The organism is Streptomyces sp. NPDC020489 (genome assembly GCF_044386545.1).
GTDB lineage: Bacteria > Actinomycetota > Actinomycetes > Streptomycetales > Streptomycetaceae > Streptomyces.
Map to the genome: position 1 here is coordinate 329,708 of NZ_JBIRUZ010000009.1, position 57,671 is coordinate 387,378.

General features: G+C 70.8%; 50 protein-coding genes and 2 tRNA genes (1 of these 52 cut by a window edge). 43 read left to right on the forward strand and 9 right to left on the reverse strand.

From position 1 onward, the window contains the following. Nucleotides 1-193: 193 nt before the first annotated feature. Nucleotides 194-607 carry an SsgA family sporulation/cell division regulator gene (locus ACH41F_RS25535; protein ID WP_004002642.1) on the reverse strand — a complete coding sequence of 138 codons (414 nt, stop codon included), beginning with the start codon at nt 605-607 and terminating at the stop codon, nt 194-196. Between the two features lie 191 nt (nt 608-798). Between ACH41F_RS25535 and ACH41F_RS25540 the strand changes: the two genes are divergently transcribed. From ACH41F_RS25540 to ACH41F_RS25570, 7 genes are all read left to right on the forward strand, one after another. Continuing rightward, nucleotides 799-1,251 (forward strand): TIGR02611 family protein, encoded by a 453-nt coding sequence (locus tag ACH41F_RS25540; RefSeq protein ID WP_391240716.1) that lies wholly within the window; start codon nt 799-801, stop codon nt 1,249-1,251. 60 nt (nt 1,252-1,311) lie between these two features. Further along, nucleotides 1,312-1,383 (forward strand) — tRNA-Val (locus ACH41F_RS25545). A gap of 408 nt (nt 1,384-1,791) precedes the next feature. Further along, nucleotides 1,792-3,078 carry an ABC transporter substrate-binding protein gene (locus tag ACH41F_RS25550; RefSeq protein WP_398837669.1) on the forward strand — a complete coding sequence of 429 codons (1,287 nt, stop codon included), beginning with the start codon at nt 1,792-1,794 and terminating at the stop codon, nt 3,076-3,078. A gap of 14 nt (nt 3,079-3,092) precedes the next feature. Beyond that, entirely contained in the window at nt 3,093-4,049 is a 957-nt protein-coding gene (locus ACH41F_RS25555) for a carbohydrate ABC transporter permease (protein ID WP_398837671.1), read from the forward strand. Then, nucleotides 4,046-4,921 (forward strand): ABC transporter permease subunit, encoded by an 876-nt coding sequence (locus ACH41F_RS25560; RefSeq protein ID WP_391240725.1) that lies wholly within the window; start codon nt 4,046-4,048, stop codon nt 4,919-4,921. Before ACH41F_RS25555 ends, ACH41F_RS25560 begins: the two co-directional genes overlap by 4 nt. 10 nt (nt 4,922-4,931) lie before the next feature. Then, nucleotides 4,932-5,525: a hypothetical protein gene (locus ACH41F_RS25565; protein WP_391240728.1), complete on the forward strand. Its 594-nt coding sequence runs from the start codon at nt 4,932-4,934 to the stop codon at nt 5,523-5,525. Between the two features lie 99 nt (nt 5,526-5,624). After that, complete coding sequence (locus ACH41F_RS25570) at nt 5,625-8,363, forward strand: Tat pathway signal sequence domain protein (RefSeq protein WP_398837673.1); 2,739 nt, start codon at nt 5,625-5,627, stop codon at nt 8,361-8,363. Nucleotides 8,364-8,429: 66 nt separating this feature from the next. Here the strand turns inward: ACH41F_RS25570 and ACH41F_RS25575 are convergent, their stop codons facing one another. Next, nucleotides 8,430-10,763, reverse strand: coding sequence for an SCO7613 C-terminal domain-containing membrane protein (locus ACH41F_RS25575; protein WP_398837674.1), 2,334 nt, complete (start codon nt 10,761-10,763; stop codon nt 8,430-8,432). A gap of 86 nt (nt 10,764-10,849) precedes the next feature. Here ACH41F_RS25575 and ACH41F_RS25580 point away from each other — a divergent pair, with 86 nt between their 5' ends. Both ACH41F_RS25580 and ACH41F_RS25585 read left to right on the forward strand, forming a co-directional pair. Next, nucleotides 10,850-11,296 (forward strand): SRPBCC family protein, encoded by a 447-nt coding sequence (locus ACH41F_RS25580; RefSeq protein ID WP_391240736.1) that lies wholly within the window; start codon nt 10,850-10,852, stop codon nt 11,294-11,296. Between the two features lie 39 nt (nt 11,297-11,335). Next, nucleotides 11,336-11,407 (forward strand) — tRNA-Val (locus ACH41F_RS25585). Nucleotides 11,408-11,497: 90 nt separating this feature from the next. Here ACH41F_RS25585 and ACH41F_RS25590 read toward each other — a convergent pair. Further along, nucleotides 11,498-12,226, reverse strand: coding sequence for an exonuclease domain-containing protein (locus ACH41F_RS25590; protein ID WP_391240739.1), 729 nt, complete (start codon nt 12,224-12,226; stop codon nt 11,498-11,500). A gap of 168 nt (nt 12,227-12,394) precedes the next feature. Here ACH41F_RS25590 and ACH41F_RS25595 point away from each other — a divergent pair, with 168 nt between their 5' ends. From ACH41F_RS25595 to thrS, 3 genes are all read left to right on the forward strand, one after another. Next, nucleotides 12,395-12,961, forward strand: a complete 567-nt coding sequence (locus tag ACH41F_RS25595) for a DUF4365 domain-containing protein (RefSeq protein WP_391240742.1) — start codon at nt 12,395-12,397, stop codon at nt 12,959-12,961. Further along, nucleotides 12,958-14,205: a hypothetical protein gene (locus ACH41F_RS25600; protein WP_398837677.1), complete on the forward strand. Its 1,248-nt coding sequence runs from the start codon at nt 12,958-12,960 to the stop codon at nt 14,203-14,205. Before ACH41F_RS25595 ends, ACH41F_RS25600 begins: the two co-directional genes overlap by 4 nt. Before the next feature lie 381 nt (nt 14,206-14,586). After that, nucleotides 14,587-16,563, forward strand: coding sequence for a threonine--tRNA ligase (thrS, locus tag ACH41F_RS25605; RefSeq protein WP_391240748.1), 1,977 nt, complete (start codon nt 14,587-14,589; stop codon nt 16,561-16,563). Between the two features lie 30 nt (nt 16,564-16,593). Here the strand turns inward: thrS and ACH41F_RS25610 are convergent, their stop codons facing one another. After that, nucleotides 16,594-17,250: a potassium channel family protein gene (locus ACH41F_RS25610; RefSeq protein WP_398837678.1), complete on the reverse strand. Its 657-nt coding sequence runs from the start codon at nt 17,248-17,250 to the stop codon at nt 16,594-16,596. A 67-nt stretch (nt 17,251-17,317) separates the two neighbouring features. On the opposite strand from ACH41F_RS25610, the gene ACH41F_RS25615 reads away from it, so the two are divergent. Continuing rightward, on the forward strand, nt 17,318-17,875 hold the full coding sequence (locus ACH41F_RS25615) for an HIT domain-containing protein (protein ID WP_391240753.1): 558 nt from the start codon (nt 17,318-17,320) through the stop codon (nt 17,873-17,875). A gap of 57 nt (nt 17,876-17,932) precedes the next feature. Here the strand turns inward: ACH41F_RS25615 and ACH41F_RS25620 are convergent, their stop codons facing one another. After that, complete coding sequence (locus ACH41F_RS25620; protein WP_391240755.1) at nt 17,933-19,588, reverse strand: hypothetical protein; 1,656 nt, start codon at nt 19,586-19,588, stop codon at nt 17,933-17,935. A gap of 344 nt (nt 19,589-19,932) precedes the next feature. Next, the gene (locus ACH41F_RS25625; protein ID WP_398837680.1) at nt 19,933-22,128 is read right to left on the reverse strand and encodes an elongation factor G-like protein EF-G2; all 2,196 of its coding nucleotides are present in this window, start codon (nt 22,126-22,128) and stop codon (nt 19,933-19,935) included. 216 nt (nt 22,129-22,344) lie between these two features. Between ACH41F_RS25625 and pgsA the strand changes: the two genes are divergently transcribed. The 15 genes from pgsA to ACH41F_RS25700 all read left to right on the forward strand — a co-directional run bounded on the left by pgsA (nt 22,345) and on the right by ACH41F_RS25700 (nt 37,819). After that, nucleotides 22,345-23,058: a phosphatidylinositol phosphate synthase gene (pgsA, locus tag ACH41F_RS25630; protein ID WP_391241098.1), complete on the forward strand. Its 714-nt coding sequence runs from the start codon at nt 22,345-22,347 to the stop codon at nt 23,056-23,058. Next, nucleotides 23,055-23,963 carry a phosphatidylinositol mannoside acyltransferase gene (locus ACH41F_RS25635; protein ID WP_398837681.1) on the forward strand — a complete coding sequence of 303 codons (909 nt, stop codon included), beginning with the start codon at nt 23,055-23,057 and terminating at the stop codon, nt 23,961-23,963. Before pgsA ends, ACH41F_RS25635 begins: the two co-directional genes overlap by 4 nt. After that, nucleotides 23,960-25,135, forward strand: a complete 1,176-nt coding sequence (locus ACH41F_RS25640) for a glycosyltransferase (protein WP_391240764.1) — start codon at nt 23,960-23,962, stop codon at nt 25,133-25,135. Before ACH41F_RS25635 ends, ACH41F_RS25640 begins: the two co-directional genes overlap by 4 nt. A gap of 305 nt (nt 25,136-25,440) precedes the next feature. After that, nucleotides 25,441-25,983, forward strand: coding sequence for a hypothetical protein (locus ACH41F_RS25645; RefSeq protein WP_391240767.1), 543 nt, complete (start codon nt 25,441-25,443; stop codon nt 25,981-25,983). A 115-nt stretch (nt 25,984-26,098) separates the two neighbouring features. Continuing rightward, the gene (gene pdxS, locus ACH41F_RS25650) at nt 26,099-27,004 is read left to right on the forward strand and encodes a pyridoxal 5'-phosphate synthase lyase subunit PdxS (RefSeq protein WP_391240770.1); all 906 of its coding nucleotides are present in this window, start codon (nt 26,099-26,101) and stop codon (nt 27,002-27,004) included. After that, nucleotides 27,004-27,609, forward strand: coding sequence for a pyridoxal 5'-phosphate synthase glutaminase subunit PdxT (pdxT, locus tag ACH41F_RS25655; RefSeq protein WP_391240773.1), 606 nt, complete (start codon nt 27,004-27,006; stop codon nt 27,607-27,609). Before pdxS ends, pdxT begins: the two co-directional genes overlap by 1 nt. Nucleotides 27,610-27,658: 49 nt before the next feature. Then, nucleotides 27,659-28,411: a YebC/PmpR family DNA-binding transcriptional regulator gene (locus tag ACH41F_RS25660; RefSeq protein ID WP_391240776.1), complete on the forward strand. Its 753-nt coding sequence runs from the start codon at nt 27,659-27,661 to the stop codon at nt 28,409-28,411. A gap of 109 nt (nt 28,412-28,520) precedes the next feature. Continuing rightward, nucleotides 28,521-29,060 carry a crossover junction endodeoxyribonuclease RuvC gene (gene ruvC / locus ACH41F_RS25665; RefSeq protein ID WP_391240779.1) on the forward strand — a complete coding sequence of 180 codons (540 nt, stop codon included), beginning with the start codon at nt 28,521-28,523 and terminating at the stop codon, nt 29,058-29,060. After that, complete coding sequence (gene ruvA / locus ACH41F_RS25670; RefSeq protein ID WP_391240782.1) at nt 29,057-29,662, forward strand: Holliday junction branch migration protein RuvA; 606 nt, start codon at nt 29,057-29,059, stop codon at nt 29,660-29,662. Before ruvC ends, ruvA begins: the two co-directional genes overlap by 4 nt. A gap of 12 nt (nt 29,663-29,674) precedes the next feature. After that, nucleotides 29,675-30,745 (forward strand): Holliday junction branch migration DNA helicase RuvB, encoded by a 1,071-nt coding sequence (gene ruvB / locus ACH41F_RS25675; RefSeq protein ID WP_398837683.1) that lies wholly within the window; start codon nt 29,675-29,677, stop codon nt 30,743-30,745. A gap of 174 nt (nt 30,746-30,919) precedes the next feature. Next, nucleotides 30,920-31,426 carry a preprotein translocase subunit YajC gene (yajC, locus tag ACH41F_RS25680; RefSeq protein ID WP_391240788.1) on the forward strand — a complete coding sequence of 169 codons (507 nt, stop codon included), beginning with the start codon at nt 30,920-30,922 and terminating at the stop codon, nt 31,424-31,426. Nucleotides 31,427-31,555: 129 nt separating this feature from the next. Continuing rightward, nucleotides 31,556-33,319, forward strand: coding sequence for a protein translocase subunit SecD (gene secD / locus ACH41F_RS25685; protein ID WP_391240790.1), 1,764 nt, complete (start codon nt 31,556-31,558; stop codon nt 33,317-33,319). Nucleotides 33,320-33,321: 2 nt separating this feature from the next. Further along, a complete protein-coding gene (secF, locus tag ACH41F_RS25690) occupies nt 33,322-34,431 on the forward strand; it encodes a protein translocase subunit SecF (protein ID WP_398837686.1) in 1,110 nt (369 codons plus the stop codon). Beyond that, nucleotides 34,428-34,967 (forward strand): adenine phosphoribosyltransferase, encoded by a 540-nt coding sequence (locus ACH41F_RS25695; protein WP_391240797.1) that lies wholly within the window; start codon nt 34,428-34,430, stop codon nt 34,965-34,967. The genes secF and ACH41F_RS25695 overlap by 4 nt, the downstream gene beginning before the upstream one ends. Before the next feature lie 275 nt (nt 34,968-35,242). Continuing rightward, nucleotides 35,243-37,819 (forward strand): RelA/SpoT family protein, encoded by a 2,577-nt coding sequence (locus ACH41F_RS25700; RefSeq protein ID WP_391240800.1) that lies wholly within the window; start codon nt 35,243-35,245, stop codon nt 37,817-37,819. Nucleotides 37,820-37,891: 72 nt separating this feature from the next. On the opposite strand, the gene ACH41F_RS25705 is transcribed toward ACH41F_RS25700, so the two are convergent. Together ACH41F_RS25705 and ACH41F_RS25710 are read right to left on the reverse strand one after the other, a co-directional pair. Continuing rightward, nucleotides 37,892-39,121: a DUF349 domain-containing protein gene (locus ACH41F_RS25705; protein ID WP_391240803.1), complete on the reverse strand. Its 1,230-nt coding sequence runs from the start codon at nt 39,119-39,121 to the stop codon at nt 37,892-37,894. 135 nt (nt 39,122-39,256) lie between these two features. After that, nucleotides 39,257-40,075: a peptidylprolyl isomerase gene (locus ACH41F_RS25710; protein ID WP_391240806.1), complete on the reverse strand. Its 819-nt coding sequence runs from the start codon at nt 40,073-40,075 to the stop codon at nt 39,257-39,259. A gap of 179 nt (nt 40,076-40,254) precedes the next feature. Between ACH41F_RS25710 and ACH41F_RS25715 the strand changes: the two genes are divergently transcribed. The 5 genes from ACH41F_RS25715 (at nt 40,255) to rpsD (ending at nt 45,670) form a co-directional block, all read left to right on the forward strand. Continuing rightward, complete coding sequence (locus ACH41F_RS25715; RefSeq protein ID WP_398837689.1) at nt 40,255-40,968, forward strand: MBL fold metallo-hydrolase; 714 nt, start codon at nt 40,255-40,257, stop codon at nt 40,966-40,968. Nucleotides 40,969-40,979: 11 nt separating this feature from the next. Continuing rightward, nucleotides 40,980-42,242: a histidine--tRNA ligase gene (hisS, locus tag ACH41F_RS25720; RefSeq protein ID WP_391240811.1), complete on the forward strand. Its 1,263-nt coding sequence runs from the start codon at nt 40,980-40,982 to the stop codon at nt 42,240-42,242. Between the two features lie 438 nt (nt 42,243-42,680). Further along, nucleotides 42,681-43,343, forward strand: coding sequence for a vitamin K epoxide reductase family protein (locus ACH41F_RS25725; RefSeq protein ID WP_391240814.1), 663 nt, complete (start codon nt 42,681-42,683; stop codon nt 43,341-43,343). A 56-nt stretch (nt 43,344-43,399) separates the two neighbouring features. After that, nucleotides 43,400-44,755: a replication-associated recombination protein A gene (locus ACH41F_RS25730; RefSeq protein ID WP_398837691.1), complete on the forward strand. Its 1,356-nt coding sequence runs from the start codon at nt 43,400-43,402 to the stop codon at nt 44,753-44,755. 300 nt (nt 44,756-45,055) lie between these two features. After that, complete coding sequence (rpsD, locus tag ACH41F_RS25735; protein ID WP_123987943.1) at nt 45,056-45,670, forward strand: 30S ribosomal protein S4; 615 nt, start codon at nt 45,056-45,058, stop codon at nt 45,668-45,670. A gap of 30 nt (nt 45,671-45,700) precedes the next feature. On the opposite strand, the gene ACH41F_RS25740 is transcribed toward rpsD, so the two are convergent. Beyond that, complete coding sequence (locus ACH41F_RS25740; RefSeq protein WP_398837693.1) at nt 45,701-47,902, reverse strand: ATP-binding protein; 2,202 nt, start codon at nt 47,900-47,902, stop codon at nt 45,701-45,703. 171 nt (nt 47,903-48,073) lie between these two features. Between ACH41F_RS25740 and ACH41F_RS25745 the strand changes: the two genes are divergently transcribed. The 10 genes from ACH41F_RS25745 to aroB form a co-directional block, all read left to right on the forward strand. After that, a complete protein-coding gene (locus ACH41F_RS25745) occupies nt 48,074-48,508 on the forward strand; it encodes a DUF948 domain-containing protein (protein WP_046260067.1) in 435 nt (144 codons plus the stop codon). Between the two features lie 9 nt (nt 48,509-48,517). Next, nucleotides 48,518-48,877 carry a hypothetical protein gene (locus ACH41F_RS25750; RefSeq protein ID WP_398837694.1) on the forward strand — a complete coding sequence of 120 codons (360 nt, stop codon included), beginning with the start codon at nt 48,518-48,520 and terminating at the stop codon, nt 48,875-48,877. Further along, nucleotides 48,877-51,549 (forward strand): alanine--tRNA ligase, encoded by a 2,673-nt coding sequence (gene alaS / locus ACH41F_RS25755; RefSeq protein ID WP_398837695.1) that lies wholly within the window; start codon nt 48,877-48,879, stop codon nt 51,547-51,549. Before ACH41F_RS25750 ends, alaS begins: the two co-directional genes overlap by 1 nt. Continuing rightward, a complete protein-coding gene (ruvX, locus tag ACH41F_RS25760) occupies nt 51,549-52,013 on the forward strand; it encodes a Holliday junction resolvase RuvX (protein WP_398837697.1) in 465 nt (154 codons plus the stop codon). Before alaS ends, ruvX begins: the two co-directional genes overlap by 1 nt. 122 nt (nt 52,014-52,135) lie before the next feature. Next, nucleotides 52,136-53,851, forward strand: a complete 1,716-nt coding sequence (mltG, locus tag ACH41F_RS25765) for an endolytic transglycosylase MltG (protein WP_391240833.1) — start codon at nt 52,136-52,138, stop codon at nt 53,849-53,851. Next, complete coding sequence (locus tag ACH41F_RS25770) at nt 53,832-54,671, forward strand: shikimate dehydrogenase (protein ID WP_391240836.1); 840 nt, start codon at nt 53,832-53,834, stop codon at nt 54,669-54,671. Before mltG ends, ACH41F_RS25770 begins: the two co-directional genes overlap by 20 nt. 45 nt (nt 54,672-54,716) lie before the next feature. After that, a complete protein-coding gene (locus ACH41F_RS25775) occupies nt 54,717-55,052 on the forward strand; it encodes a hypothetical protein (protein ID WP_398837699.1) in 336 nt (111 codons plus the stop codon). Nucleotides 55,053-55,223: 171 nt separating this feature from the next. Then, nucleotides 55,224-56,408 (forward strand): chorismate synthase, encoded by a 1,185-nt coding sequence (gene aroC / locus ACH41F_RS25780; protein WP_391240842.1) that lies wholly within the window; start codon nt 55,224-55,226, stop codon nt 56,406-56,408. Continuing rightward, nucleotides 56,405-56,917: a shikimate kinase gene (locus ACH41F_RS25785; protein WP_391240844.1), complete on the forward strand. Its 513-nt coding sequence runs from the start codon at nt 56,405-56,407 to the stop codon at nt 56,915-56,917. Before aroC ends, ACH41F_RS25785 begins: the two co-directional genes overlap by 4 nt. Further along, nucleotides 56,914-57,671, forward strand: the 5' portion of a protein-coding gene (aroB, locus tag ACH41F_RS25790) for a 3-dehydroquinate synthase (protein ID WP_398837701.1). The gene runs 334 nt beyond the window's last position; the window shows 758 of its 1,092 coding nt (coding positions 1-758); its start codon is at nt 56,914-56,916; its stop codon lies off the right edge, out of view. Before ACH41F_RS25785 ends, aroB begins: the two co-directional genes overlap by 4 nt.

Below are 57,671 nucleotides of genomic sequence, written 5' to 3' on the forward strand. Positions count from 1 at the left end.
GTGTGGCCGGCCCCGGGGGGGCCCCGCGCGGCCGGGGCCCCGGGGCGGGGCGCGCCCCCGGGCCCCCCCCCCGGGCCCCCCCCCCGCCCCCCCCCGCGCCCCCACGCCGGTGGGCGTACCTGTATGCGGTTGTGTTGGCCCGAGCCGTCACCCCGAGTCGACGGCGCCGGGCGGCTTGGTGGGGCCTCGCGCCCTAGCTCTCCGCCAGGATGTGCGAGAGCTCCTGATCGAGGTCGAAGTGGCGGTGCTCCGTGCCGGGAGGCACGGCCGCGTCGGTTCGCTTCAGGAAGGACTCCAGGGCCCGGGCCGGGGCCTCGAGCAGTGCTTCGCCCTCCGGGGAGCTCAGGGCGATGCACACGACGCCCTGACCGTGGCTGCGCGACGGCCAGACTCGGACGTCGCCGGTGCCGGTGGGCCGATGGAGGCCCTCCGCGAGCAGGTCGCGGGCGAACACCCACTCGACGGTCTCCTCGGCTCCGGTGTGGAAGGTGGCGTGCACGGCGTAGGGGTCGGCCGTGTCGTACCGCAGGCCTGCGGGGACAGGCAGGGAGGACTCGCTCGACACAACGAGGCGCAGGTGCAGCTCGCAGCTGACCGTGGTGTTCATAAGCGCCAGGGCCTTTCGCTCAGTGTGCGCTCGGGGATTCGCACGTCGGCGAAATCGACATGCCACCTACGGTGCCGTTGTAAACCCCTCTGAGTGTTTTGCGTGCCTTTACGTAACTCTTCCGGCCGAGACCCCGTTCGAGAGGTACGACCATTCCGGTGACTGGTTTCCCTCGGGTAAAGTTGGGCCGTATGAATACGGGGAGTGACGAGCGGGCCGAGGTGGCCGTGGCATCGAACGAGACGGGGACCGACGGGGCCGGGAGCGAGCAGGGGCTCGGCTCGAAGGCGCCGGAGTTCATCAAGGCGCGCCGGGTGCTGCACCTGAGCTGGCAGGTCGGCATCTTCGTCATCGGGCTCGCGGTGGTGGTCCTGGGCATCATCATGCTTCCGCTGCCGGGACCCGGCTGGGTCGTGATCTTCGGCGGCATGGCGATCTGGGCGACCGAGTTCGTCTGGGCCCAGCTGGTGCTGCGCTGGACCAAGCGCAAGGTGACCGAGGCGGCCCAGCGGGCGCTGGATCCGAAGGTGCGCCGGCGCAACATCATCCTGACCTCGCTGGGTCTGGTGATCGTGGCCGCGCTCGTCGCGGTGTACGTGTACAAGTTCGGCTTCGAGATGCCGTGGCGCGTCAAGGACCAGTGACGTGCCGTTGCGGGGGTGCTCAGGCACCCCCTGACATGGGGTAATGTTCTTCCTGCGTCCGGGCGATTAGCTCAGTGGGAGAGCGCTTCGTTCACACCGAAGAGGTCACTGGTTCGAACCCAGTATCGCCCACCCGGAACGTCGGCCCGTCTGCGAGAGCGCAGACGGGCCGACGTCGTTCCCGGCCCTCGCGTCCGCCGGCGTCCCGGTCTCGTACCTCCGGCGTTCCCGGCGTTCCCGGCCCTCGCGTCCGCCGGTGTTCCCGGCCTCGCACCTCCGGCGAGTTTCGGCCGGACAACATCCGAGCCGGACTGGCCGGTTCGCGTTCGGCCCGCCGAATCACCGCTTCTCACCTGCGACTTCACCCGGTCGCCGCGACCTCTCGTCGTCGACGCGCCGTCAACTCGCCCGGCGGTGCCGCAAGAAAATCCTGTCCGAATCATTGACGCACCCCGAGGCCCCTCGTAGCTTGTGCCAGCAAGCGCTTACTTGAAACGATTCATGCAGGCGGCAAGGACGCTGCGGGGAGGCGGCCCAGACATGGGAACCAGCAGGAATGTTGAGAGGCGAACGATCCTGAAGGTGGCCGGGGCCTCGGCCGCCACGCTCGGGCTGGGTGCGACCACCGCGTGCGGCGGCGACAGCGGTTCCGGGGACGGGACGGTGACACTCCGTTACGCGTGGTGGGGTGGAGAGCCGCGCACCATCGCGATGAAGAAGGCGATCGCGGTCTTCGAGAAGAAGCACCCGAAGATCAAGATAAAGCCCGAATTCACCGATTACGCCGCGTTCTGGGAGAAGTTCCAGACCCAGGCCTCGGGCGGAAATCCGCCGGACGTTTTCCAGAATGCGGTCGGGTTCCTGCGCAAGTACGACAAGCGCGGAGTTCTGCTGGACCTCAAGGCGCAGGCGGACTCCGGGAATCTGAGCCTGGAGAACTTCCGCAACGGCGTTCTGGCGAACGGTCAGGTCGACGGCAAGCAGCTCGGCATCCCGGTCGGCGCCAACACCATGGCGCTCGTCATCGACGTGAAGGCCTTCAAGAAGGCGGGCGTCGAGGCGAAGATGGGCTGGACCTGGGACGAGTACTTCGACGCGCTCCAGACGATCCAGGACAAGCTGAAGATCGCCGGTGACACCGGCTATCACACCATCATGTACCTGTACGACCTGTACCTCCGTCAGAACGGCAAGGCGTTCTTCACCGACTCCGATCTCGGTTTCACCGAGGACGATCTGACGCAGTGGTGGACGGACGGGTACAAGCGCGTGAAGTCCGGGCTGGTCGCCGACCCGAAGAAGATCGAGCAGGTCCAGCCCAAGTCGGGTCTGTCGGCCGGGCTCGCCGCGTCCGAGTTCACCTGGGACAACTTCTCCATCCGCTACGAGGGCGAGGGCGAGTCGGACTACGGGCTCGCGCCGATCCCCACCACCGACGGCAAGCAGACCGGCCAGTACCTCGGTTCGCTGATGCTCAGCGCCTTCTCCGGCACCAAGCACCCCAAGGAGGTCGCCCAGTTCATCAGCTTCATGGTCCACGACCCCGAGGTCGGCAAGATCATGGGCTATGACCGCGGCATCCTCGCCACCACCGAGCAGTACGACGCCTTCGTGCCCACCGACGCCAACAACAAGGGCGTCAAGGCGTACGAGGAGGAGGTCGCCAAGGCCGGCGTGCTCGGGAAGATCACCCCGCACCCGTCGGGCGCCGACGTCATCGAGGCGGCGTTCCTGCGGATCGGGGGCGAGGTCTCCCAGGGCAAGACCAAGCCGGCCGACGCCGCCAAGGCGCTGTTCAGCGAGGCCAAGGCCGCGTTCGCGGGCTGAGGGGACGTACCACCATGACGCTCGTCAAGGAAGCGCCCGCGCGCCCGGTGAAGAAGCGGTCCGCCGCTCCTGCCGCCGGGCGGCACGGACGGCGCCGCGAGAACATCGCCGGCTATCTCTTCATGTCGCCGTGGATCGCCGGGTTCCTGGTGCTCACGGCGGGGCCGATGATCGCGTCGCTGTACTACGCGTTCACCCGGTACAACCTGTTCACGCCGCCCGAGTGGGTGGGGCTGGACAACTTCACGACGATGTTCCAGGACCCGCGCTGGCAGAAGTCGGTGGAGGTCACGCTCAAGTACGTCGTCGTGGCCACCCCGCTGAAGCTGCTGCTCGCGCTCGGTGTCGCGCTGTTGCTCGCGCAGAAGCGGAGCGGGGAGGGGCTGTACCGGGCCGCGTTCTACATGCCCTCGCTCATCGGTGCCAGCGTCTCCGTCGGCTTCGTGTGGCGGGCGCTGTTCTCGGACGACGCGATCGTGGACCGTGGGCAGAAGCTCTTCGGTGCGGACGTGGGCGGCTGGATCGGCAACCCGGACTACGTCCTGTACTCCCTGGTGGCGCTGAGCATCTGGCAGTTCGGCGCGCCGATGGTCATCTTCCTGGCCGGCCTCAAGCAGGTCCCGCGGGAGCTGTACGAGGCCGCGGAGATGGACGGGGCGGGTCCCCTCAGGCGGTTCTGGAACATCACGCTGCCGATGATCTCCCCGGTGCTGTTCTTCAACGTGCTGCTGGAGTCGATCCACGCGTTCCAGGTGTTCGGCTCCGCGTACGTCGTCTCCAACACCCAGTGCGGGCCCGCCGACGCCACCCTCGTCTACACCTGTTACCTCTACCAGAAGGGCTTCAAGGAGGCCCAGATGGGCTTCGCCTCCGCGATGGCCTGGACGCTGGTGGTCGCGGTGGCGCTGGTCACGGCGGTCCTGTTCTGGTCGCAGAAGAAGTGGGTGCACTACGAGGAGGCCGCCAAGTGACCAGTGCCACCAGCAGTCCGGCCGTCCACGCGCCGAGCGAGCGGCGGCGCTTCGGGTCGATCGCCTGGCACGTGGGGGCGCTCGCCGTCCTCGCGGTCGTCCTCTACCCCGTGATCTGGGTGCTCGGTGCCTCCTTCAAGCCGAGCAAGGACATCATCGCCAGCATCGACCTGCTGCCCACCAAGCCGGTCTGGGAGAACTTCTCCGGACTCGCCGACGGTATCTCCGGCATCTCCATCGGCACCTTCTTCACGAACTCCCTGCTGTACGCGGGCCTCGCCGTGGCCGGGGTCGTGCTGTCCAGCTCGCTGACCGCGTACGCCTTCGCCAAGATCAGGTTCGCCGGGCGGAACCTGATGTTCACGCTGATGATCGGCACGCTGCTGCTGCCGTACCACGTGCTGCTCATCCCGCAGTACGTGATGTTCCGCAAGCTGGAGCTCACCGACACCCTGGTGCCGCTGGTCGCGGGCAAGTTCCTGGCCACGGAGGCGTTCTTCGTCTTCCTCATGGTGCAGTTCATGCGCGGACTGCCCAAGGAGCTGGACGAGGCCGCCAAGCTCGACGGCTGCGGGCACCTGCGGACCTACTGGTCCATCGTGCTGCCGCTGACCCGTCCCGCGCTCATCACCAGCGCCATCTTCACCTTCATCAACGCCTGGAACGACTTCATGGGGCCGTTGATCTACCTCAACACCCCGGACAAGTACACCGTCTCGCTCGGTCTGATGATGTTCCGCGACCAGGAGGGCATCTCCAACTACGGCAGCATGATCGCGATGTCGTTGGTGGCACTGGTTCCGGTCATCGCCTTCTTCATGGCCTTCCAGCGGTATCTCATCGACGGCATGGCGACGTCCGGACTGAAGTGAGGCGGTTCCCATGGCACAGGCGCGTGTGAAGGCCCGCAGGCCGTCCTTCCTCGGGGGCGAGCGGTTCGCGGTGTTCGCCGAGTGTCTGCTCACCGGGGTGTGGATCGCCGTGGCCTCGCTCGGGATCGTCACCTACCCCGCGGCCTTCGCCGCCGGCGCCCGGCACCTTCGCCGGCGCATCGGCCACGAGGGCGGCGGCCTCGGGGAGTTCGTCGAGGACTTCCGTACGGCCGTGCGCCGAGGGTGGGTCGTCGGGCTCGCCGGCTGGGCGGTGGCCGCCGCGGTGTGGGTGGACGTCCTGGCCGCGCGGGCCGGGGTCCCCGGCGGGCCGTTCGTCGGGGCCGTGGGCCTCTTCGCGCTGATCGTGCTGGTGGTGGCCCTGCTGCGGGCGGCGGCCGTCTGGGCGCCGGGCGCATCCTGGCGGGCGCTGCTCGCGGGCGCCGGGCGGCGGACCGTGCTCGACCCCGCCGGGTCCTTTCTCCTCGTCGGCGGGCTGGGCGTCGTGGCCCTGTCCGCCCTCGTCGTCGCGCCGCTGGCGGTTCCCGTCCTCGGTGCCGTCGCGGCGGCGGCCGTCGCCGTGGAGGAGCGCTACCGGCACCGCTGACCGGCGGTGGTTCCCGGCCCAGGTCGGCGCCCCGAGCGTCGCACCTCTCCCTGTCATGCCCCTGACCAGCTGTTCGCATCCCGCACGGAAGGAACGAGCATGTCTCCCATCCCCCGCAGGTCCCTCCTCAAGGCGGCCGCCGTCGCCGGTGCCGCCGCGCAGTTCAGCTGGGCGCTAGGGACCAGGGACGCGCAGGCCGCGCCGAGAGCCGCCGAGGCCGACGACAGTCCCGTGACCCTGGACTGGCTGGAGGACGGCGGGCTGGGTGCCGCACCCGGCTCCACGCTCGGCGTGCCCTGGCCGAAGGGCGTCCACCAGCAGGACCAGACCTTCGCGATCACGGACGCCGACGGCAAGGCCGTGCCCGTGCAGTCCTGGCCGATCGCCTACTGGCCGGACGGCTCCCTCAAGTGGACCGCCCACGCGGTCAGTTCGGGCAACGGCAAGCTCACCCTCGCCGCCGGTGAGGCCGCCGTACCGGAGAAGAAGGTCACCGTCGACAAGAGCGGTGGCACCGTCACCGTCTCCACCGGTGTCATCACCGCGAAGATCGGCAAGTCCGGTGCCACGCTCATCAAGTCGGTCACCCGCGGCTCCACCGAGATCGCCAAGAACGGCAAGCTCGTCCTGATCCGCCAGCCCGAGATCGAGGACGAGGACCAGGGCGCGGTGAAGACCGAGCGCTTCGACGGAGCCATCTCCGGCGTCACCGTCGAGCAGGACGGCCCGGTCCGCGCGGTCGTGCGCATCGACGGCAAGCACCGCAAGGGCAACCGCAGTTGGCTGCCCTTCTCCATCCGGCTGTACTTCTACGCGGGCGCCGACTCCTTCCGCATGGTGCACACCATCACCTTCGACGGCACCCAGGAGCCCGGTAAGGCGAGCGGCGACTTCATCCGCGGCATCGGGGTCCGCTTCACCGTCCCGATGCGTGACGCGTCCTACGACCGCCACATCCGCATCGGCGGCGAGGGCACCGGCCTGCTCCGCGAGGCGGTCAAGGGCATCACCGGACTGCGCCGCGACCCGGGCGCCGCCGTGCAGGCCGCCCAGTACGAGGGGAAGAAGCTGCCCGACCCCGCCACCTGGGACCAGCGGGTCACCACCCGGCTCCAGTACATCCCCGAGTGGGGCGACTACACCCTCTCCCAGCTCTCCGCCGACGGCTTCACCCTGCGCAAGCGCACCAAGAAGGGCCATGGCTGGATCGGCGCCGGCGGCGGCAGGCGCGCGTCCGGCTTCGGTTACGTCGGTGGCGTCAGCGGCGGACTCTCCTTCGGCCTCAGGGACTTCTGGGAGAAGTTCCCCGCCCAGCTCGACATCCGCGACGCCCACACCGACGAGGCCGAGGTCACCCTCTGGCTCTGGTCGCCCGAGGCGCAACCCATGGACCTGCGCTTCTACCACGACGGCATGGGCCAGGACACCTTCGCCGAGCAGCTCGAAGGCCTCAACATCACCTACGAGGACTACGAGCCCGAGTTCGGCACCCCGTACGGCATCGCGCGCACGTCGGAGCTGTTGTTCTGGGCCAACGAGACGACCCCGGCCCCGGCGAAGCTCGCCGAACAGGTCGAGGCCGTACGGGTGCTGCCGCAGCTCGCCGCGCCGCCCAGGCAGCTCATCAAGGCGAAGGTCTTCGGACCGGGCCTGTACTCCGAGCCCGACCGCTCCACCCCGGCCAAGGCGAAGATCGAGGACCACCTCGACTTCCTCTTCACCTACTACAAGGACCAGGTGGAGCAGCGCCGTTGGTACGGCTTCTGGGACTACGGCGACATCATGCACACCTATGACACCGTCAGGCACCAGTGGCGGTACGACATCGGCGGCTACGCCTGGGACAACTCCGAGCTCTCGCCGGACCTCTGGCTCTGGTTCGCGTACCTGCGCTCCGGCCGCGCGGACATCTTCCGCTTCGCCGAGGCCATGACCCGGCACACCGGCGAGGTCGACGTCTACCACCTCGGCAAGTGGGCCGGACTCGGCACCCGGCACGGCGTGCAGCACTACGCAGACAGCGCCAAGCAGCAGCGCATCGCCAACACCACGTACCGCCGCTACTACTACTTCCTCACCGCGGACGAGCGGGTCGGCGACCTCATGCACGCCAACGTCGACTCCGACGAGACCTTCCTCGCCCTGGACCCGCTGCGCAAGATCCGCACCGAGCCGTACACCCCCGACCGCCACGCGCTGTCGATCGGCTTCGGCACGGACTGGAGCGGGCTGGTCTCGGCGTGGCTGACGGAGTGGGAGCGCAAGGGCCCGAAGTGGGAGAAGGCCAAGGCGCGCGTGCTGTCGACCATGGAGACGATCGCCGCGCAGCCCAACGGCTTCGTCCAGGGGACCGCTCTGTACGACCTCGACACGGGCAGGTTCGCCGTCGCCACGACACCGGTGGTCGGCGTCTCGCACCTCTCCGCGGTCTTCGGTCTCAACGAGCTGTGCGCCGAGCTCATCGACCTCGTCGACATGCCGAAGTTCAACGAGGCGTACTTCGACTACTGCCGCTACTTCAACGCCACCAAGGCCGAGCAGGCGGCGCGCTACGGCTCCAACTTCGGGTCACTGCTGCTGTTCCAGGGCCACTCGCGGCTCGACGCGTACGCGGCCGTGCAGACCGGGGACGAGAAGCTGGCCAAGCGGGCGTGGGAGAAGTTCTACAACTCCGACGGCTACAAGGAGTCCGCGCCCTGGAAGACGGAGGAGCTGAGCGGGCCGATGACCCTGGTCCCGGGGAGGGAGGCGGCCTGGGTGGCGACCAACGACACCGCGTTGTACGGCCTCGCCGCCATCGAGAACCTGGCCCTGCTGGGCGACAAGATGCCGTCGTAGGGCGGGAAGTCGGGGGAACTGCGGACCGTTGTGGCTGGTCGCGCAGTTCCCCCCGCCCCTGTGGGTTCAGCTCATCTTGCCCAGGACGTTCCGCATCCTGCGCACGTCCCTGATCCGCTGTTCGTACGTCGCCCCCAGAGCGAGCAGGAGCAGGCCGGCGAGGGCGGGGAGGACCCAGCGGGGGAGTGCGTCGGTCACCTGGACCAGGTACGGGGCGAGTTCGTGCAGGGCGTCCAGGACCAGGACCGAGCCGCCGAGGACGAGCGGTGCCTGGAGGCTGTACCCGGCGCCCAGGAGGGTGAGCGAGAGCGCGGCCAGGCCCAGCAGGAGCGGGCGGGTCCAGTGCGGGTCGCTCCAGGCCGCGGCGAGGCTCGGCAGGAGCGTCGCGGCGAGGCCGGGGCCGTACGCCGTCCAGGACGAGGTCCGCGGCTCGCGCCGCAGCCGCAGGAAGCCGATGACCAGCGCCGGGACGGTCACCGGGACCGTGTAGGCCTCGGGGATCGTCACCTCCCAGGCTGCCAGGCGGACCCAGGTGGCCAGCACGAACAGCACGGCGGACGCGGACGCCACGGTGCGGCGGTCCGGGCGGAGCGCGGTGCCCGCGGTGATCACCCCGCACAGGGCCAGCACCAGCGCGAGCGTCGGCAGGTCGGTCGCGGCGAGCCCGATGGCGAGCAACCCGGCCGCGGCTCCGGCCACTTCGAGGGGAACCCGCTCGTTCACACGCGGCGCGATCAGGGCCGCGGCCACCGGGACCACCAGCACCAGCAGGGCGGTGTGCTGCGGCGGCCAGCCCGCGGCGGCACCCGTCGCGCAGGCCAGTGCGGTGGCGTACGACAGGGCCGCCGGGGCCGTGACCCGGGTGAACCGCCAGGAGACGGCCGCGAAGAACGCCGTCAGGGCGAACAGCGCGGTCAGGGTCGCCGTCCGGGAGGCCAGGGAGGTGAAGGCGAGGTCGGCGGAGGTGACCAGGGCGAGGATCGTCACGGTGGGCTGACCGTACGGGGACGCGAGGGCGACCGCCGTCAAGGCACCCAGGACCAACAGGCCCGTGATGTAGGGGAGTTCGAGCACCGCCGGCAGTGTCAGCACCGCGGCCCAGGCGAGCGCCGTCGCGCCGGACAGGGCCAGCGGGCGCCCGGCGGTGTCCTTGACCAGCAGGGCGAGGACGGCCGCGACGGCCACCAGGGCCAGCGGCGCCGCCGCCATGTCCGGCGGCCAGGGCGCGTCCACCGTCACCGCGGCTCGGGCGTCCGACGGCGCCCCGGACCATGCCTGCCAGGTCCAGGCGACCGGCCCCAGCAGCGTGATCGCCACGACGGGCAGCGCCCACAGCACCGCGAGCCCCTGGACGGCGGCGGAGGCCCGCAGCAGCCCGCCGCGCACTGCCTCCGGCAACCACCCGATCCGTACGGCCGCCAAGAGGCCGATGCCGAGGGCGAGATGGACCGGGACCTTCCAGGCGGCCGGTACCGCCGGGTGGGCCGTGCCGCCCAGCGCGATCACCATGAGCAGGCCGGAGGCCAGGGCGAGACCGGTGGCGTGGGCCGTGCCGAGGCCGCCCCGCCAGGACGCGGCCAGGGCGATCGCCGCGGCGAGGAGGACGAGCGCCGCCGCACGGGCGGCGGCGCTCGGACCGGAGGCCGTCCAGGACAGCCAGCCGGCCGCCGACGAGCCCAGCGCGCCCAGGCCGTACGCGCCGACAGCGGCGAGGACGCGGACCGGACCGAGGGTCACCCGCAGGGCCACGGCGGCGTCGAACCCGGCCGTCACCAGCACGGCGGCCGTGAGCCCGTGGACGTCCGCGGAGGAGGCGACCGCCCAGCACAGCAGCGGGAGTTGGGCGGCGGCCAGTGCCGCGGGGAAGGGCAGCCGCAGCTCGGACGCCCGCGGCAGCGTGCCGTACGCCGTCCAGAGCCCCGCCAGCAGAGCCGACGCGACCGCCGTGTATCCCGCGCCACCCGTCGAGGGGAACCCCGCCTGGTGCAGCGCGTACGCGTCGAGCACCGTAAGGGCCAGCCCCAGGCCGGCCACCGACTCGGCCGTCGACCGCAGCCCGCGCCGCACCAGGAACAGCGGCGCGGCGAGCGCGGCCACGGTGACCGCGCCGAGCACCAGACCGCGGCCGGCGATCCCCAGGTGACCCCAGCTGACCAGCGTGAACACCATCGCGGCGATGGTCAGCAGGACACCGCCGAGCAGCAGGAGAAGGTTCTGCACGCCGGGCGCGCTGGTCTCCGGCCGGGGCCCGGTCGCGGGGGCCGGCGCGGTCGGCCGGGGGTGCAGCGCGGCCACCAGCCAGGCCCGGCGGGCCAGCAACTGGGCGCGGCGGCGGTCGAGTTGCCAGAGCTCGGCATCGAGGAGCCGCAGCTCCTCCGACGGGGGCGGGATGTGCGTCATGCCATGGAGTGTGGTCCGGGTCACGTCGTAGGGCATGAGTGCGCGTACTCAGAACGTACTCATCTCCCCACGGGCACACTCTGTGCATGGACTGGACCCACTACCGCTTCCGCACCCAGTGGACCCTGGGCGCGTCGCCCTCGGCCGTCTACGGCGCCCTGGCGCAGGCCGAGGACTACCCCCGCTGGTGGCCCCAGGTCCGCGAGGTCAACCGCCTGGACGACACCACCGGTGTCATCAGGATCCGGGCCACCCTGCCCTACGACCTCACCTTCACCGCGCGCGAGGCGATCCGCGACCCGGCGGCCGGGGTGCTGGAGATCGCCATGACCGGCGACCTGGAGGGGTGGGCGCGCTGGACGATCACGGCCCACGGGACCGGCTGCCTCGCGGACTACGAGCAGGTCGTCGACGTGAACAAGCCGCTGCTGCGACGGCTCGCGGTGCCGGGGCGGCCGGTGTTCCGGGCCAACCACCGGCTCATGATGCGGGCCGGACGGCGAGGGCTGGCCGCCTACTTGGAAGCGGTTTGAAGGAACGGCGCGGAGACCTGTATTGTTCAGTGCGTTCCCGGGCGATTAGCTCAGTGGGAGAGCGCTTCGTTCACACCGAAGAGGTCACTGGTTCGAACCCAGTATCGCCCACCGGGAGAAAGCCGGTCCGCGTCACGCGGACCGGCTTTTTTGTGTTCGAGCCCCGCTCACGCGGACCGGCTTCTTCGTGTTCCGGCCCGCTCACGCGGCCGCGGCCGGCAGCTCCGGGCGCAGCGGCCACGCCGGGTCCACCGCCTCCGGGGTGCCACTGCGCGCGAACCATGCCTGCAACCCACGCGCCTGCGCCGCGTGCCACACCGCCTGGAGCGTGTGCAGCTCACCCGGGCTCAGCCGCTCCAGCCGCGCCGCGAAACGACGCCCCACGGCCCGTACGACGTCCAGCGCGGCCAACGCGTCCGCGCCCGCGTCATGCGCGCCGTCCAGCGCGACCTCGTAGTGCGCGCACAGGTCCGTCAGCGTGCGCCGACCCTTGCGGTAGCGGTCCAGATGCTTGTCCAGGACCCTCGGGTCCAGCACCAGCAGGGGTGCGGACTCGAACCAGCGGTCCAGGGACGAGGCGCGATGGCGGCGCAACTCCCGGTCCAGGATGGTCAGGTCGAACGGCGCGTTCATGACCACCAGCGGGCGGCCCGCGGCGGCCTGCTCGGCCAGATGCTCCGCTATCTCGTACATCACCGGCGCGGGCCAGCGGCCGTTGCGCTGGAGATGATCCTCCGTCAGCCCGTGCACCGCCGTCGCCGCCTCCGGCACCGGCACCCCCGGGTTCACCAGCCACCGGCTCACCCGCGGCCGGGTCCCGGGGGCGTCCTGGACGACGACTGCGGCCGACACGATCCGGTCGGTCTCGACGTCGACACCCGTGGTCTCCGTGTCGAAGGCGGCCAGGGGCCCTTCGTACCAGCACGTCATAGCTCCACAACCCCTCGTTCACCCACGGCAGCTGACGCACCGTCTTCTGCCTGTTTGGTGATACCCGGGCTGTTTGCGCCGTACGCCGGAAGGACACAACAGGAATACGGGTCCTCGCAGTTCAGCGACCCGCGGTGCGAACTCACCGAAAGCGGAAGGCTGTTGGTCATGGCGATAGCGCAGCCCGAGCGGGGCGGGCTGCTGCCCGAACGCACGAGCACCCTTCGCGGCACACTCGCCACCACCGCCTGCATGGAGACCTTGCAGGTGGGCTATCTGCACGCCGTCGCGGCGGCGGCCGGCTGCTCGCTGTCGCAGCCCTTCCCGGACAACGGCATCGACTGGCACGTCAGCCACGGCTCACCCGGGCACACGGTCGACGACGAGGTCACCATCAAGGTGCAGCTCAAATGCACCTACCAGGTCCCGCCGAACCCGCCGGGCCGGTTCTTCTCCTTCACGCTCGACAACGACCACCTGCGCAAGCTCGCCCGCACCCCGGTCTCGGTGCACAAGATCCTCGTGGTCATGCTCGTGCCGAGATCCCAGGACGACTGGCTGCGCGCCAGCCACGACCGGCTCGACCTCAGGCACTGCTGCTACTGGGTCAACCTGGCCGGCCACCCGATCACCGGCCGGACCCGGACCACCGTGCGGGTACCGACCTCGCGCATCTTCGACGACCGGGCGCTGTGCGAGATCATGACGCGGGTCGGTACGGGAGGCAGACCATGACCCACCGGCCCCTGGACGAGGTGCTGCGGCCCGGGCGCCCCCACCCCGTGGAACCGGCCGCCGCCTGGGACCGCACCCCCGAGCCCGGCGAGGTCGACCCCGCGGTCCTCGGCGCCCTGCTGCACCGGCACGGCTGGCAGCGCCGCGGCGGCGCCCCCGGACGCTACGGCCGCTGGACACCGCCCGGCTCCGGCAACGGTGGCACCAGCCTGCTCGTGCCCGAGAGCCGTGCCTTCCCCGACAGCGACGACCTGCTCGGCGAGGCGCTCACCGCCCTCGCCCGCAGCGGCACCCCCTGGGCCCGCGAGGTGCTGGTCGGCCTCGCCGTCCCCAGCGACGAGATCCGCTGGTGGCGGGACGCGCCGACCGGCCCCGGCGGGAGCGCGCCCTGGGCGGTGGAGGAGCAGCTGCGTGCCGCCGCCCGCCAGATGCTCCTCGCCGGCGCGCTCGCCACCCGCGCGCGTGCCGGGTACCACGGAGCCCGGCACCGCCGTGCCGCCGCCGCCCTGATCGACAGCGTGCTCGTCGGCGCGGCCGTCGGCGGCGGCCTGACCGCCTTCGTGCCCGTCGGCACCGGCCGCCCCCTCGCCGTACGTCTCCACCAGGCGCTGTACGCCGCCCGCGAGGCCATCGACTACCAGCGGGCCACCGGCGGCATGGACGCCTTCGACGGTGCCGTCGAGGCAGGCGTCAGCCGGGAGCTCACCGAGGCGCTGATCGCCCTCGTACGCGGCACGGAGGGCGCGCGCGTCGCCGTGGAGTGGGCGCCCGCCGCCGGGGTGCCCGCCGACTGCGCGGCCGGGGTCGAGGCGGTGGAGTTCTCGCCGGGCGACCTGCCCGTGCTGCGCGAGGCGGGGGCCCGCTATCTGCGCGAGGAGCCGTCCGTGCCGGTGCGGATCACCGGGGCCGTGGTGCGGATGCGCAGGGCGGGGCCGCGCGGGGACGGCAGCGTACGGCTGCGGGTGATCGCCGGCGCCGAGGTGCCGCACGTCCGGCTCACCCTGGACGAGGAGGCGTACCGCATCGCCGGCCACGCACACCTCGTCGGACTGCCGGTGCGCGTGCACGGGCGACTGGAGAGCCGGGGCGGCTTCCGCAGGCTCACCGGCGCGTCCGGCGTCGCACCCGTCCAGGTCGACGAGGCCGAGCGGGACCGGCTGATGAAGTCCCTCCAGGAGAACCTGGACTTCTTCGAGGAGGCGTGCGGGGAGGGGCCCGGCGGGGAGTGCGGAGGCCCGGGGTGAGGACCCCGGCGGGGTCTGAGGGGGCCTGTGGGGAGGGTTGCGGCGGGAGGTGCGAAGGCCCGCGGTGAGGACCCTGACGGAGTCTGAGGAGGCATGCGGGGAGGGGCCCGGCGGGGAGTGCGGAGGCCCGGGGTGAGGGGCCCGGCGGGGATCTGAGGGGGTCTGCGGCGGATCCCGGCCGGGAGTGCGGAGGCTCGCGGTGAGGACCCCCGGCGGGGTCTGAGAAGCCCTCTGGGGACGGCCTGGGCGGGGAAGCGCGGAGGCCGTGGAGAGGGCTCGGGTCGGACCGATTTCGCGGAGGTGGGGCCCGGGTCGGTACGATCGCCTCTTGCGCGCGCTCACGGTACGGCGCCCGCATCCACCTTCAGTCAGGAGAGACCGGTGTCAGACGTCCGTGTGATCATCCAACGCGATTCCGAGCGGGAAGAGCGCACGGTGACGACGGGCACCACGGCCGCCGAGCTCTTCGCCGGCGAGCGCTCGATCATCGCCGCGCGCGTGGCGGGCGAGCTGAAGGACCTGGCGTACGTCGTCGCCGAGGGCGACGAGATCGAGGGTGTCGAGATCTCCTCGAAGGACGGCCTCGACATCCTGCGGCACTCCACCGCGCACGTCATGGCCCAGGCGGTCCAGGAGCTCTTCCCCGAGGCCAAGCTGGGCATCGGCCCGCCGGTCAAGGACGGCTTCTACTACGACTTCGACGTCGAGAAGCCGTTCACGCCCGAGGACCTCAAGGCCATCGAGAAGAAGATGCAGGAGATCCAGAAGCGGGGGCAGCGGTTCTCCCGCCGTGTGGTCACCGACGAGGCCGCCCGTGAGGAGCTGGCCTCGGAGCCGTACAAGCTCGAACTGATCGGCCTCAAGGGCTCGGCCTCCTCCGACGACGGCGCGGACGTCGAGGTCGGCGCCGGCGAGCTGACGATCTACGACAACCTCGACGCCAAGACCGGCGACCTGTGCTGGAAGGACCTCTGCCGCGGTCCGCACCTGCCCACCACCCGGAACATCCCGGCGTTCAAGCTGATGCGCAACGCGGCCGCCTACTGGCGCGGCAGCGAGAAGAACCCGATGCTCCAGCGCATCTACGGCACCGCCTGGCCGACCAAGGACGAGCTGAAGGCGCACCTCGACTTCCTCGCCGAGGCCGAGAAGCGCGACCACCGCAAGCTGGGCTCCGAGCTCGACCTGTTCTCCATCCCCGAGCAGATCGGCTCCGGCCTCGCGGTCTTCCACCCCAAGGGCGGCATCATCCGCCGCGTGATGGAGGACTACTCGCGCCGCCGTCACGAGGAGGAGGGCTACGAGTTCGTCTACACCCCGCACGCGACGAAGGGGAAGCTCTTCGAGCAGTCCGGACACCTGGACTGGTACGCCGACGGCATGTACCCGCCCATGCAGCTCGACGAGGGCGTGGACTACTACCTCAAGCCCATGAACTGCCCGATGCACAACCTGATCTTCGACGCGCGCGGCCGCTCCTACCGCGAACTGCCGCTGCGCCTGTTCGAGTTCGGGACCGTGTACCGGTATGAGAAGTCCGGCGTCGTGCACGGCCTCACCCGCGCGCGCGGCTTCACGCAGGACGACGCGCACATCTACTGCACCCGTGAGCAGATGTCGGAGGAGCTCGACAAGACGCTCACCTTCGTCCTCGGCCTGCTGCGGGACTACGGTCTGACCGACTTCTACCTGGAGCTGTCCACCAAGGACCCGGAGAAGTTCGTCGGCACCGACGAGGTCTGGGAGGAGGCGACCGAGACGCTCCGCCAGGTCGCCGAGAAGCAGGGCCTTCCGCTGGTCCCGGACCCGGGCGGCGCCGCCTTCTACGGCCCGAAGATCTCCGTCCAGACCAAGGACGCCATCGGCCGCACCTGGCAGATGTCGACGATCCAGCTCGACTTCAACCTGCCGGAGCGCTTCGACCTGGAGTACACCGGTCCCGACGGCTCCAAGCAGCGCCCGGTCATGATCCACCGCGCATTGTTCGGTTCCATCGAGCGGTTCTTCGCGGTCCTCCTGGAGCACTACGCGGGTGCCTTCCCGGCGTGGCTGGCCCCGGTCCAGGCGCTCGGCATCCCGATCGGTGACGCGCACGTCGAGTACCTGGAGAAGTTCGCGGCGGCGGCCAAGAAGCAGGGCCTGCGCGTCGAGGTCGACTCCTCGTCCGACCGCATGCAGAAGAAGATCCGCAACGCCCAGAAGCAGAAGGTGCCCTTCATGGTCATCGCGGGCGACGAGGACATGGCCGCGGGCTCGGTCTCCTTCCGCTACCGCGACGGTTCGCAGGAGAACGGCATCCCGTTCGACGAGGCCCTCGCGAAGATCGCCAAGGTCGTCGAGGAGCGGACGCAGGTCTGATCCCGTACTGCGCCCAGGCCCCCGGGAGGTTCAGCCTTCCGGGGGCCTGTCGTCGTCCTCCCGCGCGAACACCTGCAACAGCCACGAGGCGAAGGTCCCGGTCACCGCGCCGAGCAGGGCCAGCCCGACGGCCATGATCCCGACGGCGATCAGCCGTCCGACCGGGGTGACGGGCGCGACATCGCCGTAGCCGACGGTGGCGAGGGTCGCGCAGGTCCACCACACGGAGTCCCCGAAGGTCCGCACGGTCGCGTCCGGCGCCCCCTGCTCCTGCTGGTAGACCGCGAGCGCGCCGGCGAAGCCGAGCAGGACGGTCGACAGACCGGCGTAGAGCATCACGCGCGCGTGCAGCGCGAGCCGCGGCCGCCCGTGCCGGCGCTGCACGGCCTCGTACACCCTGACCATCCGCAGCGGCCGCAACAGGGGGAGCACCAGCACCAGGGTGTCCAGCCAGTGGGTGCGCACGAAGCGCAGCCGCTGTCCGTCCAGCCGCCAGCGCACCGCGTAGTCGACCGCGAACAGCGCCCACGCGGCCAGCGTCACCGCCAGGCACACGCCCTGCCAGAACCCGGGCAGATCCCGGGCCAGGACGCTGATCGCGTACGCGGCGAGGAACGCCAGGGACGCCACGGCGAGGGGGAGCTCGGTGCGCCGTTCCCAGCGGGCCCTGGGGCTGTCGTCGTCCACCGATCCAGCTTGACCCCGGGGGGTCGCGCCGCAACCCCGGCGACACGCCGCGAATGGGCGACGCCATATGCTGCATGGCATGACGAGTGAGCCGGAGCAGCAGTGGGGAGTGGGGACCCAGGACGCGTTCCAGCGTCTGTGGACGCCCCACCGGATGGCCTACATCCAGGGCGAGAACAAGCCGACCGGCCCAGGCGCCGACGACGGATGCCCCTTCTGCTCGATCCCGGCCAAGTCCGACGAGGACGGTCTGGTCGTCCGGCGCGGCGAGCAGGTGTACGCGGTGCTCAATCTGTACCCGTACAACGGCGGACACCTGATGGTGGTCCCCTACCGCCATGTCGCCGACTACACCGACCTCACCGAGCCGGAGACCGTCGAGCTCGCCGCCCTGACCAAGCAGGCGATGACCGCGCTGCGCACGGCGTCCGGTGCCCACGGCTTCAACATCGGCATGAACCAGGGCTCGGTGGCGGGCGCCGGCATCGCCGCCCATCTGCACCAGCACATCGTCCCGCGCTGGGGCGGCGACACGAACTTCATGCCGGTCGTCGGTCACACGCGGGTGCTGCCGCAACTGCTGGCCGACACCCGCAAGATGCTGGCGGAGGCCTGGCCCGCGTAGGCAGGCGCGCCCCCGTTCAGGTGAGGGGGCCGGGGCGCGCCCCGGCCCCCACACGGTTCACGCGTCGTACAGGTCGGCCTTCCTCGGCGCGGGGTCCTGCACCGCGGTGCTCAGGAACGCCGACCGGGAGCCGAACTTCTCCGTGTCCACGCCGTTCTCCGCCAGGACCCGGATCGCCGCCGCGTGCACGACCCGCAGCACCGGTGCCGCGGCGCGCATCGCGTCGTCGGCCATGAAGCGGTGCCGCCACGGCTTGTCCGCCCACACGTGCCGCAGGCCGAACGGCTCGGGCAGGACTATCCCCCCGCCGAGCCAGTTCAGCAGGGGCGGGTACCAGGAGATCGGGGCGCGCACGGCGATCCGGACCACCTCGTCGCTGTCCACCAGCGGGAGCTTGACCTTGCGGGTCTCCCACGGCTTGAACGACTTGGCGACCTCCTTCGTGGGCGCCTCCGGCTTGTTCATGAACAGCGGGTTCACCGGGCCGAGGGCGTGGCCGGTGACCTCGATGCGCAGCGTCTGGTGCAGCACGGTCACGGTGACCAGCATCGTGAGGACCAGCTGGCCGTCCCACAGGACCCACTGCACGCCCAGGTAGTGGCGGTCGCCGCTGCCGAACTGCTGCTTGTTGCAGATGTCCTGTATCGCGTGCGACTTGATCTGGTACGCCTCGACGTCCGTGCCCTCCGGCCGGGACACCGCCTTGGCGCCCTCGGCGACCGGCGTGACGATCCAGTGCCGTACCGAGGCCTTGGGGAAGCCTCCGGTGTTGATGGTGTTCCGCTCCAGCATCCGCAGCTGGTCGTGGATGGAGCGGATGACGTCCCAGCTGCGGAAGGGGTGGATCTCCCGGTCGGGGTTGGCCGGCACCAGGTCCTCGGCCAGCTGCCAGCTGCCCCACCGCGTGCCCATGCCGAGTATGCCCTTGGGGCCCGCGTAGAAGACCGAGTTGGACTGCTGCTCGGCGCTCAGCTTGGCCAGGGACTGGCGCAGTTGCTCGGCGGCGGTCTCGCCCGGGCTGCTGGGGACCGCCTCGGGGACCTTGGCGCCGACGCTGCTGCCGGCCAGCAGGCTGTCCCAGCGGCCGCGCAGGTCACGCGCGGTGCGCTCGCAGATCTGCTTGGCCCAGAACCAGCCGACCACCGGGGCGATGACCGCTCCGCGCGCGTACCAGGCCCAGAATCCCGTGAAGGGCGTACGGAGCAGGAAGATCACGGCGAGGGCGCCCATGGCGACGAGCAGGGCGGTGGCGAACGCGCCCGCCTGTTTGTTCTCGCCCTTGGCGATGGTCCTGCGGATCTGGAAGACCAGGAGCCAGACGATCAGTCCGGGCAGGGCCAGCAGACCGCAGACCACCATGACCACGCTCAGCAGCCGGTCACGGTCCTTGCGGATGTTGTTGGCGGCCAGACAGTGGTCGACGACCACCTGCGGCTCGGTGCCGAAGGACTGGATCAGGGGCTTGCGGCCGGGCCCGATCATGCGGTCGACCACGGCCCGCGAGAAGGCCTCGCCGAGCCGGGGCTCGAACAGCTTCATCTTGCCGGGCCTGACGACCGTCTCGTGCCACTCGCTGTTGGCCTTGAGGATGTCCTCGACCCTGTTGTCCCGATAGGCCGCCGAGGCCAGCGCGAACGTCGCCGTCTGACTCTCGTCGCCCGTGCGCGGCACCTGCGGACCGAAGATGTCCGCGTAACCGCTGTCAACGGTCATTCCCGCCCCCGATCGCCGCCACTGTCGCTCCTGCGGCCTTCCCGACTTCCTTGCCCCGCACACCTGTTGATCAGGCCGTCCCGCGATCCGGGCCCGACGTGATCACTGTTCTCAGGGTATCCGCCACCACTGACATCCGTCGTCGGACGGCCGAAGGCGCCTGCTTACAGGCTCGTTCGCCCCCGGGGAGCGGTCGGCCGGCGCCGGGAGGTCGACCGTGCTCGGCCCTCTCGGGCCCGCGCGTTCGACGTCCCGGCACCGGCGCGCTTCCGCGCCGCACTCGCGCCGCCGACCTGCGGGGGAGCGTCCCGCACACGCCACTTGACGTGCTGTCGCGCCAATTCCTAGGAGGCGCGCGCCTGTTCACGGATCCTTTCGGCGATCTGCGCCGGCATCGGTTCGTGCCGGGCGTAGGAACGGTGGAAGCGTGCCGTGCCGTGCGACAGGGAGCGCAGGTCGACGGCGTACCGACCGATCTCGATCTCCGGCACCTCGGCCCGGACGAGGGTGCGGTTGCCGCTGATCTGCTCGGTGCCGAGCACCCGGCCGCGCCGCCCCGACAGGTCGCTCATCACGGCGCCCACGTAGTCGTCGCCGACCAGGACGCTCACCTCGGCCACCGGCTCCAGCAGATGGATCCTCGCGTCGGCCGCCGCCTCCCGCAGCGCCAGCGCGCCGGCCGTCTGGAACGCGGCGTCGGAGGAGTCCACCGAGTGCGCCTTGCCGTCGAGGAGCGTGATCCGTACGTCGATGAGCGCGTAACCGGCCGCGACCCCCTTGGCGGCCTGGGCCCGTACACCCTTCTCCACCGACGGGATGAACTGCCGGGGGACCGCGCCGCCGACGACCTTGTCCACGAACTCGATGCCCGAGCCACCCGGCAACGGCTCCACCTCGATCTCGCAGATGGCGTACTGCCCGTGCCCGCCGGACTGCTTCACGTGCCGCCCGCGCCCGGCCGCCTTCTCGGCGAACGTCTCCCTGAGGGGCACCTTGTGCGGGATGACGTCGACCTGGACGCCGTAGCGGCTGCGCAGGCGCTCCAGCGCCACGTCGGCGTGTGCCTCGCCCAGGCACCACAGGACGACCTGGTGGGTGTCCTGGTTCTGTTCCAGCCGCATGGTCGGGTCCTCGGCGACCAGCCGGGCGAGGCCCTGCGAGAGCTTGTCCTCGTCCGCCTTGCTGTGCGCCTGGATGGCGAGCGGCAGCAGCGGGTCGGGCATCTCCCAAGGCTCCATCAGGAGCGGGTCGTCCTTGGCCGAGAGGGTGTCGCCGGTCTCCGCCCGGCTCAGCCTGGCCACGCACACCAGGTCGCCGGCGATGGCGTACGGCACCGGCCGCTGCTGCTTGCCGAAGGGGGTGGACAGCGCCCCGACCCGCTCGTCGACGTCGTGGTCCTCGTGCCCGCGGTCGGACAGACCGTGCCCGGAGACGTGGACCGTCTCGTCGGGGCGCAGGGTGCCGGAGAAGATGCGGACGAGGGAGACCCGGCCCACGTACGGGTCGGAGGACGTCTTCACGACCTCCGCGACCAGCGGGCCGTCGGTGTCGCAGGCCTTGATCTCGCGCGGCTTGCCGTCGATGGTGGTGACACCCGGTGTGGGGTGTTCGAACGGGGTCGGGAAGCCCCGCGTGATCAGCTCCAGCAGTTCCACGGTGCCGAGGCCCTGTGAGGCGCCCTCGGCCGCGGGGGCGGCGGCCAGGACCGGGTGGAACACCCCGCGAGCCACGGCCCGCTCCAGATCCTCGATCAGCGTCGTGACGTCGACCTGTTCGCCGCCGAGGTAGCGGTCCATGAGGGTCTCGTCCTCGCTCTCGGAGATGATCCCCTCGATCAGCCGGTTGCGGGCCTGCTCGATCTCCGGCAGCTGGTCCTCGCCGGGCTCGGACTCCTTGCGCTCGCCGGAGGAGTAGTCGAACAGCTTCTGCGACAGCAGTCCCGTCAGACCGGTCACGGGCGCGTGCCCGTCCGGACCCTGCGGGCCGCGCAGCGGCAGGTACAGCGGGAGCACGGCATCGGGGTCGTCCGCGCCGAACGCCTCCGCGCAGATCCGGGTCATCTCCTCGAAGTCCGCCCGCGCGGCCTCCAGATGCGTGATCACGATCGCGCGCGGCATGCCGACCGCCGCGCACTCCTCCCACACCATGCGGGTCGAGCCGTCCACGCCGTCGGAGGCCGAGACGACGAAGAGGGCCGCGTCCGCGGCGCGCAGACCGGCCCTGAGTTCGCCGACGAAATCGGCGTATCCGGGGGTGTCGAGAAGATTGATCTTGATGCCGTCCCACTCGACCGGCACCAGGGAGAGCTGCACCGAGCGGTTCTGCCGGTGCTCGATCTCGTCGTAGTCGGAGACGGTGCCGCCGTCCTCCACGCGGCCCGCCCGGTTCACCGCCCCCGCGGTGAGCGCGAGGGCCTCCACCAACGTCGTCTTGCCCGATCCGGAGTGGCCGACCAGCACCACATTCCGTACGGACGCGGGATGGTCGGCCGCCGTTGCCCTGCCGGCGGCTCCGGGATGTGCGTTCGCCTTGTCGCCCATGGCCTTGCCTCCCGTGCACGGTGAGGTCACTGTGGGCGCGGGCAGGCGGGGCCGCGTGCGAGGGCGGCTCCGGTGACGCCCGCGGTTCTTCGAGCTTTCCACTCCCGTCACGGTGCGTCCATACGACGGACGCGATCGCGCCGTTACCCGTATGCCACGGGCCCGTGACATGGGGCGCGAGTGCCCGGCGTTCGCACACGCGCGCGCGTGGCTACGATGGGCCAGCCGGTGGCCAGCAGGGGCCGCGCGGCCACACCGACCCTCGGGAAGGCCATGCTGAACAAGTACGCGCGTGCATTCTTCACGCGTGTCCTCACCCCGTTCGCCTCATTTCTGATCAGAAGGGGCGTCAGCCCCGACACGGTCACGCTCCTCGGTACCGCCGGAGTGGTCGCGGGCGCGTTGGTCTTCTACCCCATGGGCGAGTTCTTCTGGGGCACGGTCGTGATCACGCTGTTCGTCTTCTCCGACCTGGTCGACGGCAACATGGCCCGCCAGCTCGGGCGCTCCAGCCGCTGGGGCGCCTTCCTGGACTCCACGCTCGACCGGGTCGCCGACAGCGCGGTCTTCGGCGGCTTCATCCTCTGGTACGCCGGTGGCGGCGACGACCTGGTCCTGTGCGCCGTCTCGATCTTCTGCCTGGCGAGCGGCCAGGTGGTGTCGTACACCAAGGCCCGGGGCGAGTCGATCGGTCTGCCGGTCGCCGTCAACGGGCTCGTCGAGCGGGCCGAGCGCCTGGTGATCTCCCTGGTCGCCGCCGGACTCGCGGGCCTGCACGCGTTCGGCGTGCCGGGCATCCAGTATCTGCTGCCGATCGCTCTGTGGATCGTCGCCGTGGGCAGCCTGGTCACGCTCATCCAGCGCGTCGTCACGGTCCGCCGGGAGTCCGCGGAGGCGGAGGCGGCGGCCGCGCAGGAGAGGACGACGTGACGGCTCAGGAGCGGCTCACCGACGCCCTGTACGGCCTGGGCTGGGGAGCGGTGAAGAAGCTCCCCGAGCCGGTCGCGGTGCGTCTCGGGCGGACCATCGCGGACCTCGCCTGGAAGCAGCGCGGCAAGGGCGTGCTGCGCCTGGAGAGCAACTACGCGCGCGTGGTGCCCGACGCGAGCCCCGAGCGCCTCGCCGAGCTGTCCCGCGCGGGCATGCGCTCGTACCTGCGCTACTGGATGGAGTCCTTCCGGCTGCCCGCCTGGAGCAAGGAGCGCATCAGGGGGAGCTTCGCCGGCAAGGACCTGCACCATCTGACCGACGGCCTCGCCGCCGGCAAGGGCGTCATCCTGGCGCTGCCGCACATGGCCAACTGGGACCTCGCCGGCGCCTGGGTCACCACCGCGCTGGAGACGCCGTTCACCACGGTCGCCGAGCGCCTCAAGCCGGAGACCCTGTACGACCGGTTCGTCGCCTACCGCGAGGGGCTCGGCATGGAGGTCCTGCCGCACAGCGGCGGCTCCGCCTTCGGCACCCTGGCCCGGCGGCTGCGCGACGGCGGCCTGGTCTGTCTGGTCGCCGAGCGCGATCTGTCGTCCTCCGGTGTCGAGGTCCAGTTCTTCGGCGAGGCCACCCGCATCCCCGCGGGCCCGGCGCTGCTCGCCCAGCAGACCGGCGCACTGCTGCTGCCGGTGACGCTCTGGTACGACGACTCGCCCGTCATGCAGGGCAGGGTGCATCCCCCGGTCGAGGTACCCGAGACAGGTACCCGCGCCGAGAAGACGTCTGTCATGGCACAGGCGCTGGCCGATGCCTTCGCCACGGGGATCGCCGACCATCCGGAGGACTGGCACATGCTCCAGCGGTTGTGGCTCAAGGATCTCGACCCCGGCAAGGGGCCCTCGTGAGGATCGGCATCGTCTGCCCGTACTCCTGGGACGTGCCGGGCGGCGTCCAGTTCCACATCCGCGACCTCGCCGAGTACTTCATCCGCCTCGGCCACGACGTCTCCGTGCTGGCCCCGGCCGACGACGACACCCCGCTGCCGCCGTACGTCGTCTCGGCGGGCCGCGCGGTGCCGGTGCCGTACAACGGCTCGGTGGCCCGGCTGAACTTCGGTTTCCTCAGCGCCGCGCGTGTGCGCCGCTGGCTGCACGACGGCGAGTTCGACGTCGTCCACATCCACGAGCCGTCCTCGCCCTCCCTCGGCCTGCTGGCCTGCTGGGCGGCGCAGGGGCCCCTGGTGGCGACCTTCCACACCTCGAACCCGCGCTCCAAGGCGATGATCGCCGCGTACTCGATCCTCCAGGCCGCCCTGGAGAAGATCAGCGCGCGGATCGCGGTGAGCGAGTACGCCCGGCGCACGCTGGTGGAACACCTCGGCGGCGACGCGGTCGTCATCCCCAACGGTGTCGACGTCGACTTCTTCGCCAGGGCCGAGCCCAGGCCCGAGTGGCAGGGCGACACCCTCGGCTTCGTCGGCCGCATCGACGAGCCCCGCAAGGGCCTGCCGGTCCTGATGAAGGCCCTGCCGAAGATCCTCGCCGAGCGTCCGCAGACCCGGCTCCTGGTGGCCGGGCGCGGCGACGAGAAGGAGGCGGTGGAGAGCCTGCCCGCGGAACTGCGCCCGCGCGTGGAGTTCCTCGGCATGGTCAGCGACGAGGACAAGGCGCGCTTCCTGCGCAGCGTCGACGTGTACGTCGCCCCCAACACCGGCGGCGAGAGCTTCGGCATCATCCTGGTCGAGGCCATGTCGGCGGGCGCCCCGGTCCTCGCCTCGGACCTCGACGCCTTCACCCAGGTGCTCGACCAGGGCGCGGCGGGCGAACTGTTCGCCAACGAGGACGCCGACGCGCTGGCCGACGCGGCGCTGCGGCTGCTGGGCGACCCGGAGCGGCGCGCGGAACTGCGGGAGCGCGGAAGCGCGCACGTACGCCGCTTCGACTGGTCGACGGTCGGCGCGGACATCCTGTCGGTCTACGAGACGGTGACCGCGGGAGCGGCGGCGGTGGCCGCGGCCGACGACGACCGGACACCGGGAACGGGACTGCGCGCGCGGTTGGGACTGGCGCGGGACTGAGGGCGGGGCGGGCGGTTCCCCGGTGGCCGAGGCCGTGAAGAGCCGCCGGAGCACGGTGTGGGGACGCCTTCGTCGCAGTCCGCCGGGCGGTTCTCCGGTGGCCGAGGCCGTGAAGAGGCGCCGGAGCGCGGTGTGGGGACGCCTTCGTCGCAGTCCGCCGGGCGGTTCTCCGGTGGCCGAGGCCGTGAGGAGCCGCCGGAGCACGGTGTGGGGACGCCCTCGCCGCAGCCGGTCCCGTGGGGCACGCCCACGCCCCGTACGCCCCACGGCCGCCCCGGTCGCGCCGCTCGGTACCCTTTGCGACCGTGACCTCAACCCTCATCTGGATCCTCGTCGCCCTGATCGCGATCGGCCTCTACTTGAGCTGGACCGCAGGGCGACTGGACCGGCTGCACGCCCGCATCGACGCCTCCCGCGCCGCGCTGGACGCACAGCTGCTGCGCCGGGCCTCGGTGACCCAGGAGCTGGCGACCTCGGGCGTCCTGGACCCGGCCGCGTCGATCGTGCTCTACGAGGCGGCGCACGCCGCGCGGCAGGCCGAGGAGGAGCAGCGGGAGGTCGCCGAGAGCGAGCTGAGCCAGGCTCTGCGCGCCGTCTTCGCGGAGATGCCGCAGGTGGAGGCGGTGCGGGAGGCGCCCGGGGGAGAGGCGGCCGTCCGCGAGCTGACCGAGGCGGTGCGCCGCGTGCCGATGGCCCGGCGCTTCCACAACGACTCCGTACGGGCCGCCCGCGCCCTGCGCCGGCACCGCAAGGTCCGCTGGTTCCGACTGGCCGGACACGCCCCGTTCCCGCTCGCCTTCGAAATGGACGACGAGCCTCCGGTGGCCCTGGTGGACCGCGCCGGGTGACCGCCCCACTCGAAAAACGATCCACCGCCTCCCCATTGGCCCTTGCTGTGGACTGCTCTCGTCACGTTCCCTCGGTGCTGTAGAAATCCGCTTTTCACATCAGTGAGGTCAACCCGTGTCCATCACCGAGAACCAGGCTCCCGAGACCGGCACCGCGCGCGTGAAGCGCGGCATGGCCGAGCAGCTCAAGGGCGGCGTCATCATGGACGTCGTCACCCCGGAGCAGGCGAAGATCGCCGAGGACGCGGGCGCCGTCGCCGTCATGGCCCTGGAGCGGGTCCCGGCCGACATCCGCAAGGACGGCGGCGTGGCCCGGATGTCCGACCCGGACATGATCGAGGGCATCATCGAGGCCGTGTCCATCCCGGTCATGGCGAAGTCCCGGATCGGCCACTTCGTCGAGGCCCAGGTGCTCCAGTCCCTCGGCGTCGACTACATCGACGAGTCCGAGGTCCTCACCCCGGCCGACGAGGTCAACCACTCCGACAAGTGGTCCTTCACGACCCCCTTCGTCTGCGGCGCCACCAACCTGGGCGAGGCCCTGCGCCGCATCGCCGAGGGCGCGGCCATGATCCGCTCCAAGGGCGAGGCCGGCACCGGCAACGTCGTCGAGGCCGTCCGCCACCTGCGCCAGATCAAGAACGAGATCGCCCGCCTGCGCGGCTACGACAACCACGAGCTGTACGCCGCCGCCAAGGAGCTGCGCGCCCCGTACGAGCTCGTCAAGGAGGTCGCCGAGCTCGGCAAGCTCCCGGTCGTGCTGTTCTCCGCCGGTGGTGTGGCCACCCCGGCCGACGCCGCGCTGATGCGCCAGCTCGGCGCCGAGGGCGTCTTCGTCGGCTCCGGCATCTTCAAGTCCGGCGACCCGGCCAAGCGCGCCGCCGCCATCGTGAAGGCCACCACCTTCTACGACGACCCGAAGATCATCGCCGACGCCTCCCGCAACCTCGGCGAGGCCATGGTCGGCATCAACTGCGACACCCTCCCCGAGGCCGAGCGTTACGCGAACCGGGGCTGGTGATGACCGATCCCGTGGTCGGAGTGCTCGCACTCCAGGGTGACGTACGGGAGCACCTCATCGCCCTGGCCGCGGCCGACGTCGTGGCCAGGCCGGTGCGGCGCCCCGAGGAGCTCGCCGAGGTCGACGGTCTGGTCATCCCCGGCGGCGAGTCGACGACCATCTCCAAGCTGGCCGTCCTCTTCGGCGTGATGGAGCCCCTCCGCGCGCGCGTGCGGGCCGGCATGCCCGTCTACGGCACCTGCGCGGGCATGATCATGCTGGCCGACAAAATCCTCGACCCCCGCTCGGGCCAGGAGACGATCGGCGGCATCGACATGATCGTGCGCCGCAACGCCTTCGGCCGGCAGAACGAGTCCTTCGAAGCGCGCGTCGACGTCCGCGGCGTCGACGGCGACGCCGTGGAGGGCGTGTTCATCCGCGCGCCCTGGGTGGAGTCCGTCGGTGCCCAGGCCGAGGTGCTCGCCGAGCACGACGGCCACATCGTCGCGGTCCGCCAGGGCAACGCGCTCGCCACGTCGTTCCACCCGGAGCTGACCGGCGACCACCGTGTGCACGCGCTCTTCGTCGACATGGTGCGCGCGAACCGGTCGGCGCAGTCCTTGTAGGATCTCTTGGGTTCGTTGTTCGGATGGGTTACGCGAAGGAGACAGGCAGATGTCCGGCCACTCTAAATGGGCTACGACGAAGCACAAGAAGGCCGTGATCGACGCCAAGCGCGGCAAGCTCTTCGCGAAGCTCATCAAGAACATCGAGGTCGCGGCCCGTACCGGCGGCGCCGACCCCGACGGCAACCCCACGCTCTTCGACGCCATCCAGAAGGCCAAGAAGAGCTCGGTGCCGAACAAGAACATCGACTCCGCGGTGAAGCGCGGCGCCGGCCTGGAGGCCGGTGGCGCCGACTACGAGACGATCATGTACGAGGGCTACGGTCCGAACGGTGTCGCGGTGCTCATCGAGTGCCTCACCGACAACCGCAACCGCGCCGCCTCCGACGTCCGTGTCGCCATGACCCGCAACGGCGGCTCGATGGCCGACCCGGGCTCGGTGTCGTACCTGTTCAACCGCAAGGGCGTCGTGATCGTCCCCAAGGGCGAGCTGACCGAGGACGACGTGCTCGGCGCGGTCCTGGACGCGGGCGCCGAGGAGGTCAACGACCTCGGCGAGACCTTCGAGGTCATCAGCGAGGCCACCGACCTGGTCGCGGTCCGCACCGCCCTCCAGGAGGCCGGTATCGACTACGACTCGGCCGACGCCAACTTCGTCCCGACCATGCAGGTCGAGCTGGACGAGGAGGGCGCCAAGAAGATCTTCAAGCTGATCGACGCGCTCGAGGACAGCGACGACGTCCAGAACGTCTTCGCCAACTTCGACGTCAGCGACGAGGTCATGGAGAAGGTCGACGCCTGAGCCGACGCTCCGGATGCGAACGGGCCGACGGGACACACCCCGTCGGCCCGTCGCATTGTCGGTGGCAGCCGATAGCCTGCACAAACAGGTGACCGAAAGGAGGGGGCCGGTGCGCGTACTCGGGGTGGACCCCGGACTCACGCGGTGCGGTGTGGGTGTCGTCGAAGGGGTCGCGGGACGACCGCTGACGATGCTCGGCGTGGGCGTCGTACGCACGCCCAGTGACGCCGAGTTGGGGCTCCGGCTCGTCGCCGTCGAGCAGGGCATCGAGCAGTGGCTCGACGAGCACCGTCCCGAATTCGTCGCCGTGGAGCGGGTGTTCAGCCAGCACAACGTCCGTACGGTCATGGGCACCGCCCAGGCCAGTGCCGTCGCCATGCTGTGCGCCGCGCGTCGCGGCATCCCGGTCGCCCTGCACACCCCCAGTGAGGTCAAGGCGGCCGTCACCGGCAGCGGCCGCGCCGACAAGGCCCAGGTCGGTGCCATGGTCACCCGGCTCCTGCGGCTCGACGCGCCGCCCAAGCCCGCCGACGCCGCCGACGCCCTCGCCCTCGCCATCTGCCACATCTGGCGCGCCCCCGCGCAGAACCGGCTCCAGCAGGCGGTCGCCCTGCACGCAGCCAACGCATCGAAAGGCCGTACGGCATGATCGCCTTCGTGAGCGGCACCGTCGCCGCACTCGCCCCCGACGCCGCCGTCGTGGAGGTCGGCGGGGTCGGCATGGCCGTGCAGTGCACGCCGAACACGCTGTCCACGCTCCGCCTCGGCCAGCCCGCCAAGCTCGCCACCTCCCTCGTCGTACGCGAGGACTCGCTGACCCTGTACGGGTTCGTGGACGACGACGAACGCCAGGTCTTCGAACTGCTCCAGACCGCGAGCGGCGTCGGACCCCGGCTGGCCCAGGCGATGCTCGCCGTGCACACCCCGGACGCCCTGCGCAGGGCGGTGGCCACGGCCGACGAGAAGGCCCTGATCGCCGTCCCCGGCATCGGCAAGAAGGGTGCGCAGAAGCTGCTGCTCGAACTGAAGGACCGCCTCGGCGAGCCGATCGGCGCCCCCGCCATCGGCGCCCCGGTCACCCAGGGCTGGCGCGACCAGCTGCACGCGGCGCTGATCGGTCTCGGCTACGCGACCCGCGAGGCCGACGAGGCCGTGTCCGCCGTAGCACCCCAGGCCGAGGCCGCCGGCGGCACGCCGCAGGTCGGTCAGCTGCTGAAGGCCGCCCTGCAGACCCTGAACCGCGCCCGCTAGGAGGGAACGTCAGTGAACTGGGACGACACCACCGACGAGACCGCCCCCGAGCGGTTGGTGGGCTCTGTCGCCGACCGTGAGGACCAGGCCGTCGAGGCCGCGCTGCGCCCCAAGGACCTGGACGAGTTCATCGGCCAGGAGAAGGTCCGCGAACAGCTCGACCTCGTCCTGCGCGCCGCACGCGCGCGCGGCGCCACCGCGGACCACGTGCTGCTCTCCGGCGCCCCCGGCCTCGGCAAGACGACCCTCTCCATGATCATCGCGGCCGAGATGGGCGCCCCCATCCGCATCACCTCGGGCCCCGCCATCCAGCACGCCGGCGACCTCGCCGCGATCCTGTCCTCCCTCCAGGAGGGCGAGGTTTTCTTCCTCGACGAGATCCACCGCATGTCCCGGCCCGCCGAAGAGATGCTCTACATGGCGATGGAGGACTTCCGCGTCGACGTCATCGTCGGCAAGGGCCCGGGCGCCACCGCCATCCCCCTCGAACTGCCCCCGTTCACCCTGGTCGGCGCCACCACACGCGCGGGCCTGCTGCCGCCCCCGCTGCGCGACCGCTTCGGTTTCACCGCGCACATGGAGTTCTACGAGCCGGCGGAACTGGAGCGGGTCATCCACCGCTCCGCGCACCTGCTCGACGTGGAGATCGACGGCGCGGGCGCCGCCGAGATCGCCGGCCGCTCCCGCGGCACGCCCCGCATCGCCAACCGGCTGCTGCGCCGGGTGCGGGACTACGCGCAGGTCAAGGCGGACGGGCTCATCACCCGTGACATCGCCGCCGCCGCGCTGAAGGTCTACGAGGTCGACGCCCGCGGCCTCGACCGCCTCGACCGCGGCGTCCTGGAGGCCCTGCTCAAGCTGTTCGGCGGCGGCCCGGTCGGCCTGTCCACGCTCGCGGTCGCGGTGGGGGAGGAGCGCGAGACCGTCGAGGAGGTGGCCGAACCCTTCCTCGTCCGCGAGGGCCTGCTCGCCCGGACCCCCCGCGGCCGGGTCGCCACTCCCGCCGCATGGGCCCATCTCGGCCTCACCCCACCCCGCTCGGCGGCCACCGGAAACGGACAACAGGACCTGTTCGGGACGTGATGGCTTTGTGACGCCGCGGGATTGGCCGGGCCAGGAACCCGGGTGCCATGCTGAGCGTTGTTCCCTGCGCGCGGACTCGCTTAGACTCCGCCGATGCCGCCTTAGCCGGCGGCGTACACACCCCCAACCATCAGGCCGCTCAAGCCCGCGGTCGCGTGAAGGAAGTACCGACCCGTGAGTCTCGTGACCCTCCTCCCGTTCATCGTGCTCATCGGGGCCATGTTCCTGATGACCCGGTCGGCGAAGAAGAAGCAGCAGCAGGCAGCCGACATGCGGAACCAGATGCAGCCCGGCAGTGGCATCCGCACCATCGGGGGGATGTACGCCACCGTCAAGGAGGTCAACGACGACACGGTTCTCGTCGACGCCGGCCCGGGCGTCGAGCTCCTCTTCGCCAAGAACGCCATCGGTGCCGTCCTGACCGACGACGAGTACAACCGCATCGTCCACGGCGTCGAGCACGACCTGAAGACCGACGTCGTCCCCGACGACGCCTCCTCCCTTGCCGATCTGGATGAGACCGACGAGTCCGCCGACGAAGTTGCCGCCTCCGACGACAAGGCCGTCGACCTCGGCAAGAAGGACGAGCCCGTTGACGGGGCCCGGAAGCCCGACGAGGCCGCCGAGGCGAAGACGGACGACGTGCCGAAGAAGACCGACGGCGACTCCGACGCGAAGTAGCCGTACCCGGGGCGCGCGGGCCATGCCCGCGCGCCCTCGGACGTACGCAGCTCGCACGGGATCGACACCATGTCATGGCCGCCCGCCCGCAGACCCGGCGCGCAGCGGCCCGAGAGGGAGTACGAGAAGGTGGCAGCACCCAAGAGGGGCCGGAGCGCGAGCGCCCAGAGCAAGCCAGGGCGCTCGCTGGCCCTGATCCTGATCGCCATCGTGGCGCTCACCGGAGGCATGTTCGCCTCCGGTCACACCACGCCGCGCCTCGGCATCGACCTCGCCGGCGGTACCAGCATCACGCTGAAGGCGAAGGCCGACCAAGGCTCCGCGATCAACAAGGCCAACATGGACACCGCGGTCGACATCATGAACCGCCGTGTCAATGGCCTGGGCGTCTCCGAGGCGGAGGTGCAGACCCAGGGCGACAGCAACATCATCGTGAACATCCCCAAGGGCACCAACTCCAAGGAAGCCCGGGACCAGGTCGGCACCACCGCGAAGCTGTACTTCCGTCCGGTGCTCGCCCAGGAGGCCACCGGCGCCGCCGCGAGCCCCTCGCCGAGCGCGTCGAAGAGCGGTTCCGCCAGCTCCTCGCCGAGCCCCTCCACGAGCGAGTCGGCCACCAGCGGTGAGAAGGCGACCTCCTCGACCTCCCCGTCGGCCTCCGCCACCACGCAGGGCCGCGCCGCCTCCGACGCGCTGAAGGCCGACCCCACCCCGTCGTCCTCCGCGTCCGCCTCGCCCTCCGCGAGCCCCTCCGCCTCCGCGAGCAGCGGCGCGGGCACCTCCGCCGACGCCAAGCTCCAGGCGCAGTACGCCGCCCTCGACTGCTCCAAGAAGGCGGTCCGCACCAAGGCCGGCGAGGGTGTCAAGCCCGAGGACCCGACCGTGGGCTGCGGTGAGATCGAAGGCGTCTGGTACAAGTACCTGCTCGGCCCGGCCGCCGTGGCCGGCACCGAGGTCGACGAGGCCAAGGCCGTCTACGACACCCAGGGTGCCGCCGGCTGGCAGGTCACCATGGACTTCAACAAGAGCGGTGCGAAGAAGTTCGCCGACATCACCGGCAAGCTGGCCCAGAACACCCTGCCGCAGAACGAGTTCGGCATCGTGCTCGACGGCGAGGTCGTCTCCAGCCCGACCGTGAGCCAGTCCATCACCGGCGGCCAGGCCCAGATCTCCGGCAGCTTCACGCAGGAGGAGGCCCAGAGCCTCGCCAACATGCTGTCGTACGGCGCGCTCCCGCTCTCCTTCAAGGAGGAGACCGTCACCACGGTGACCGCCGCGCTCGGCACCGACCAGCTGCACGCCGGTCTGCTCGCCGGCGCGATCGGCCTCGGGCTGGTCGTGCTCTACCTGGTGTTCTACTACCGCGGCCTGTCGCTCGTCGCGATCGCCTCGCTGCTCGTCTCCGGCATCCTCACCTACGTGCTCATGGCGCTGCTCGGCCCGGCCATCGGCTTCGCGTTGAACCTGCCGGCCGTGTGCGGTGCCATCGTCGCCATCGGTATCACCGCGGACTCGTTCATCGTGTACTTCGAGCGCATCCGCGACGAGATCCGAGAGGGTCGCTCCCTGCGCCCCGCCGTCGAGCGGGCCTGGCCGCGCGCCCGGCGCACCATCATGGTCTCCGACTTCGTGTCGTTCCTCGCCGCCGCCGTGCTGTTCATCGTGACCGTCGGCAAGGTCCAGGGCTTCGCGTTCACCCTCGGTCTGACCACCGTCCTCGACGTCGTCGTGGTCTTCTTCTTCACCAAGCCGCTGATGACGCTGCTGGCCCGCCGCACGTTCTTCGCGAGCGGCAACAAATGGTCCGGCCTCGACCCGAAGAGCCTGGGTGCCAAGCCGCCGCTGCGCCGCACCCGCCGTCCCGTCGCCCCCGTTGAGACGAAGGAGGCGTGAGCATGTCGAAACTCGGCAACCTCGGCGCCCGACTGCACCGTGGCGAGATCAGTTACGACTTCGTCGGTCACCGCAAGCTCTGGTACGGCATCTCCATCCTGATCACCATCACGGCCATCGTCGGCCTGGCGGTGCGCGGCCTGAACATGGGCATCGACTTCCAGGGCGGTGCCGTCTTCACCACCAAGGAGACCAGCGTCTCGGTCTCCCAGGCCCAGGAGTACGCGGAGAAGGCCTCCGGCCACGACGCGGTCGTGCAGAAGCTCGGTAACGGCACGCTGCGCATCCAGATCGCCGGTATGGACACCACCCAGTCCGACCAGATCAAGGACAAGCTCGCCGAGGACTTCAAGGTCGACCCCGAGAAGATCGGGGCCGACCTCGTCGGCCCCAGCTGGGGTGACCAGATCGCCAACAAGGCCTGGCAGGGCCTGGCGATCTTCATGGTCCTGGTGGTGATCTATCTGGCGATCGCCTTCGAGTGGCGCATGGCCATCGCCGCCCTCGTCGCCCTGATCCACGACATCACCATCACCGTCGGCATCTACGCCCTCGTCGGCTTCGAGGTCACGCCGGGCACGGTGATCGGTCTGCTGACCATCCTCGGTTACTCGCTCTACGACACGGTGGTCGTCTTCGACTCCCTCAAGGAGCAGACGAAGGACATCACCAAGCAGACCCGCTGGACCTACAGCGACGTCGCCAACCGTTCGATCAACGGCACCCTGGTCCGCTCCATCAACACCACGGTGGTCGCGCTGCTGCCGGTGGCGGGCCTGCTGTTCATCGGTGGCGGCTTCCTCGGCGCGGGCACGCTCAACGACATCTCGCTGTCGCTGTTCGTCGGCCTCGCCGCCGGTGCGTACTCCTCGATCTTCATCGCCACGCCGCTCGTCGCCGACCTCAAGGAACTCGAGCCGCAGATGAAGTCCCTCAGGAAGCGGGTCCTGGCCAAGCGTGCCCAGGCCTCCGCCGAGGAGGAGCTCGCCGAGACCCGGGGCGACGCCCCGCACGGCGACGAGCCCGAGGACGCCCACGCGGTCGTCGGCCCGCGCACCCAGCCCGCGTCCCGCAACCGCGGCCGCGGCCGCCCTTCGGGGAAGCGCCGATGACCGACATCAAGGAGCTGCTGCTCAGCCGCATCCGCGATGTGGCCGACTACCCGGAGCCGGGCGTGATGTTCAAGGACATCACCCCGCTCCTGGCGGACCCGGCGGCGTTCACCGCGCTCACCGACGCGCTCGCGGAGATCGCCGAGCGCACCGGCGCCACCAAGGTCGTCGGCCTGGAGGCCCGCGGCTTCATCCTCGGCGCCCCGGTCGCCGTCCGCGCGGGCCTCGGCTTCATCCCCGTACGCAAGGCGGGCAAGCTCCCCGGAGCGACCCTCGCCCAGGCGTACGACCTGGAGTACGGCTCGGCCGAGATCGAGGTGCACGCGGAGGACCTGTCGGCCGAGGACCGCGTCCTGATCATCGACGACGTCCTGGCGACCGGCGGCACCGCCGAGGCCGCGATCCAGCTGATCCGCAGGGCGGGCGCCCAGGTCGCGGGCCTCGCGGTCCTGATGGAACTGGGCTTCCTGGCGGGCCGCGCCCGCCTGGAACCGGCGCTGGAGGGCGCTCCGCTGGACGCGCTGCTGGTGGTCTGAGACCTCGGGTGTCACAGAAACGGCCGTCCCGGTTCCTCCGGGGCGGCCGTTCTCGTGTCCCGAGAAAGGCGCGTGCGACTGCGCGACAGACCAGGTACGCCGGCGCTCCTCGGGGACCCCCCGCGCGAACGCCCCTGGAATGCCGGTGCCCGACCCGCGCGTTTCGCCGGTAGACGGTCCTCACACCGCCTGAGGGCGATCCTGAGCCGCAGGATCGCTACCATGGGGTTTCCGGAGCCTGATCGGGGGACCCGGTTCGCGCACGAGGAGTCCTCTTGCCAGACGAGGCCCAGCCACTGACCGCCGCCAAGCCCGAGTCCGCCTCGGGACCCGCGGCCACGCCCGCGCAGAACGCGCCGGACGCGCAGCACGCGAACAGCGCGAACAACGCGAAGAGCACCGCGCAGGGCTCGGTCGAACACGCGCACGCCCAGTCCGCGCCCGCCGACGACCCGGCCGAGCAGCCGCGCCCCAAGCCGGCCCCGCCCGAGCGCTCCGCGCCCGCGTCCACACCCGCCGTGGTCCGCCCACCCGCCGGTCAGCCCGCCCGCTCCGGGTCCTCCAACCGCGTCCGCGCCCGCCTGGCCCGTCTCGGCGTCCAGCGCTCCAACCCGTACAACCCGGTGCTGGAGCCGCTGCTGCGGATAGTGCGCAGCAACGACCCGAAGATCGAGACCGCGACCCTCCGCAAGATCGAGACGGCCTACCAGGTCGCCGAGCGCTGGCACCGCGGCCAGAAGCGCAAGAGCGGCGATCCGTACATCACGCACCCGCTGGCCGTCACCACGATCCTCGCCGAGCTGGGCATGGACCCGGCCACGCTCATGGCGGGCCTGCTGCACGACACGGTCGAGGACACCGAGTACGGCCTGGACCAGCTCCGCCGGGACTTCGGCGACTCGGTCGCCCTGCTCGTCGACGGCGTCACCAAGCTGGACAAGGTCAAGTTCGGCGAGGCCGCGCAGGCGGAGACCGTGCGCAAGATGGTCGTGGCCATGGCCAAGGACCCCCGTGTCCTGGTCATCAAGCTCGCCGACCGCCTGCACAACATGCGCACCATGCGCTACCTCAAGCGCGAGAAGCAGGAGAAGAAGGCGCGCGAGACCCTGGAGATCTACGCGCCGCTCGCCCACCGCCTGGGCATGAACACCATCAAGTGGGAGCTGGAGGACCTCGCCTTCGCGATCCTCTACCCCAAGATGTACGACGAGATCGTCCGCCTGGTGGCCGAGCGCGCCCCCAAGCGTGACGAGTACCTCGCCATAGTGACCGACGAGGTGCAGCAGGACCTGCGCGCGGCCCGTATCAAGGCGACCGTCACCGGCCGCCCCAAGCACTACTACAGCGTCTACCAGAAGATGATCGTCCGCGGCCGTGACTTCGCGGAGATCTACGACCTGGTGGGCATCCGCGTCCTCGTCGACACCGTGCGCGACTGCTACGCCGCCCTCGGCACCGTGCACGCGCGATGGAACCCGGTCCCCGGCCGGTTCAAGGACTACATCGCGATGCCCAAGTTCAACATGTACCAGTCGCTGCACACGACGGTCATCGGCCCCAACGGCAAGCCGGTCGAACTCCAGATCCGCACCTTCGACATGCACCGCCGCGCCGAGTACGGCATCGCCGCGCACTGGAAGTACAAGCAGGAGGCCGTCGCCGGCGCCTCCAAGGTGCGCTCGGACGCGCCGCGGACCACCGGCAAGGACGACCACCTCAACGACATGGCGTGGCTGCGCCAGCTCCTGGACTGGCAGAAGGAGACCGAGGACCCGGGCGAGTTCCTGGAGTCCCTGCGCTTCGACCTCTCGCGCAACGAGGTCTTCGTCTTCACCCCCAAGGGCGACGTGATAGCGCTGCCGGCCGGTTCCACCCCGGTGGACTTCTCGTACGCGGTGCACACCGAGGTGGGACACCGCACCATAGGAGCCCGGGTCAACGGCCGTCTCGTACCGCTGGAGTCGACCCTGGACAACGGCGACCTCGTCGAGGTCTTCACGTCCAAGGCGGCCGGGGCCGGACCGTCCCGGGACTGGCTGAACTTCGTCAAGTCCCCGCGCGCCCGCAACAAGATCCGCGCCTGGTTCTCCAAGGAGCGCCGCGACGAGGCGATCGAGCAGGGCAAGGACGCCATCGTCCGTGCCATGCGCAAGCAGAACCTGCCGATCCAGCGCATCCTGACCGGCGACTCCCTCGTCACGCTCGCGCACGAGATGCGGTACTCCGACATCTCCGCGCTGTACGCGGCGATCGGCGAGGGCCATGTCTCCGCGCAGAACATCGTGCAGAAACTCGTCTCCGCGCTCGGCGGCGAGGAGGCGGCCACCGAGGAGATCGACGAGTCGGTCCCGCCGACCCGCGGCCGTGGCCGCAAGCGCCGCACCAACGCCGACCCCGGCGTCGTCGTCAAGGGCGTCGACGACGTGTGGGTCAAGCTCGCCCGCTGCTGCACGCCGGTCCCCGGCGACCCGATCATGGGCTTCGTCACCCGGGGCAGCGGAGTGTCCGTCCACCGCAACGACTGCGTGAACGTGGACTCGCTGTCCCGCGAGCCCGAGCGGATCCTCGACGTCGAGTGGGCGCCCACCCAGTCCTCGGTGTTCCTGGTCGCCATACAGGTCGAGGCGCTGGACCGCTCCCGGCTCCTGTCGGACGTCACCCGCGTCCTGTCGGACCAGCACGTCAACATCCTCTCCGCGGCCGTCCAGACCTCCCGCGACCGCGTCGCCACCTCCCGCTTCACCTTCGAGATGGGCGACCCCAAGCACCTCGGGCACGTCCTGAAGGCGGTCCGGGGCGTGGAGGGCGTCTACGACGTGTACCGCGTGACGTCGGCGCGCAGCAGGTCGTAGGGCATACGACGAGAGGGGCCCCGTACGCGATGTACGGGGCCCCTCTCGTCGTGCGAGACGGTCGGCGTACTGTCAGCCGCCGAACTCCTCCAGACCCTTCAGCGCCTGGTCCAGCAGCGCCTGGCGGCCCTCCAGCTCACGCTCGAGCTTGTCGGCGCGGGCGTTGTTGCCCTGGGCGCGGGCCTGCTCGATCTGGCCCTTGAGCTTGTCCACGGCGGCCTGGAGCTGACCGGTCAGACCCTCGGCACGCGCGCGTGCCTCCGGGTTGGTGCGGCGCCACTCGGTCTCCTCGGCCTCCTGGATGGCCCGCTCGACGGCGTGCATCCGGCCCTCGACCTTGGGACGCGCATCGCGCGGGACGTGGCCGATGGCCTCCCAGCGCTCATTGATCTGCCGGAACGCGGCCCGCGCCGCCTTCAGGTCGGTGACCGGGAGGATCTTCTCGGCCTCCTCGGCCAGTTCCTCCTTGAGCTTCAGGTTCTCCGACTGCTCGGCGTCGCGCTCGGCGAAGACCGAGCTGCGCGCGGCGAAGAAGACGTCCTGGGCGCCGCGGAAGCGGTTCCACAGGTCGTCCTCGTGCTCGCGCTGGGCACGGCCCGCGGCCTTCCACTCCGCCATCAGCTCGCGGTACCGCGCGGCCGTGGGGCCCCAGTCGGTGGACGCGGAGAGCGCCTCGGCCTCGGAGACCAGTCGCTCCTTGGTCCGGCGGGCCTCCTCCCGCTGCGCGTCCAGCGACGCGAAGTGCGCCTTGCGGCGCTTGGAGAACGCCGAGCGGGCGTGCGAGAAGCGGTGCCACAGCTCGTCGTCGGACTTGCGGTCCAGCCGCGGCAGGCCCTTCCAGGTGTCCACCAGCGCCCGCAAGCGCTCACCGGCCGCCCGCCACTGGTCGGACTGGGCCAGCTCCTCGGCCTCGACGACCAGCGCCTCCTTGGCGTGCCGGGCCTCGTCGGACTGCTTCGCGCGCTGCTGCTTGCGCTCCTCGCGGCGCTTCTCGACGGTCTCCACGAGCTTGTCGAGGCGCACCTTGAGGGCGTCGAGGTCGCCGACCGCGTGGTGCGCGTCGACCTGCTCGCGGATGTGGTCGATGGCGGCCTGCGCGTCCTTGGCCGACAGATCGGTGGTCTTCACCCGCTTCTCGAGGAGGCCGATCTCGACCACCAGGCCCTCGTACTTGCGCTCGAAGTAGGCCAGCGCCTCCTCAGGGGAGCCGGCCTGCCAGGAGCCGACGACCTGCTCGCCGTCGGCCGTACGCACGTACACGGTCCCCGTCTCGTCGACGCGGCCCCACGGGTCGCTGCTCACAGCGCCTCCTCCACATGATGCCGGCGAGGGGCTGGTGCTCCCCCGGGCATCGTCCACAGTTTCGTCACGGCCAACATAGGCGACCGGCGGGTTGCCTGTCCGCATCCCGCGCGACCGAAATTATGCAGTTGGCGGTCAGGATTTGGTGACGGTCGCCTTGTTGATCACGACCGTCGCGTTGGGCGCCCCGTCACCCGCTCCGGTGCTCTCACCCGCGGCGGCGATCTTCTTCAGGACCGTCATGCCGGCATCGGAAACGGTGCCGAACGGGGTGTAGCTCGGCGGCAGCTGACTGTCCTGGTACACGAGGAAGAACTGGCTGCCGCCGGTGTGCTTCTGGCCGGTGTTGGCCATGGCGACCGTGCCCGCCGGATAGATGTTCTTCTTCAGGCTTTTGTCCTTCAGGTTCTCGTCCGGGATCGTGTAGCCGGGACCCCCGCTGCCGCTGCCCGTCGGGTCGCCGCACTGCAGGACGTAGATGCCGTTGGTGGTGAGCCGGTGGCACTTGGTGTGGTCGAAGTAGCCCTTGGACGCGAGGAAGTCGAAGGAGTTGACGGTGTGCGGGGCCGCCTTCGTCTTCAGCGCGACGTCTATGTCACCGCACGTCGTCGCCAGCTTCATCGTGTACGTCGCCGACTTGTCGATCGTCAGGGCCGGCTCCTTCTTCCAGGTCGCCGTCCTGGGCTTGCCCTCGGCCGGCTTCTTGCACGGGTCCGCGACCGCGCTGGGCGTCGTGGAGTCCTTGGCCTCGGCCGCCGCGTTCGACGTGTCGTCGTCGCCCTTGAGGACGTCCGTCGTGTACAGCGCCAGGCTGCCCACCAGGATCACGCCGAGCACCGACGCGATCACGGAGTTGCGCATGCGGGCCTTGCGTCGCGCGGCCGTGCGTCGCTGCTGCTGCCGCAGAAACTTCTCCCGGGCGAGCTGCCGCTTCCGCTGTTCCTGGGTGACCACCGGGTTCTCTCCTCATGCGTCTCGTACGCCTGCTGGGACGCGTGCGTCTAGTGAGCCGACCGCCTGCGTGTGCCCCGTACCGTATATGGGTTCGCTGAGGAAACGGCAGCGCCGGTAGGCTCTGACCACAGGCGCAGCCCTTTTCAAGCCCGCCCTTATCGACACAACGAAGGACGATCGTGCTCATTGCCGGGTTCCCCGCCGGGGCCTGGGGGACGAACTGTTATCTCGTCGCCCCCGCCGCCGGTGAGGAGTGCGTGATCATCGACCCGGGCCATCAGGCCGCCCAGGGAGTCGAAGAGGCACTGAAGAAGCATCGGCTCAAGCCCGTCGCCGTCGTCCTCACCCATGGCCACATCGACCATGTGGCCTCGGTCGTCCCGGTGTGCGGCGCGCACGACGTGCCCGCGTGGATCCACCCCGAGGACCGGTTCATGATGAGCGACCCGGAGAAGGCGCTCGGCCGTTCCCTCGGGATGCCGCTCATGGGCGAGCTGACCGTGGGGGAGCCGGACGACGTCAAGGAACTGACCGACGGCGTGAAGCTGGAGCTGGCGGGACTGGAGCTGTCCGTCGCGCACGCGCCGGGCCATACCAGGGGGTCGGTGACCTTCGGCCTGCCCGAGGCGGCGGACATCCCGCCGATCCTGTTCTCGGGCGACCTGCTGTTCGCCGGCTCCATCGGACGCACCGATTTCCCCGGTGGCTCCATGGACGACATGCTCGAGTCCCTGGCCCGCGTGGTCCTCCCGCTCGACGACTCGACCGTGGTGCTGCCCGGCCACAACGAGCACACGACCATCGGCCGTGAGCGCGCCACCAACCCGTATCTGCGGCAGGTGGCCGCCGACGGCCCGGGAGCGCATGCCGAGGCTCCCCGACGAGGAATGTGACGAGACTTTCCGTGAGCACCTTCAAGGCCCCCAAGGGCACGTACGACCTCATCCCGCCGGACAGCGCGAAGTTCCTGGCGGTCCGCGAGGCCATCGCGGCCCCGCTGCGCAACTCCGGCTACGGCTACATCGAGACGCCCGGCTTCGAGAGCGTGGAGCTCTTCGCGCGCGGTGTGGGTGAATCCACCGACATCGTCACCAAGGAGATGTACGCCTTCGAGACCAAGGGCGGCGACCGGCTCGCCCTGCGGCCCGAGGGAACGGCGTCCGTGCTGCGCGCGGCGCTGGAGGCCAACCTGCACAAGGCGGGCAACCTCCCCGTCAAGCTCTGGTACTCCGGCTCCTACTACCGCTACGAGCGCCCGCAGAAGGGCCGCTACCGCCACTTCTCGCAGGTCGGCGCCGAGGCGATCGGTGCCGAGGACCCGGCGCTGGACGCCGAGCTGATCATCCTGGCCGACCAGGCGTACCGCTCGCTGGGCCTCAGGGATTTCCGCATCCTCCTCAACAGCCTGGGCGACAAGGAGTGCCGTCCGGTGTACCGGGAGGCGCTCCAGACCTTCCTGCGCGGGCTGGACCTCGACGAGGAGACGCTGCGCCGCGCGGAGATCAACCCGCTGCGCGTGCTCGACGACAAGCGTCCGGACATCCAGAAGCAGTTGGGCGACGCCCCGCTGCTGCGTGACTACCTGTGCGACGCCTGCAAGGCGTACCACGAGGAGGTCCGTGAGCTGATCACCGCGGCGGGCGTGGCCTTCGAGGACGACCCCAAGCTGGTGCGCGGCCTGGACTACTACACCCGTACGACCTTCGAGTTCGTCCACGAAGGCCTGGGCTCCCAGTCCGCGGTGGGCGGCGGCGGTCGCTACGACGGCCTGTCCGAGATGATCGGCGGCCCCGCACTGCCGTCCGTCGGCTGGGCCCTCGGCGTCGACCGCACGGTCCTCGCCCTGGAGGCGGAGGGCGTGGAGCTCGAACTCCCCTCCACGACCAGCGTGTTCGCGGTCCCGCTCGGCGAGGAGGCCCGCCGGGTGCTGTTCGCCAAGGTGGGCGAGCTGCGCAAGCAGGGCATCGCGGCGGACTTCTCCTACGGCGCCAAGGGCCTCAAGGGCGCCATGAAGAACGCCAACCGCAGCGGCGCCCGCTACACGGTCGTCGCCGGTGAGCGCGACCTCGCCGAGGGCGTGGTCCAGCTCAAGGACATGGAGTCCGGCGAGCAGACGGCGATCGGCGTCAACGAGATCGTGGCCGAGCTGGAGTCCCGCCTCGGCTAGTGCCGCGGCCGTGGCCCCACCCGGGAAGGCGCCGGACACCGCACCTGGTGTCCGGCGCCTTCGCCGTTGCCTCAGGTGCCCGTCGCCCGGCCATATGGTGAACCGTCAACCCGGTGGGCGTCGATTCGTCCTGCCAGGGGATTCCGACAGGCGAGCGGCACGCGCGTGTGCCCGTCTCGAGGGCCGGACCCAGGGCTCCGATTGCCCCGGAGGGTCTCCACGCACTGCGCCAAGCAGGGCGAACGCCCCGCCCATGCCGATGCCCTCGACGGCGTGCGTGGCCCCGTACGGCCCCCGCGGGTGTCGGCCGGAACCGTTCGCCCGGGGGCGACCGAGCGGCCTTCCTTATGTCCACCGAACGGTGGACAGGGCCCCGTGTGCGGCACAATGGCCCCTGCCCGAAGAAGGTCCAACTCTCAAGCAGACGGAATCGGCGTGATGAGCAAGACCACAGTCAAAGACGTCTCCACCGAGCCCGAGCCTTCGTCGGCGGGCCCGGACGGCGCACCGCGCGCGGCGGGCGGCAGCCGTGCCCTCGCCCTGCTGCTGGTGATCACCGGCGCGGCCGGCCTGCTCGCCGCGTGGGTCATCACGATCGACAAGTTCAAGCTGCTCGAGGCCAAGGTCGCCGGCACGTCCTACACCCCCGGCTGCAGCCTCAACCCCGTGGTCTCCTGCGGCAGCGTCATGGAGTCCAAGCAGGCCGCCGCCTTCGGCTTCCCCAACCCGATGCTCGGCCTCGTCGCCTACGGCATCGTCGTCTGCGTCGGCATGAGCCTGCTCGCCCGGGCCCGCTTCCCGCGCTGGTACTGGCTGACCTTCAACGCCGGCACCCTCTTCGGCGTCTCGTTCTGCGCCTGGCTGATGTTCCAGTCCCTGTACCGGATCAACGCGCTGTGCCTGTGGTGCTCCCTGGCCTGGGTCGCCACGATCATCATGTTCTGGTACGTGACCTCGTTCAACGTGCGCAACGGCTTCCTGCCCGCCCCGCGTTGGCTGAAGAGCTTCTTCGGCGAGTTCACCTGGGTGCTGCCCGTTCTGCACATCGGCATCATCGGCATGCTGGTCCTGACCCGCTGGTGGGACTTCTGGACCAGCTGACCGGACCGCTCCGGCGCCCGGCGGGATTGTCAGTGCGGTGAACTAGGGTTTTGAGCGTGGAGCCCGATCTGTTCACCGCAGCCGCAGAAGAACGCCAGGAGAAGGACCCCGCCGGGAGTCCCCTGGCGGTCCGCATGCGCCCGCGCACCCTCGACGAGGTGGTGGGCCAGCAGCACCTGCTCAAGCCCGGCTCGCCCCTGCGCCGCCTGGTCGGCGAGGGCGCGGGCGGCCCGGCGGGACCGTCCTCGGTGATTCTGTGGGGCCCGCCCGGCACCGGCAAGACGACCCTGGCCTACGTGGTCTCCAAGGCCACCAACAAGCGGTTCGTCGAGCTGTCGGCGATCACCGCGGGCGTCAAGGAGGTCCGCGCGGTCATCGACGGCGCCCGCCGCGCCACCGGCGGCTACGGCAAGGAGACCGTCCTCTTCCTCGACGAGATCCACCGCTTCAGCAAGGCCCAGCAGGACTCCCTGCTCCCGGCCGTCGAGAACCGCTGGGTCACGCTGATCGCGGCGACCACCGAGAACCCGTACTTCTCGATCATCTCCCCGCTGCTCTCCCGCTCCCTGCTGCTGACCCTCGAACCCCTCACCGACGACGACGTCAGGGGGCTGCTGAGGCGGGCCCTGACCGACGAGCGAGGGCTGAAGGACGCCGTCGCCCTCAGCGAGGACGCCGAGGACCACCTCCTGCGGATCGCCGGCGGTGACGCCCGCCGCGCCCTGACCGCCCTGGAGGCCGGCGCCGGGGCCGCGCTGGACAAGGGCGAGGCGGAACTCTCCCTCACCACGCTGGAGGAGACGGTCGACCGCGCGGCCGTGAAGTACGACCGCGACGGCGACCAGCACTACGACGTCGCCAGCGCCCTCATCAAGTCCATCCGCGGCTCGGACGTCGACGCCGCCCTGCACTACCTGGCCCGCATGATCGAGGCCGGCGAGGACCCCCGGTTCATCGCCCGGCGCCTGATGATCTCCGCCAGCGAGGACATCGGGCTCGCCGACCCGAACGCCCTGCCCATCGCCGTCGCCGCGGCCCAGGCCGTCGCCATGATCGGCTTCCCCGAGGCCGCGCTGACGCTGAGCCACGCCACCATCGCCCTCGCCCTGGCCCCCAAGTCCAACTCCGCGACCACGGCGATCGGCGCCGCCATGGAGGACGTCCGCAAGGGCCTGGCCGGACCGGTGCCCCCGCACCTGCGCGACGGGCACTACAAGGGCGCCGCCAAGCTCGGCCACGCCCAGGGATACGTCTACCCGCACGACCTGCCCGAGGGCATCGCCGAGCAGCAGTACGCCCCGGACGCGATCAAGGACCGCGAGTACTACGAGCCGTCCCGGCACGGCGCCGAGGCCCGGTACGCGGACGCGGTGGAGTGGACCAGGAAGCACCTCGGTCGCAAGCGGTCCTGAGCGCCCTGTAGAATCCCTCGAAGTGCTGTGTCCCGTGCAGTCAGAACGGGACGGTCAGCCGGAGCTCCGGTCCTCGGACCGGCTCCAGGAGCGTCGCGCACCGATCGAATGGTGTCGCGGGCAGCCCACCACCATCCGTCGTACGACGGAACCGGTCGGTGGGCCACTCGCGTGCTGCACGTTGTGCCCAGACCAGGGAGCGGCTGCCCGACGGGTCCCCAGCAGACCCGGAGGGTTTCCCCGGCTGCGGATGCGACCTCCCTCGACTCTGACAAGCCGAACACCGAGAAATGAGAGATCGTGGCGAACCAGTCCCGCCCCAAGGTCAAGAAGTCGCGTGCCCTCGGCATCGCGCTGACCCCGAAGGCCGTCAAGTACTTCGAGGCCCGTCCCTACCCCCCGGGTGAGCACGGCCGTGGCCGCAAGCAGAACTCGGACTACAAGGTCCGTCTGCTCGAGAAGCAGCGTCTGCGCGCGCAGTACGACGTCTCCGAGCGTCAGCTCGTCCGCGCCTACGAGCGCGCCTCCAAGGTCCAGGGCAAGACCGGTGAGGCCCTGATCATCGAGCTCGAGCGCCGTCTCGACGCGCTGGTCCTGCGTTCGGGCATCGCCCGCACGATCTACCAGGCCCGTCAGATGGTCGTCCACGGCCACATCGAGGTCAACGGCCAGAAGGTCGACAAGCCGTCCTTCCGCGTCCGTCCCGACGACGTCGTGATGGTCCGCGAGCGCAGCCGTGAGAAGACCCTCTTCTCCATCGCCCGCGAGGGTGGCTTCGCCCCCGACGGCGAGACCCCGCGCTACCTCCAGGTGAACCTCCGCGCCCTGGCCTTCCGCCTGGACCGCGAGCCGAACCGCAAGGAGATCCCGGTGATCTGCGACGAGCAGCTCGTCGTCGAGTACTACGCCCGCTGATCACCAGCCGGACGTAGCACACGCACCACCTCAGCCCGCCGTCTCCCCGCCCTTCCGGGTGGGCGAGGCGGCGGGTTCGTGCAGGGCCACCGCACCCTGGGCGTGCCGGGCCGGTCCGCGCGGCGCGGGCAGCGCCTCCACCGGCCGCCCCAGCACCCGGGCCACCGCGGCCTCCCGGCCGAGCCGTCCGCCCTCCCGCACGCACTCCTCGTACCGCTGGTCGCCCAGCCGCTCCCGGGCCGTCGCCTCGCACCGTTCGTGCGGGGCGTTGTAGTAGGCGGAGCCGAACAGCGGCAGACCGACCGAGGGCCACATCGCGGCCGCCGCGCCCTGGAGGACCGCCGCCTCCGCCGGGTCGCCCTGCACCGCCGTGACCAGGGCCAGCAGCTCGATCGTCAGGACCGTGCCGAGCAGGTCGTGGAAGGAGTGGGCGGCGCCGAGGCAGTCGGTCAGCAGGGCGCGGGCCGCCGCAGGGTCGCCCTCGCTCCAGGCCGCGTAGGCCAGCACGTACAGCGCGTACGACCTGGCCCAGCGCTCGCCGTGGTCCTCGCAGACCTGCCGGACGTCCTCGCAGAGGCTGACCGCCTCCGGCAGATCGCCCTGGAAGGCCCGGGCCATCGCCAGTTCCACCTGGCCCATCAGCACGTTGCTGTTGAGCTCGCCGATCTCCCGGTAGCGCCCCAGCGACGAGCGCAGCAGCGTCTCCGCACGGGCCATGTCGTCCGTGACCAGGGCCAGACACCCGGTGCGGTGCTCGGCGTAGGCCACCGCCATGGGGTTCGCCGACCGCTCCGCCTCCTGACGGCACTCCTGGAGCGCGGCGAGCGCGGGCACCGTGTCGCCCTGGAGGATCGCCACGTAACCCAGCACCCACAGGGCCTTCAACCGCGACAGCTCGTTGTCGGACTCCAGTCGCACGGCCTGCTCCAGCCAGTGCCGGCCCTCCGACAGCCGTCCGCAACCGGCCCAGTAGAACCAGAGGGACCCGGCGAGGTACTGGCCCAGGTGCGTTTCGTCCGGGTCGGACAGACAGTGGTCCAGGGCGGAGCGCAGATTGGGCAGTTCCGCCTCGACGCGCGCGGCGACCTCGGCCTGGCGCGGCGAGAACCAGTCCAGCTCGCACCAGGTGGCCAGGCCCAGGTACCAGTCACGGTGCCGTCGTCGCAGCCGGGCCGCGTCGCCGCTCGCCTCCAGCCAGTCGGCGCCGTAGGCCCGGACCGTGTCCAGCATCCGGTAGCGCACCCCCGTCACGGACTCCTCCCGCGCGACCACGGACTGCGCGAGCAGTTCCGTCAGCACGTCGAGGACGTCCTGCTCGGCCAGCCCGTCGCCGCTGCAGACGTACTCCGCGGCCTCCAGGTCGAAGGGCCCGGCGAACACCGACAGACGCGACCACAGCAGCCGCTCCTCGGACGTGCACAGCTCATGGCTCCAGCCGATCGCCGTACGCAGCGTGCGATGCCGGGGCAAGGTGTCCCGCCCGCCGCCGGCCAGCAGCCGGAACCGGTCGTCGAGCCGCTCCAGCAGCTGCCCGGGGGACAGGGCCCGCAGTCGCCCGGCGGCCAGTTCGACCGCGAGCGGGATGCCGTCCAGGCGCCGGCACAGTTCCGGCACGGCGGGATCGACGGCGGCGACCACCTCCGACCCGGCCGCCTCCGACCCGGCCGCCTCCGACCCGGCCGCCTCCGACCCTGAAGCCCGCGACCCGGCCGCCCGCGACAGGAAGAGCTCCACGGCCTCGTCCTGCGCCAGCGGGCCGAGCGTGAACACCCGCTCGCCCGCCACGGACAGCGGTCTGCGGCCCACCGCGAGCACCCGGAGGCCGGGCGCCTTCCGCAGCAGGTCGGCGACCAGTTCCGCGCACGCCTCCACGAGATGCTCGAACCCGTCCAGCAGCAGCAGGAGTTGACGCCCGGGCCCGCGCTCGGCGAGATGGGCGAGCAGGATCTCGCGCGGCGGCCGTGTGGTGTGGTCGGTGAGCCCCAGCGTCTCCAGGACCGCGAAGTCCACGAGCTCCGGATCGCGCACCGCGGCCAGTTCGACCCGCCAGGTGCCCTCGCGCGCCGCCGCCCGGGCCGCCAGCCGGGACTTGCCGATGCCGCCGGCCCCGGTCACGGTCACCAGCCGCGCGTTCTCCAGGAGCCGGGACAGTTCCGCGAGTTCGGCCGAGCGCCCCACGAACGCGTCCAGTTCGAGGGGCAGATTGCCGTCGCAGAGCCGATGGTCACGCATGGGACACGGAGCGTACTGAACCGTGTTCACTCCGTACAATCGCTTCGCGCAACCCGGCCCGCGCGACGGCGGCAATCCGGTACGGAGCCGCACCCGCGGCGCGATAGGCTCGGCCTACTGGGTTTTCATGGTTCCAAAGATGTCAGACACGTATACGGGAGCGGGTGCGCAGTGTCCGGTGGCGAGGTGGCCGGGATCCTGGTGGCCGTCTTCTGGGCGATCCTGGTGTCCTTCCTCGCCGTAGCGCTGGCGAGGCTGGCCCAGACGCTCAGGGCGACCACCAAACTCGTGGCGGACGTGACCGACCAGGCCGTACCGCTCCTGGCGGACGCCTCCTCGGCGGTCCGCTCCGCGCAGACCCAGATCGACCGGGTCGACGCGATCGCCTCGGACGTCCAGGAGGTCACCTCCAACGCCTCCGCGCTGTCCACCACCGTCGCCTCCACCTTCGGCGGTCCCCTCGTCAAGGTCGCGGCCTTCGGGTACGGCGTGCGCCGGGCGATCAGCGGCCGCAAGGACGACGTGCCCGCCAAGGCACCCCGGCGTACCGTGATCGTGGGCCGTACCGTCCCGGCGTCACGACGGAGCAAGCGGAAGAAGGACTGAGACCAAGCGATGTTCCGCCGTACGTTCTGGTTCAGCACGGGCGTCGCCGCCGGTGTGTGGGCCACCACCAAGGTCAACCGCAAGCTGAGGCAGCTGACCCCCGAGAGCCTCGCCGCCACCGCGGCGAACAAGGCCATCGAGGCCGGTCACCGCATCAAGGACCGCGCGGTGGGCTTCGCGCTCGACGTCCGCGACAACATGGCCCAGCGGGAGGAGGAACTCGGCGACGCGCTCGGGCTGAACGCCCCCGTCGACCCCGAACTCCCCGCGGCCCGGCGGCACGCCGCCATCGAGAACCGCAACCACCCGAAGTACGTCGAGGGATCGACGTACCAGACGTACTCGCACAACCGGAATGAGGACCACTGATGGAGTCGGCCGAGATTCGCCGCCGCTGGCTGAGCTTCTACGAGGAGCGCGGTCACACCGTCGTCCCTTCGGCGTCGCTCATCGCGGACGACCCGACTCTGCTCCTGGTCCCCGCCGGCATGGTGCCCTTCAAGCCGTACTTCCTCGGTGAGGTCAAGCCGCCGTGGGCGCGCGCCACCAGTGTGCAGAAGTGCGTGCGCACCCCCGACATCGAAGAGGTCGGCAAGACCACCCGGCACGGCACCTTCTTCCAGATGTGCGGCAACTTCTCCTTCGGCGACTACTTCAAGGAAGGCGCCATCAAGTACGCCTGGGAGCTGCTCACCACGCCCCAGGACAAGGGTGGTTACGGCCTGGAGCCGGAGAAGCTCTGGATCACCGTCTACCAGGACGACGACGAGGCCGAGCGCATCTGGCACGAGGTCGTCGGGGTGCCGAAGGAGCGCATCCAGCGCCTCGGCATGAAGGACAACTACTGGTCCATGGGCGTCCCCGGACCCTGCGGCCCCTGTTCCGAGATCAACTACGACCGCGGCCCCGACTTCGGCGTCGAGGGCGGCCCCGCCGTCAACGACGAGCGGTACGTGGAGATCTGGAACCTCGTCTTCATGCAGTACGAGCGCGGCGAGGGCATCGGCAAGGACAACTTCGAGATCCTCGGCGAGCTCCCCAGCAAGAACATCGACACCGGCCTCGGACTCGAGCGCCTGGCGATGATCCTGCAAGGCGTGCAGAACATGTACGAGATCGACACCTCCATGGCCGTCATCAAGAAGGCCACCGAGCTGACCGGTGTCGCGTACGGCGACGCCCACGACTCGGACGTCTCCCTGCGCGTGGTCACCGACCACATGCGCACGTCCGTGATGCTCATCGGCGACGGTGTCACCCCCGGCAACGAGGGCCGCGGTTACGTCCTGCGCCGCATCATGCGCCGCGCCATCCGCAACATGCGCCTCCTCGGCGCCACCGGTCCGGTCGTCAAGGACCTGATCGACACCGTGATCGCCATGATGGGCCAGCAGTACCCCGAGCTGGTCACCGACCGCGAGCGCATCGAGAAGGTCGCCGTCGCCGAGGAGAACGCCTTCCTCAAGGCCCTCAAGGGCGGCACGAACATCCTCGACACCGCCGTCGCCGAGACCAAGCAGGCCGGTGGCACCGTCCTGTCCGGCGACAAGGCGTTCCTGCTCCACGACACCTGGGGCTTCCCGATCGACCTCACCCTGGAGATGGCCGCCGAGCAGGGGCTGTCCGTGGACGAGGACGGCTTCCGCCGCCTGATGAAGGAGCAGCGGGACCGCGCCAAGGCCGACGCCCAGGCCAAGAAGACCGGCCACGCCGGTGCCGGTGCCTACCGCGAGATCGCGGACAAGGTCGGCGAGACCGACTTCATCGGCTACTCGGACACCGAGGGCGAGTCCACGATCGTGGGCATCCTCGTCGACGGCGCCTCCTCCCCGGCCGCCACCGAGGGCGACGAGGTCGAGATCGTCCTCGACCGGACCCCGTTCTACGCCGAGGGCGGCGGCCAGATCGGCGACACCGGAAAGATCAAGGTCGACTCCGGTGCCGTCATCGAGGTGCGCGACTGCCAGAAGCCGGTCCCGGGCGTCTACGTCCACAAGGGCGTCGTGCAGTTCGGCGAGGTCACCGTCGGTGCCAAGGCGCACGCCTCGATCGACGCCCGCCGTCGCACCGCCATCGCCCGCGCCCACTCGGCCACCCACCTGACCCACCAGGCCCTGCGCGACGCGCTCGGCCCGACGGCCGCCCAGGCCGGTTCCGAGAACCAGCCCGGCCGCTTCCGCTTCGACTTCGGTTCCCCGTCCGCCGTTCCCACGGCCGTGATGACCGACGTCGAGCAGAAGATCAACGAGGTGCTCGCCCGCGACCTCGACGTCCGCGCCGACGTCATGGGCATCGACGAGGCCAAGAAGCAGGGCGCCATCGCCGAGTTCGGCGAGAAGTACGGCGAGCGGGTCCGCGTGGTCACCATCGGCGACTTCTCCAAGGAGCTGTGCGGCGGCACGCACGTCCACAACACCGCGCAGCTCGGCCTGGTCAAGCTGCTGGGTGAGTCGTCGATCGGCTCCGGGGTCCGCCGTATCGAGGCGCTCGTCGGTGTCGACGCCTACAACTTCCTCGCCCGTGAGCACACGGTCGTCGCCCAGCTCCAGGAGCTGATCAAGGGCCGCCCGGAGGAGCTCCCGGAGAAGGTCTCCGCCATGCTCGGCAAGCTGAAGGACGCCGAGAAGGAGATCGAGAAGTTCCGCGCGGAGAAGGTGCTCCAGGCCGCCGCCGGTCTCGCCGAGTCCGCCAAGGACATCCGCGGGATCGCGGTCGTCACCGGGCAGGTCCCGGACGGCACCACCGCCGACGACCTGCGCAAGCTGGTCCTCGACGTACGCGGCCGCATCCAGGGCGGCCGGGCCGTCGTCGTGGCCCTCTTCACGGTCAACAACGGCAAGCCGCTGACCGTCATCGCCACCAACGAGGCCGCCCGTGAGCGCGGTCTCAAGGCCGGTGACCTGGTCCGCACCGCCGCCAAGACCCTCGGCGGCGGCGGTGGCGGCAAGCCGGACGTCGCCCAGGGCGGTGGCCAGAACGCGGCCGCGATCGGCGAGGCCGTGAACGCCGTGGAGCGCGCGGTCGGGGAGACGGCCAAGTAATGCGCAGAGGACGCCGGCTCGCGATCGACGTCGGGGACGCCCGGATCGGGGTTGCCTCGTGCGACCCCGACGGGATCCTCGCCACCCCGGTGGAGACGGTCCCGGGCCGGGACCTCCCGGCCGCCCACCGGCGGCTGAAGCAGATCGTCGAGGAGTACGAGCCGATCGAGGTCGTGGTCGGTCTCCCGCGCTCCCTCAAGGGGGGCGAGGGACCGGCGGCGGTCAAGGTCAGAGGCTTCGCCCAGGAACTGGCGAAGGGCATCGCCCCCGTCCCGGTCCGCCTGCTGGACGAGCGGATGACCACGGTCACCGCGAGCCAGGGACTGCGCGCCTCCGGCGTGAAGTCCAAGAAGGGCCGCTCCGTCATCGACCAGGCAGCCGCTGTGATCATCCTCCAGCAGGCGCTCGAATCCGAACGGGTGTCAGGTAAAGCACCCGGCGAGAGCGTCGAAGTGGTCATCTGATCGCGATACGGTAACGTTCCGCGCGACTGCGGCGCTGTTCGAACAGGTGCCGCACAGAGAGAGGCGGTCCGGATGCCGAGCCACAAGCCGCGCGACCGCCGCCTCGCGGCTCTAGGGGATCGATGACTGAGTATGGCCGGGGCCAGGAAGGTTCCGAACCGTGGCATCCGCAGGACCCGTACTACGGGGACGGCGGATGGGAAGGGCAGCAGGCCCCTATGGGTCAGCAAGCTGCCTACGGCGGCCAGCCGCAGCACTATCCGCACGAGCCGCAGCAGTCCGAGTACGGCGACTGGGACACCGGCCGACAGGCCGACCAGGGCCAGGCACAGCAGCAGTACCAGCAGCAGTACGACCCCCAGCAGAGCTACGACCAGCAGCAGTACGTCCCCCAGCAGCACCAGCAGTACGACGGCCAGAACCAGTACGACAGCAACGGCTGGGGCGCGGGGACGCCCACGCAGGTCCCGTACACCGACCCCTCGGACCCCTACGGTCAGCAGGCCGCCGTGTACGCCACGGGGGAGCAGCCCGACTACTACGGCACCCCTGACGCGTACCCGCCGCCGGAGCCGCCGAGCCGCCGGCGCACCGAGCCGGAACCGCAGCAGACGGACTGGGACCCCGGCCCCGACCAGGGGGAACACGCCTTCTTCGCGGGCGGCGGGGGCGCGGACGAGGACGCGGACGACACCGGCGACCCCGGGGCCCCGGGCGGCCGGGGCGACCGCAGGGGGCGCGGCGGCAAGAAGCCGAAGAAGCGGCGCAGTGGCTGCGCCTGTCTGGTGGTCCTGCTGGTGTTCGGCGGCGGGATCGGCGGCGTCGGCTACTTCGGCTACCAGTTCTACCAGGATCGTTTCGCCCCCGCGCCGGACTACGCGGGCGACGGCACCGGCGAGCGCGTGGTCATCAGCATCCCGAAGGGCGCCAACGGGACGGAGATGGGCCGGCGTCTGGAACTGGCGGGCGTGGTCAAGAGTGTCGACGCGTTCGTGGCCGCGTTCACGCAGAACAAGAAGGCGGGCCAGATCCAGGCGGGCACCTATCTGCTGAACAAGCAGATGTCGGCCGAGAGCGCCGTCGAGCTGATGCTCGATCCGAAGAGCCAGAACAACGTGCTCGTCAAGCCGGGCGAGCGCAACCTGTCCGTCTACAAGGCCATCGACAAGAAGCTCGACCTCTCCTCCGGCACCACCAAGAAGGTCGCCGAGGCGAAGTACAAGAGCCTCGGTCTGCCCGACTGGGCGGACAGCAACGACGACATCAAGGACCCGCTGGAGGGCTTCCTCTACCCGGGGACCTACGGCGCCGCCAAGGGCATGAAGCCCGAGACGGTCCTGAAGGAGATGGTCGGCCGAGCCGCGAGCAAGTACGCCTCGCTCGACCTGGAGGCCAAGGCCGAGGCGCTCAAGCTGGACAACCCGCTCCAGCTCGTCACGGTCGCGAGCCTCGTCCAGGCCGAGGGCAAGACCGCCGAGGACTACCGCAAGATGGCGGAGGTGGTCTACAACCGCCTCGACCCCGCCAACCCGGAGACCTACGGCGCCCTGCAGTTCGACTCGACGTACAACTACCTGAAGAACGAGAGCAACATCGACGTCACCGAGTCGGAGGTCAAGGAGAACCAGGACCCGTACAACACGTACAAGCACAAGGGTCTGCCGCCGGGTCCCATCGACAACCCGGGTGACGAGGCGATGGAGTCGGTGCTGAACCCGACCCACGACGGCTGGTACTACTTCGTGGCGACCGACGGTGTGAACACGACCGAGTTCGCCAAGACGCTGGCCGAGTTCAACAAGCTCAAGGACAAGTTCAATGAGAGCAGGGGCAACTGACGCCCGCCGGGCAGCCGTGCTCGGTTCCCCCATCGCCCACTCCCTCTCCCCGGTGCTGCACCGCGCCGCGTACGAAGAACTGGGGCTCACCGGCTGGTCGTACGACCGGTTCGAGGTCGACGAGGCCGCCCTGCCCGCCTTCCTCGCCGGGCTCGGACCGGAGTGGGCGGGGCTGTCGCTGACCATGCCGCTGAAGCGGGCGGTCATCCCGCTGCTCGACGAGATCACCGAGACGGCCCGCTCCGTCGAGGCGGTCAACACCGTCGTCCTCACCGAGGACGGCCGCCGCGTCGGCGACAACACCGACATCCCCGGGATGGTCGCCGCCCTGCGGGAGCACGGCATCGAGCAGGTGGACTCCGCCGCGATCCTCGGCGCCGGCGCCACCGCGTCGTCCGCGCTGGCCGCGCTGGCCCGCGTCTGCACCGGCGAGATCGTCGTCCACGTCCGCAGCGAGGCCCGGGCCGCCGAGATGCGGCAGTGGGGCGAGCGCCTCGACGTCGAGGTGCGCACGGCGGACTGGGCGGACGCGGCGGACGCGCTGCACCGGCCCCTGGTGATCGCCACCACCCCGGCCGGTACGACGGACGCCCTGGCCGCGGCCGTGCCCGAACGGCCCGCCACCCTCTTCGACGTGCTCTACGAACCGTGGCCCACCGAACTCGCGGCCCGCTGGTCCATGTTCGGCGGAGCCGTCGTCAGCGGACTCGACCTGCTGGTGCACCAGGCGGTCCTCCAGGTGGAGCAGATGACGGGGGCGCCCCGGGCCCCGCTGGCGGCCATGCGAAAAGCGGGCGAGCGCGCGCTGGCCGCCCGCTAGGATCCTCCAGGTTCCGCAGGGGGCGGAACGGGAGGGGGTTTCGACGTGTCCGCAGGCGTGCAGCTGGCATCCGGCAAGAGCGAGATATTCGAGGCAGTACTGAGGTTCATGCCCGACTGGGTGCAGATCACGGTGCTCGCCCTGGTCGTGCTCGCGGTGCTCGTCTCCTGGGCGCTGAAGCTCAAGCGCAAGATCGACTACCGGCGTGCCGTGCGCAACGGGCAGCCGATCCACGCGGCGGCACAGTACGGACAGGGGAGCGGCGCCGACTACCTCGGGGCCTGGGCGCCCCAGCAGGCGCCGGCCCAGCCGCAGCAGAGCGGCGCCGACTTCCTCGGGGCCTACGCGCCGCCGAACCAGCAGGGCAACGGCTCCGCCTGAGCCGCCATGGCCGCCACGCGTCCGCCTGATGGACCAGCGGCGGGCGCAGTGGGCCGGACATGGGAGGATCGAAGGTGGCGGGCCGGGGCCGCGCACCCGGTCGCGCCGATGCCGTACGCGAGGACGCGCGTACGCAGGGCAGTACGAGGGCGCGAGCACTGAGGAGCACCGTTGAGCAGGTTGCGCTGGCTGACCGCGGGGGAGTCCCACGGCCCCGCACTCGTGGCGACGCTGGAGGGCCTTCCGGCCGGCGTGCCGATCACCACGGAGATGGTGGCGGACCACCTGGCCCGGCGCCGGCTCGGCTACGGGCGCGGTGCCCGGATGAAGTTCGAGCAGGACCAGGTCACCTTCCTCGGCGGCGTCCGGCACGGTCTCACGCTGGGCTCCCCGGTCGCGATCATGGTGGGCAACACCGAGTGGCCGAAGTGGGAGCAGGTCATGGCGGCCGACCCCATCGACCCGGACGTCCTCGCCGGTCTCGCCCGCAACGCGCCCCTGACCCGTCCGCGCCCCGGTCACGCCGACCTCGCGGGCATGCAGAAGTACGGCTTCGACGAGGCGCGTCCGATCCTGGAGCGCGCCTCCGCGCGGGAGACCGCCGCCCGGGTGGCGCTCGGCGCCGTCGCCCGGTCGTACCTCAAGGAGACGGCCGGTATCGAGATCGTCAGCCATGTCGTGGAGCTGTGCTCGGTGAAGGCCCCGGCCGGGGTGTACCCGACGCCGGCCGACGTGGAGAAGCTGGACGCCGACCCGCTGCGCTGCCTGGACGCCGACGCCTCGAAGGCGATGGTGGCCGAGGTCGACCAGGCCCACAAGGACGGTGACACCCTCGGCGGCGTGGTCGAGATCCTGGCCTACGGCGTCCCCGTGGGCCTCGGCTCCCACGTCCACTGGGACCGCAAGCTGGACGCCCGGCTCGCCGGCGCGCTCATGGGCATCCAGGCGATCAAGGGCGTCGAACTCGGCGACGGGTTCGACCTCGCGCGGGTGCCGGGCTCCAAGGCGCACGACGAGATCGTCAGCACGCCCGAGGGCATCCGCCGGGTCTCCGGCCGCTCCGGCGGCACCGAGGGTGGTCTGTCCACCGGCGAGCTGCTGCGGGTCCGTGCCGCGATGAAGCCGATCGCGACCGTGCCGCGCGCCCTGCAGACCGTGGACGTCGCCACCGGTGAGGCGGCGCAGGCTCACCACCAGCGCTCCGACGTCTCCGCGGTGCCGGCCGCCGGCATCGTCGCCGAGGCCATGGTCGCCCTGGTCCTCGCGGACGCGGTGGCGGAGAAGTTCGGCGGCGACTCGGTGCCCGAGACCCGCCGGAACGTCCGCTCGTACCTCGAGAACCTGGCCATCCGATGAGCCCCGTGGTCGTCCTCGTCGGCCCGATGGGCGTGGGCAAGTCCACCGTCGGACAGCTGCTCGCCGAGCGCCTCGGGGTCGGTTACCGGGACACCGACGACGACATCGTCGCCGAGCAGGGCCGGGCCATCGCCGACATCTTCGTCGACGAGGGCGAGGCGGCCTTCCGCGCGATCGAGAAGCGGGCGGTGCTGCGGGCGCTGGCCGAGCACGGAGGCGTCCTCGCCCTCGGCGGCGGCGCGATCCTCGACGAGGGTACGCGCGCGGCGCTCACCGGAGTCGACGTCGTCTACCTCTCGATGGACGTCGAGGAGGCGGTCAAGCGCACCGGCCTCAACGCCGCCCGCCCCCTGCTCGCGGTCAACCCGCGCAAACAGTGGCGCGAGTTGATGGAGGCCCGCCGTCACCTGTACGAGCAGGTCGCCACGGCGGTCGTCGCCACCGACGGCCGTACCCCCGAAGAAGTCACCGAAGCGGCCCTGGACGCACTGGAGTTGAAGCAGGCATGAGTGAGGCAGTGACGCGGATCCAGGTCGGCGGCACCGCGGGCAGCGAGCCGTACGAGGTCCTGGTGGGTCGTCAACTCCTGGGTGAGCTCGGCGGGTTGGTCGGCGCCAAGGCCAAGCGGGTCGCCGTGATCCACCCCGAGGCGCTCGCCGAGACCGGTGAGGCGCTGCGTGCCGACCTCGCCGAGCAGGGCTTCGAGGCGATCGCCATCCAGGTGCCCAACGCCGAGGAGGCGAAGACCGCCGAGGTCGCCGCCTACTGCTGGAAGGCCCTCGGGCAGTCGAACTTCACCCGTTCCGACGTCGTCGTCGGCGTCGGCGGCGGCGCCACCACCGACCTGGCCGGTTTCGTCGCCGCGACCTGGCTGCGCGGGGTGCGCTGGGTCGCCGTTCCGACGACCTTGCTCGCCATGGTCGACGCGGCCGTCGGCGGAAAGACCGGCATCAACACCGCCGAGGGCAAGAACCTCGTCGGAGCCTTCCACCCGCCGGCCGGTGTGCTGTGCGACCTGGCCGCGCTGGAGTCGCTGCCGGTCCACGACTACGTCTCCGGTCTCGCCGAGATCATCAAGGCCGGTTTCATCGCCGACCCGGTGATCCTGGACCTCATCGAGTCCGACCCGCAGGCCGCGCGCACCCCGGCGGGGCCGCACACCTCCGAGCTCATCGAGCGGGCCATCCGGGTCAAGGCCGAGGTCGTCTCCGCGGACCTGAAGGAGTCCGGTCTGCGCGAGATCCTCAACTACGGTCACACGCT

Excerpts from the sequence above, each read along its gene's own strand:
- ACH41F_RS25535 (WP_004002642.1), bottom strand. The coding sequence starts at position 607 with ATGAACACCACGGTCAGCTGCGAGCTGCACCTGCGCCTCGTTGTGTCG.
- ACH41F_RS25540 (WP_391240716.1), top strand. The coding sequence starts at position 799 with ATGAATACGGGGAGTGACGAGCGGGCCGAGGTGGCCGTGGCATCGAAC.
- ACH41F_RS25550 (WP_398837669.1), top strand. The coding sequence starts at position 1,792 with ATGGGAACCAGCAGGAATGTTGAGAGGCGAACGATCCTGAAGGTGGCC.
- ACH41F_RS25555 (WP_398837671.1), top strand. The coding sequence starts at position 3,093 with ATGACGCTCGTCAAGGAAGCGCCCGCGCGCCCGGTGAAGAAGCGGTCC.
- ACH41F_RS25565 (WP_391240728.1), top strand. The coding sequence starts at position 4,932 with ATGGCACAGGCGCGTGTGAAGGCCCGCAGGCCGTCCTTCCTCGGGGGC.
- ACH41F_RS25570 (WP_398837673.1), top strand. The coding sequence starts at position 5,625 with ATGTCTCCCATCCCCCGCAGGTCCCTCCTCAAGGCGGCCGCCGTCGCC.
- ACH41F_RS25575 (WP_398837674.1), bottom strand. The coding sequence starts at position 10,763 with ATGACGCACATCCCGCCCCCGTCGGAGGAGCTGCGGCTCCTCGATGCC.
- ACH41F_RS25580 (WP_391240736.1), top strand. The coding sequence starts at position 10,850 with ATGGACTGGACCCACTACCGCTTCCGCACCCAGTGGACCCTGGGCGCG.
- ACH41F_RS25590 (WP_391240739.1), bottom strand. The coding sequence starts at position 12,226 with ATGACGTGCTGGTACGAAGGGCCCCTGGCCGCCTTCGACACGGAGACC.
- ACH41F_RS25595 (WP_391240742.1), top strand. The coding sequence starts at position 12,395 with ATGGCGATAGCGCAGCCCGAGCGGGGCGGGCTGCTGCCCGAACGCACG.
- ACH41F_RS25600 (WP_398837677.1), top strand. The coding sequence starts at position 12,958 with ATGACCCACCGGCCCCTGGACGAGGTGCTGCGGCCCGGGCGCCCCCAC.
- ACH41F_RS25615 (WP_391240753.1), top strand. The coding sequence starts at position 17,318 with ATGCTGCATGGCATGACGAGTGAGCCGGAGCAGCAGTGGGGAGTGGGG.
- ACH41F_RS25620 (WP_391240755.1), bottom strand. The coding sequence starts at position 19,588 with ATGACCGTTGACAGCGGTTACGCGGACATCTTCGGTCCGCAGGTGCCG.
- ACH41F_RS25625 (WP_398837680.1), bottom strand. The coding sequence starts at position 22,128 with ATGGGCGACAAGGCGAACGCACATCCCGGAGCCGCCGGCAGGGCAACG.
- pgsA (WP_391241098.1), top strand. The coding sequence starts at position 22,345 with ATGGGCCAGCCGGTGGCCAGCAGGGGCCGCGCGGCCACACCGACCCTC.
- pdxT (WP_391240773.1), top strand. The coding sequence starts at position 27,004 with ATGACCGATCCCGTGGTCGGAGTGCTCGCACTCCAGGGTGACGTACGG.
- ACH41F_RS25660 (WP_391240776.1), top strand. The coding sequence starts at position 27,659 with ATGTCCGGCCACTCTAAATGGGCTACGACGAAGCACAAGAAGGCCGTG.
- ruvA (WP_391240782.1), top strand. The coding sequence starts at position 29,057 with ATGATCGCCTTCGTGAGCGGCACCGTCGCCGCACTCGCCCCCGACGCC.
- secF (WP_398837686.1), top strand. The coding sequence starts at position 33,322 with ATGTCGAAACTCGGCAACCTCGGCGCCCGACTGCACCGTGGCGAGATC.
- ACH41F_RS25695 (WP_391240797.1), top strand. The coding sequence starts at position 34,428 with ATGACCGACATCAAGGAGCTGCTGCTCAGCCGCATCCGCGATGTGGCC.
- ACH41F_RS25725 (WP_391240814.1), top strand. The coding sequence starts at position 42,681 with ATGAGCAAGACCACAGTCAAAGACGTCTCCACCGAGCCCGAGCCTTCG.
- ACH41F_RS25740 (WP_398837693.1), bottom strand. The coding sequence starts at position 47,902 with ATGCGTGACCATCGGCTCTGCGACGGCAATCTGCCCCTCGAACTGGAC.
- ACH41F_RS25750 (WP_398837694.1), top strand. The coding sequence starts at position 48,518 with ATGTTCCGCCGTACGTTCTGGTTCAGCACGGGCGTCGCCGCCGGTGTG.
- alaS (WP_398837695.1), top strand. The coding sequence starts at position 48,877 with ATGGAGTCGGCCGAGATTCGCCGCCGCTGGCTGAGCTTCTACGAGGAG.
- ruvX (WP_398837697.1), top strand. The coding sequence starts at position 51,549 with ATGCGCAGAGGACGCCGGCTCGCGATCGACGTCGGGGACGCCCGGATC.
- mltG (WP_391240833.1), top strand. The coding sequence starts at position 52,136 with ATGACTGAGTATGGCCGGGGCCAGGAAGGTTCCGAACCGTGGCATCCG.
- ACH41F_RS25770 (WP_391240836.1), top strand. The coding sequence starts at position 53,832 with ATGAGAGCAGGGGCAACTGACGCCCGCCGGGCAGCCGTGCTCGGTTCC.
- ACH41F_RS25785 (WP_391240844.1), top strand. The coding sequence starts at position 56,405 with ATGAGCCCCGTGGTCGTCCTCGTCGGCCCGATGGGCGTGGGCAAGTCC.